General features: G+C 68.2%; 53 protein-coding genes and 1 pseudogene (2 of these 54 running past the window's edge). 27 read left to right on the top strand and 27 right to left on the bottom strand.

The genetic code is table 11. The annotated features are described in order from the left end of the window. Both BLT27_RS09610 and BLT27_RS09615 read right to left on the bottom strand, forming a co-directional pair. Nucleotides 1–21: the 5' portion of a DUF7979 domain-containing protein gene (locus tag BLT27_RS09610; protein WP_089733271.1), read on the bottom strand. The gene continues 216 nt to the left of window position 1, outside the view; 21 of the gene's 237 nt are visible here — the first part of the coding sequence; the start codon lies at nucleotides 19–21; the stop codon falls past the left edge of the window. A gap of 104 nt (nucleotides 22–125) precedes the next feature. Beyond that, nucleotides 126–1,379, bottom strand: a complete 1,254-nt coding sequence (locus BLT27_RS09615) for an NAD(P)/FAD-dependent oxidoreductase (RefSeq protein ID WP_089733273.1) — start codon at nucleotides 1,377–1,379, stop codon at nucleotides 126–128. 116 nt (nucleotides 1,380–1,495) lie between these two features. Here BLT27_RS09615 and BLT27_RS09620 point away from each other — a divergent pair, with 116 nt between their 5' ends. Continuing rightward, complete coding sequence (locus BLT27_RS09620) at nucleotides 1,496–2,086, top strand: DUF6149 family protein (protein ID WP_089733275.1); 591 nt, start codon at nucleotides 1,496–1,498, stop codon at nucleotides 2,084–2,086. A 55-nt stretch (nucleotides 2,087–2,141) separates the two neighbouring features. Here the strand turns inward: BLT27_RS09620 and BLT27_RS09625 are convergent, their stop codons facing one another. Beyond that, nucleotides 2,142–3,527: an NAD(P)/FAD-dependent oxidoreductase gene (locus BLT27_RS09625; RefSeq protein ID WP_089733277.1), complete on the bottom strand. Its 1,386-nt coding sequence runs from the start codon at nucleotides 3,525–3,527 to the stop codon at nucleotides 2,142–2,144. A 332-nt stretch (nucleotides 3,528–3,859) separates the two neighbouring features. Between BLT27_RS09625 and metG the strand changes: the two genes are divergently transcribed. Further along, nucleotides 3,860–5,953, top strand: a complete 2,094-nt coding sequence (gene metG / locus BLT27_RS09630) for a methionine--tRNA ligase (RefSeq protein WP_089733279.1) — start codon at nucleotides 3,860–3,862, stop codon at nucleotides 5,951–5,953. A gap of 39 nt (nucleotides 5,954–5,992) precedes the next feature. Here metG and BLT27_RS09635 read toward each other — a convergent pair whose 3' ends face one another. After that, nucleotides 5,993–6,280, bottom strand: a complete 288-nt coding sequence (locus BLT27_RS09635) for a GYD domain-containing protein (protein WP_089733281.1) — start codon at nucleotides 6,278–6,280, stop codon at nucleotides 5,993–5,995. Between the two features lie 142 nt (nucleotides 6,281–6,422). On the opposite strand from BLT27_RS09635, the gene pyk reads away from it, so the two are divergent. The 5 genes from pyk to BLT27_RS09660 all read left to right on the top strand — a co-directional run bounded on the left by pyk (nucleotide 6,423) and on the right by BLT27_RS09660 (nucleotide 11,106). Further along, entirely contained in the window at nucleotides 6,423–8,192 is a 1,770-nt protein-coding gene (gene pyk / locus BLT27_RS09640) for a pyruvate kinase (protein WP_089733284.1), read from the top strand. Nucleotides 8,193–8,216: 24 nt separating this feature from the next. Next, nucleotides 8,217–8,537, top strand: a complete 321-nt coding sequence (locus BLT27_RS09645) for a DUF7312 domain-containing protein (RefSeq protein WP_089733286.1) — start codon at nucleotides 8,217–8,219, stop codon at nucleotides 8,535–8,537. A 54-nt stretch (nucleotides 8,538–8,591) separates the two neighbouring features. After that, nucleotides 8,592–9,164 carry an NfeD family protein gene (locus BLT27_RS09650; protein WP_089733288.1) on the top strand — a complete coding sequence of 191 codons (573 nt, stop codon included), beginning with the start codon at nucleotides 8,592–8,594 and terminating at the stop codon, nucleotides 9,162–9,164. A 93-nt stretch (nucleotides 9,165–9,257) separates the two neighbouring features. Further along, nucleotides 9,258–10,427 carry an SPFH domain-containing protein gene (locus BLT27_RS09655; RefSeq protein ID WP_089733290.1) on the top strand — a complete coding sequence of 390 codons (1,170 nt, stop codon included), beginning with the start codon at nucleotides 9,258–9,260 and terminating at the stop codon, nucleotides 10,425–10,427. Nucleotides 10,428–10,488: 61 nt separating this feature from the next. Then, the gene (locus BLT27_RS09660) at nucleotides 10,489–11,106 is read left to right on the top strand and encodes a winged helix-turn-helix transcriptional regulator (protein ID WP_089733293.1); all 618 of its coding nucleotides are present in this window, start codon (nucleotides 10,489–10,491) and stop codon (nucleotides 11,104–11,106) included. Here the strand turns inward: BLT27_RS09660 and BLT27_RS09665 are convergent, their stop codons facing one another. Then, nucleotides 11,107–11,568, bottom strand: coding sequence for an HTH domain-containing protein (locus BLT27_RS09665; protein WP_089733295.1), 462 nt, complete (start codon nucleotides 11,566–11,568; stop codon nucleotides 11,107–11,109). Nucleotides 11,569–11,758: 190 nt separating this feature from the next. Then, nucleotides 11,759–11,998, bottom strand: a complete 240-nt coding sequence (locus BLT27_RS09670; RefSeq protein ID WP_089733297.1) for a DUF7123 family protein — start codon at nucleotides 11,996–11,998, stop codon at nucleotides 11,759–11,761. 190 nt (nucleotides 11,999–12,188) lie between these two features. On the opposite strand from BLT27_RS09670, the gene BLT27_RS09675 reads away from it, so the two are divergent. Then, nucleotides 12,189–14,027, top strand: coding sequence for a flippase-like domain-containing protein (locus BLT27_RS09675; RefSeq protein WP_089733299.1), 1,839 nt, complete (start codon nucleotides 12,189–12,191; stop codon nucleotides 14,025–14,027). On the opposite strand, the gene yjjX is transcribed toward BLT27_RS09675, so the two are convergent. Further along, nucleotides 14,024–14,542, bottom strand: a complete 519-nt coding sequence (gene yjjX, locus BLT27_RS09680; RefSeq protein WP_089733302.1) for an inosine/xanthosine triphosphatase — start codon at nucleotides 14,540–14,542, stop codon at nucleotides 14,024–14,026. The genes BLT27_RS09675 and yjjX overlap by 4 nt on opposite strands. Nucleotides 14,543–14,774: 232 nt before the next feature. Here yjjX and BLT27_RS09685 point away from each other — a divergent pair, with 232 nt between their 5' ends. From BLT27_RS09685 to BLT27_RS09700, 4 genes are all read left to right on the top strand, one after another. Then, the gene (locus BLT27_RS09685) at nucleotides 14,775–15,737 is read left to right on the top strand and encodes a transcription initiation factor IIB (protein WP_089733303.1); all 963 of its coding nucleotides are present in this window, start codon (nucleotides 14,775–14,777) and stop codon (nucleotides 15,735–15,737) included. A 122-nt stretch (nucleotides 15,738–15,859) separates the two neighbouring features. Beyond that, nucleotides 15,860–16,537 (top strand): type I 3-dehydroquinate dehydratase, encoded by a 678-nt coding sequence (locus BLT27_RS09690; RefSeq protein ID WP_089733305.1) that lies wholly within the window; start codon nucleotides 15,860–15,862, stop codon nucleotides 16,535–16,537. A gap of 60 nt (nucleotides 16,538–16,597) precedes the next feature. Then, nucleotides 16,598–16,972 (top strand): zinc ribbon domain-containing protein, encoded by a 375-nt coding sequence (locus BLT27_RS09695; protein ID WP_089733307.1) that lies wholly within the window; start codon nucleotides 16,598–16,600, stop codon nucleotides 16,970–16,972. Between the two features lie 220 nt (nucleotides 16,973–17,192). Then, on the top strand, nucleotides 17,193–18,677 hold the full coding sequence (locus BLT27_RS09700; protein ID WP_089733310.1) for a DUF7289 family protein: 1,485 nt from the start codon (nucleotides 17,193–17,195) through the stop codon (nucleotides 18,675–18,677). 72 nt (nucleotides 18,678–18,749) lie between these two features. Here the strand turns inward: BLT27_RS09700 and BLT27_RS09705 are convergent, their stop codons facing one another. Further along, nucleotides 18,750–19,934, bottom strand: coding sequence for a 3-dehydroquinate synthase II (locus BLT27_RS09705; protein WP_089733499.1), 1,185 nt, complete (start codon nucleotides 19,932–19,934; stop codon nucleotides 18,750–18,752). Between the two features lie 462 nt (nucleotides 19,935–20,396). Further along, nucleotides 20,397–21,703 (bottom strand): annotated as a pseudogene (locus BLT27_RS09710) (phosphoribosylamine--glycine ligase). A 180-nt stretch (nucleotides 21,704–21,883) separates the two neighbouring features. On the opposite strand from BLT27_RS09710, the gene BLT27_RS09715 reads away from it, so the two are divergent. After that, nucleotides 21,884–23,164 (top strand): carboxypeptidase regulatory-like domain-containing protein, encoded by a 1,281-nt coding sequence (locus BLT27_RS09715; protein ID WP_089733312.1) that lies wholly within the window; start codon nucleotides 21,884–21,886, stop codon nucleotides 23,162–23,164. Between the two features lie 20 nt (nucleotides 23,165–23,184). Here BLT27_RS09715 and BLT27_RS09720 read toward each other — a convergent pair whose 3' ends face one another. From BLT27_RS09720 to BLT27_RS09730, 3 genes are all read right to left on the bottom strand, one after another. Further along, the gene (locus BLT27_RS09720; protein ID WP_089733314.1) at nucleotides 23,185–23,703 is read right to left on the bottom strand and encodes a gamma carbonic anhydrase family protein; all 519 of its coding nucleotides are present in this window, start codon (nucleotides 23,701–23,703) and stop codon (nucleotides 23,185–23,187) included. A 347-nt stretch (nucleotides 23,704–24,050) separates the two neighbouring features. Continuing rightward, nucleotides 24,051–25,088, bottom strand: a complete 1,038-nt coding sequence (locus tag BLT27_RS09725) for an NAD(P)/FAD-dependent oxidoreductase (protein WP_089733316.1) — start codon at nucleotides 25,086–25,088, stop codon at nucleotides 24,051–24,053. A gap of 243 nt (nucleotides 25,089–25,331) precedes the next feature. Then, nucleotides 25,332–26,528 carry a redox-regulated ATPase YchF gene (locus BLT27_RS09730; RefSeq protein WP_089733319.1) on the bottom strand — a complete coding sequence of 399 codons (1,197 nt, stop codon included), beginning with the start codon at nucleotides 26,526–26,528 and terminating at the stop codon, nucleotides 25,332–25,334. 209 nt (nucleotides 26,529–26,737) lie between these two features. On the opposite strand from BLT27_RS09730, the gene msrB reads away from it, so the two are divergent. After that, the gene (gene msrB, locus BLT27_RS09735; protein WP_089733321.1) at nucleotides 26,738–27,154 is read left to right on the top strand and encodes a peptide-methionine (R)-S-oxide reductase MsrB; all 417 of its coding nucleotides are present in this window, start codon (nucleotides 26,738–26,740) and stop codon (nucleotides 27,152–27,154) included. Nucleotides 27,155–27,172: 18 nt separating this feature from the next. Here msrB and BLT27_RS09740 read toward each other — a convergent pair whose 3' ends face one another. Next, on the bottom strand, nucleotides 27,173–28,111 hold the full coding sequence (locus BLT27_RS09740) for a PfkB family carbohydrate kinase (RefSeq protein ID WP_089733323.1): 939 nt from the start codon (nucleotides 28,109–28,111) through the stop codon (nucleotides 27,173–27,175). 98 nt (nucleotides 28,112–28,209) lie between these two features. Between BLT27_RS09740 and BLT27_RS09745 the strand changes: the two genes are divergently transcribed. Then, entirely contained in the window at nucleotides 28,210–29,166 is a 957-nt protein-coding gene (locus BLT27_RS09745) for a nucleoside hydrolase (protein ID WP_089733325.1), read from the top strand. Nucleotides 29,167–29,196: 30 nt separating this feature from the next. Here the strand turns inward: BLT27_RS09745 and BLT27_RS09750 are convergent, their stop codons facing one another. Continuing rightward, complete coding sequence (locus tag BLT27_RS09750) at nucleotides 29,197–30,072, bottom strand: VOC family protein (protein WP_089733327.1); 876 nt, start codon at nucleotides 30,070–30,072, stop codon at nucleotides 29,197–29,199. A 115-nt stretch (nucleotides 30,073–30,187) separates the two neighbouring features. On the opposite strand from BLT27_RS09750, the gene BLT27_RS19095 reads away from it, so the two are divergent. Next, nucleotides 30,188–31,294: a type IV pilin domain-containing protein gene (locus tag BLT27_RS19095; protein ID WP_139172291.1), complete on the top strand. Its 1,107-nt coding sequence runs from the start codon at nucleotides 30,188–30,190 to the stop codon at nucleotides 31,292–31,294. Here BLT27_RS19095 and BLT27_RS09760 read toward each other — a convergent pair. After that, a complete protein-coding gene (locus BLT27_RS09760) occupies nucleotides 31,277–32,122 on the bottom strand; it encodes a bacteriorhodopsin (protein ID WP_089733501.1) in 846 nt (281 codons plus the stop codon). The genes BLT27_RS19095 and BLT27_RS09760 overlap by 18 nt on opposite strands. Before the next feature lie 219 nt (nucleotides 32,123–32,341). On the opposite strand from BLT27_RS09760, the gene BLT27_RS09765 reads away from it, so the two are divergent. Further along, a complete protein-coding gene (locus tag BLT27_RS09765; RefSeq protein ID WP_089733329.1) occupies nucleotides 32,342–33,049 on the top strand; it encodes a glycosyltransferase family 2 protein in 708 nt (235 codons plus the stop codon). 15 nt (nucleotides 33,050–33,064) lie between these two features. On the opposite strand, the gene BLT27_RS09770 is transcribed toward BLT27_RS09765, so the two are convergent. The 3 genes from BLT27_RS09770 to BLT27_RS09780 all read right to left on the bottom strand — a co-directional run bounded on the left by BLT27_RS09770 (nucleotide 33,065) and on the right by BLT27_RS09780 (nucleotide 35,200). Next, nucleotides 33,065–34,393, bottom strand: coding sequence for a S8 family serine peptidase (locus tag BLT27_RS09770; protein ID WP_089733331.1), 1,329 nt, complete (start codon nucleotides 34,391–34,393; stop codon nucleotides 33,065–33,067). Between the two features lie 274 nt (nucleotides 34,394–34,667). Beyond that, on the bottom strand, nucleotides 34,668–34,913 hold the full coding sequence (locus BLT27_RS09775; RefSeq protein ID WP_089733332.1) for a hypothetical protein: 246 nt from the start codon (nucleotides 34,911–34,913) through the stop codon (nucleotides 34,668–34,670). A 59-nt stretch (nucleotides 34,914–34,972) separates the two neighbouring features. Beyond that, complete coding sequence (locus BLT27_RS09780; RefSeq protein ID WP_089733334.1) at nucleotides 34,973–35,200, bottom strand: hypothetical protein; 228 nt, start codon at nucleotides 35,198–35,200, stop codon at nucleotides 34,973–34,975. A 233-nt stretch (nucleotides 35,201–35,433) separates the two neighbouring features. On the opposite strand from BLT27_RS09780, the gene BLT27_RS09785 reads away from it, so the two are divergent. Continuing rightward, nucleotides 35,434–36,318 carry an NAD(P)H-binding protein gene (locus BLT27_RS09785; protein WP_089733336.1) on the top strand — a complete coding sequence of 295 codons (885 nt, stop codon included), beginning with the start codon at nucleotides 35,434–35,436 and terminating at the stop codon, nucleotides 36,316–36,318. Here the strand turns inward: BLT27_RS09785 and BLT27_RS09790 are convergent, their stop codons facing one another. The 6 genes from BLT27_RS09790 to BLT27_RS09815 all read right to left on the bottom strand — a co-directional run bounded on the left by BLT27_RS09790 (nucleotide 36,319) and on the right by BLT27_RS09815 (nucleotide 41,464). Beyond that, nucleotides 36,319–36,747, bottom strand: coding sequence for a hypothetical protein (locus BLT27_RS09790; RefSeq protein ID WP_089733338.1), 429 nt, complete (start codon nucleotides 36,745–36,747; stop codon nucleotides 36,319–36,321). A 109-nt stretch (nucleotides 36,748–36,856) separates the two neighbouring features. Next, nucleotides 36,857–38,446 (bottom strand): oleate hydratase, encoded by a 1,590-nt coding sequence (locus tag BLT27_RS09795; RefSeq protein ID WP_089733339.1) that lies wholly within the window; start codon nucleotides 38,444–38,446, stop codon nucleotides 36,857–36,859. 117 nt (nucleotides 38,447–38,563) lie between these two features. Next, on the bottom strand, nucleotides 38,564–39,208 hold the full coding sequence (locus BLT27_RS09800; RefSeq protein WP_089733341.1) for a helix-turn-helix domain-containing protein: 645 nt from the start codon (nucleotides 39,206–39,208) through the stop codon (nucleotides 38,564–38,566). Nucleotides 39,209–39,622: 414 nt separating this feature from the next. Then, a complete protein-coding gene (locus tag BLT27_RS09805) occupies nucleotides 39,623–40,072 on the bottom strand; it encodes a universal stress protein (RefSeq protein ID WP_089733343.1) in 450 nt (149 codons plus the stop codon). Nucleotides 40,073–40,114: 42 nt separating this feature from the next. After that, nucleotides 40,115–40,627, bottom strand: coding sequence for a DUF7978 family protein (locus BLT27_RS09810; RefSeq protein ID WP_089733345.1), 513 nt, complete (start codon nucleotides 40,625–40,627; stop codon nucleotides 40,115–40,117). A gap of 63 nt (nucleotides 40,628–40,690) precedes the next feature. Then, complete coding sequence (locus tag BLT27_RS09815) at nucleotides 40,691–41,464, bottom strand: Nif3-like dinuclear metal center hexameric protein (RefSeq protein ID WP_089733347.1); 774 nt, start codon at nucleotides 41,462–41,464, stop codon at nucleotides 40,691–40,693. A 311-nt stretch (nucleotides 41,465–41,775) separates the two neighbouring features. Here BLT27_RS09815 and BLT27_RS09820 point away from each other — a divergent pair, with 311 nt between their 5' ends. The 5 genes from BLT27_RS09820 to BLT27_RS09840 all read left to right on the top strand — a co-directional run bounded on the left by BLT27_RS09820 (nucleotide 41,776) and on the right by BLT27_RS09840 (nucleotide 45,843). Next, a complete protein-coding gene (locus BLT27_RS09820; RefSeq protein ID WP_089733349.1) occupies nucleotides 41,776–42,609 on the top strand; it encodes an RAD55 family ATPase in 834 nt (277 codons plus the stop codon). Between the two features lie 57 nt (nucleotides 42,610–42,666). Beyond that, complete coding sequence (locus BLT27_RS09825) at nucleotides 42,667–43,551, top strand: coiled-coil domain-containing protein (protein WP_089733351.1); 885 nt, start codon at nucleotides 42,667–42,669, stop codon at nucleotides 43,549–43,551. Beyond that, on the top strand, nucleotides 43,548–44,150 hold the full coding sequence (locus BLT27_RS09830) for a DUF8135 domain-containing protein (protein WP_089733353.1): 603 nt from the start codon (nucleotides 43,548–43,550) through the stop codon (nucleotides 44,148–44,150). The genes BLT27_RS09825 and BLT27_RS09830 overlap by 4 nt, the downstream gene beginning before the upstream one ends. A gap of 2 nt (nucleotides 44,151–44,152) precedes the next feature. Beyond that, nucleotides 44,153–44,473, top strand: coding sequence for a transcription factor S (locus tag BLT27_RS09835; protein WP_089733355.1), 321 nt, complete (start codon nucleotides 44,153–44,155; stop codon nucleotides 44,471–44,473). An 86-nt stretch (nucleotides 44,474–44,559) separates the two neighbouring features. After that, nucleotides 44,560–45,843, top strand: a complete 1,284-nt coding sequence (locus BLT27_RS09840) for a hypothetical protein (protein WP_139172293.1) — start codon at nucleotides 44,560–44,562, stop codon at nucleotides 45,841–45,843. An 18-nt stretch (nucleotides 45,844–45,861) separates the two neighbouring features. Here BLT27_RS09840 and BLT27_RS09845 read toward each other — a convergent pair whose 3' ends face one another. Further along, the gene (locus BLT27_RS09845) at nucleotides 45,862–48,294 is read right to left on the bottom strand and encodes a hypothetical protein (protein WP_089733358.1); all 2,433 of its coding nucleotides are present in this window, start codon (nucleotides 48,292–48,294) and stop codon (nucleotides 45,862–45,864) included. Between the two features lie 213 nt (nucleotides 48,295–48,507). On the opposite strand from BLT27_RS09845, the gene ppc reads away from it, so the two are divergent. Continuing rightward, entirely contained in the window at nucleotides 48,508–51,243 is a 2,736-nt protein-coding gene (ppc, locus tag BLT27_RS09850; RefSeq protein WP_089733360.1) for a phosphoenolpyruvate carboxylase, read from the top strand. Nucleotides 51,244–51,337: 94 nt separating this feature from the next. Next, on the top strand, nucleotides 51,338–51,529 hold the full coding sequence (locus BLT27_RS09855) for a DUF7576 family protein (protein WP_089733362.1): 192 nt from the start codon (nucleotides 51,338–51,340) through the stop codon (nucleotides 51,527–51,529). Between the two features lie 70 nt (nucleotides 51,530–51,599). On the opposite strand, the gene BLT27_RS09860 is transcribed toward BLT27_RS09855, so the two are convergent. Then, the gene (locus tag BLT27_RS09860; protein ID WP_089733364.1) at nucleotides 51,600–53,918 is read right to left on the bottom strand and encodes a bacterio-opsin activator domain-containing protein; all 2,319 of its coding nucleotides are present in this window, start codon (nucleotides 53,916–53,918) and stop codon (nucleotides 51,600–51,602) included. 190 nt (nucleotides 53,919–54,108) lie between these two features. Here BLT27_RS09860 and BLT27_RS09865 point away from each other — a divergent pair, with 190 nt between their 5' ends. After that, nucleotides 54,109–54,618, top strand: a complete 510-nt coding sequence (locus BLT27_RS09865; RefSeq protein WP_089733366.1) for a hypothetical protein — start codon at nucleotides 54,109–54,111, stop codon at nucleotides 54,616–54,618. A gap of 80 nt (nucleotides 54,619–54,698) precedes the next feature. Next, nucleotides 54,699–55,277, top strand: a complete 579-nt coding sequence (locus BLT27_RS09870) for a hypothetical protein (protein ID WP_139172294.1) — start codon at nucleotides 54,699–54,701, stop codon at nucleotides 55,275–55,277. A 6-nt stretch (nucleotides 55,278–55,283) separates the two neighbouring features. Here BLT27_RS09870 and BLT27_RS09875 read toward each other — a convergent pair whose 3' ends face one another. Beyond that, nucleotides 55,284–56,079, bottom strand: the 3' portion of a protein-coding gene (locus BLT27_RS09875) for a ZIP family metal transporter (protein ID WP_089733370.1). 98 nt of this gene lie beyond the right edge of the window; the window shows 796 of its 894 coding nt (coding positions 99–894); its start codon lies beyond the right edge, outside the window; it ends in the stop codon at nucleotides 55,284–55,286.

A 56,079-nucleotide genomic window follows, 5' to 3' on the forward strand; every position in this document is an offset into this window, starting at 1 on the left:
CGAACTGGTGCCAACTGCCATGGGTCATGACAACGTATGACATGGCTCAGCTTAAATGTTCGCCTACCGGGCGTAAAGAACGGTGGGCCGGACCGCCGAGCCGAGAAACGAGGCCGTCGCCGTGGCTACTGCTCCTGTGCGGGTGCTTCGAGCATCTCCATCTCGAAGTCCTCCTCGAGGAGGAGGTCCTTCTGCCCCTCGAGATCGCGCTCCTCGCGGATGATCCGCTTGAACACGGACTGGAGCTTGAGGTCGCCGATGAGGACGCCGCCGATGAGCTTCCCGTTCTTGAACGTGAGCCGCCGCCACTCGGTGTCGGAGTACTTGCGCTCGCGGTCGTCGTCCCCGATGGTCGGGTGCCCGAAGGAGACGAACGGGAGGTCCTTGAAGTGCGAGATGGAGTACGAGGAGACGTGCCGGAACTCCTCGGCCTCGCCGTCGGCCGCGGTCATGTTCTTCGCGGCGACCGCGCCCTGCTTCTTCGCGGAGTCCCAGGAGCCGTTCTGGGCGTGCTCCTCGAGGATGACGTCGTAGAACCGCGTGATGTCACCGGCCGCGTAGATGTCCTCGACGTTGGTCTCCATGAACTCGTCGACGACGATGCCGTCGTCCGTCTCGATGCCGCTACCACGGAGGAACTCGGTGTTGAAGTCGAGGCCGATGGAGACGCCGACGAACTCGCCCTCGAACTCCTCACCGTTGGGGTCGACCGCGCCCGTGACCTGGCCGTCGTCGTCCGTGACGAAGTGGTCGACGCCGGACTGGAAGACGGGCTCGACGTCCAGCTCGCGCAGCGCGTCGTGGATGATGCCCGCGCCGTCCTCGCTGAGCGCGTAGCGCCACCAGCAGTCGCCGCGCATGAGGTAGTTCGCCTCGATGCCGCGGGCGCCACAGATGGCCGCGAAGTCGATGCCGAGCAGGCCGGCACCGACGACGATGCCCTTCTCGGACTCCTCGGCGTGGTCGGCGATACCACGGGCGTCCTGGAACGTCCAGAAGTGGTGGACGCCGTCGGCGTCGGAGTTGTCGACGGGGAGCTGCCGCGGGGTCCCGCCGGTCGCGACGAGCAGCGCGTCGTACTCGTAGTCGTCACCCTCGTGCGTGTGGACGACGTGGCCGTCCGGGTCGATGTGGGTGACGTGCGTGTTCAGTTCGAGGGCGATGTCGCGCTCCTCGTACCACTCCTCGTCGTGGAGGAACAGCGGGTCCTCCATCGGGATCTTCCCCTTCGCGTACTCCTTGATCAGGATGCGGTTGTAGAGGGGCTCACCCTCGTCTGTGATGACGGTGATGTCGGCATCGGGCGACTCCTCCCGAAGTGTCTTCGCCGCGGACCCACCGGCGATACCATCGCCGATGATGACGTACGACTCGGTCATGTCCCGAGGGTTTGGTGCGGGGGTTAAAGTGGATTGCTATCTTCGCAAACGTTCTAATCGTTGTTAGCGAGGGCCGCGGCGAGACGTTCTTGATGGTCCGCTCCCAAGCGCCGGGCATGAAGATACGCCAGAACGTCAAGCACTTCGCGTTCAAGGCAGCGCTGACGGCCCCGGTCGTCGGCGACGTGGCGAACGACAAGCTGGTCGACATGCACACGGGCATCTTCCTCGACCGGGCCGACGAGGCCCACCGCGAGGAGCGCCGGGACCACCTCGACGACTTCTTCGACGCGACGATGGACACCTACCTCGCCGCGCTCGACTACATGCCCGAGGCCGAGGCCCGGGAGATAACCCACGTGCAGGCGAACTTCGACTTCTACAACCACGGCTGGACGGAGATGATGGAGTTCCCCACCGACGAGCTGGAGGCGCACTACGAGCGCTACCGCGAGTTCTTCACGGACTACGGCATCACCATCGACGACCCGCTCGGCGAGTTCACTCCCGAGGACGGCGTCGCCGGGGCGCCCTCGACGCCGGAGAAGCTCGACGACCCGGAACACCCCCACGCGGAGGGCGGCTTCGCCGACGACGTGTACGTCGAGACCGACGACGGCGAGGTCGTCATCGGCGGACAGGAGGAGCCGGACGATATCTCCCCGGCGGACGCGCCCGGCGTCGACCCGGAGGAGGCCGAGGGCTGACGGGAGCGCGACGGGCGTCGCCACAGCAGCGGGACGGGGCTGTGAAAACCGGAGGCTACGACTTCTCGGCGATGCGGTCCGCGCACTCGAAGCCAGCCAGAACCCCACCGTTGAGCGACCGTTCGGGGTACTGCGCGCGACTCGCCATCCCGGCGTAGTAGACGCCATCGGCCACCTCGTCGGCGAGGTCGTACGGGACGACCATGTCGAGGTAGCCGCGCTCGTAGACCGGGGCAGCCCGGGGGTTCCGCGAGATGCGGACCTCCTCGACCTGCTCGTCGTCGAAGTCGGGGAACATCTCCCCGATGTGCTCGAGCCAGCGCGACTCCACCTCGTCTTCGTCGGCCTGCCAGAGCCACTCCTCGGGCGACTGGACGTAGCTCGCGACGTACAGCAGGTGGTCGCCGCCGTAGCGCTCCGGCGGGACGAAGTTCGTGTGCTCGATGAGCGCGCCGAACGGCGCGTCGTGGGCGACGTTCAGCCAGTAGGTTTCGTCCATGAGCGACTCGGACAGCGTGAGGACCGCACAGACCGCGCCCTGGAAGTCGATGTCGCACTCGAAGCCGGTGAGGTCCTCCAGCACGTTCGGCATCGCGGCGACGACGAGCGCGTCCAGTTCGTGGGTCTCGCGGCCGTCGTCGGTCTCGACGGTGACGGACTCGACCGCGGCGGACGCCGTGGTGTCCGGGCCGCCCTCGGTCGCCACGGCGCCGCCGTCGGCCGTCGCGGAGCCGCCATCGCCGGTCTGGAGGTCGACGACGCGTGCACCGGTCTGGACGTGCTCGCGGCCCACGCCCTCGATGAGCGCGTCGATGAGGGTCGCGAAGCTGCCGTCGAAGTAGCCCAGCTGCTCGCCCTTCAGGAGGTCGCGCTCGCCCCGGAACTTGATGCGCCCGAGCAGCCACGCCGCCGACACGTCGTCCTTCCGGTCGCCGAACTTCGCGTCCAGCAGCGGTTCGAAGAAGTTCTCGTAGACGCCCTTCGTCGTGTGCTCGACCAGGAACTCCCTGATGGGCACGTCCTCGTACGATTCGAGGTCGTCGTACGTGTCGAAGCTCGGCACCCCGCCCCGGACGTCCACCTCCATCGTGAGCATCCCGAGGCGGAACTTGTCGTAGAGGCTCATGTGGGGGTAGGCGGCGATCTCCCAGATGGTGTTGAGGGGGTGGACGACGCCGTCGACGTAGTAGCCGTCGTTGCCGTATATCCACTCGACGCGGTCGCCGACGCCGAGGTCCTCGGCCAGCTCGACGATGGTCTCCTCGGACTTCGAGAGGTGGTGGTAGAACTTCTCGATGGGGTCGCCCGAGGTCTCGTACACCGCGGCGAGCCCGCCGAGGTCGTCGCTCGCCTCGAAGACGCGCACGTCGTGGCCGTGGCGCTGGAGGCGGTACGCGGCGGCGAGCCCGGCGATGCCGCCACCGACGATGCCGACTGTCATGCTTCGTGGTCGGACACCGGGGGCGATGTGTCTTTTGGATGCCGGTCGACCGCTTCGTGCCCCCTCCGACGTTTACAATCAGTGTAAACTCCCGCCGCCGGCGAAGTGTTTTTAGAGAGTCACCGACAACAGGACACCAGTGACGCAGCCGACCCATCGCCTCCCGACGAACCGCCGTATGCGCCCCGCGTGAGCCGTTCGTGGGGATGGACGACGGCAGCCCGGGTCGGTCATACGACTGTTCTCTGCCGCGCCGAACTCCCGACGACGACGGGCACCGATTGCTGACCGGAATCAGCGGGTTTTAGGCCCGCACGAGAGTTCACGACAACATGAGCCACGACGACTTCCCGACGGAGCAGCCAGCGGTGGTGACGTGTGGGTTGCCGTACGCGAACGGCGACCTGCACGTCGGCCACCTCAGATCGTACACGGCCGGTGACGTGCTGAGCCGCAGCCTGCGGAAGCTGGGTCAGCAGACGGCGTTCGTCTGCGGGTCGGACATGCACGGCACGCCCATCGCGGTGAACGCGGACGAACAGGGTGTCTCGCCCGAGGCGTTCGCGACGCAGTACCACGAGCAGTACGAGGAGACGTTCCCGCAGTTCAACGTCCAGTTCGACAACTACGGCCACACGCACGACGAGACGAACACGGAGCTCACCCAGTCCATCGTCCGGCGGCTGGAGGACGAGGGCTACGTCTACGAGAAGGAGATCAAGGTCGCCTGGGACCCCATCGAGGACCAGCCGCTCCCGGACCGCTACGTCGAAGGTACCTGTCCGTACTGCGGCGAGCACGCCCGCGGCGACGAGTGCGACGAGGGCTGCGGGCGACACCTCGAACCCGGCGAGATCGAGGACCCCGTGTCGACACGCACCGGCAACCCCGCCGAGTACAGAGAGCGGCCGCACCGGTTCTTCGAGGTGTCGGAGCTGTCGGAGTACCTGAGCGGCTTCCTCGACCGGCTGGAGGGCACGTCGAACGCCCGGAACCAGCCCCGCGAGTGGATCGAGTCCGGGCTGGAGGACTGGTGTATCACCCGGGACCTCGACTGGGGCATCGACTACCCCGGCGAGGAGGACCTCGTGCTGTACGTCTGGGTGGACGCCCCCATCGAGTACATCTCGTCGACGAAGCAGTACAGCGAGCGCGTCGGTGCCGACGAGTACGACTGGGAGCAGGTCTGGCGGGAGACCGAGTCGGGCGAGGCGGGCGGCGAGGTCGTCCACGTCATCGGCCGCGACATCATCCAGCACCACACCATCTTCTGGCCGGCGATGCTGGAGGTCGCGGGCTACTCGGAGCCCCGTGCCGTCTGTGCGACGGGGTTCGTCACCATCAACGGGAAGGGCCTCTCGACGAGCCGGAACCGCGCCATCTGGGCGCAGGAGTACCTCGACGAGGGGTTCCACCCGGACCTCCTCCGGTACTACCTGACGACGATGGGCGGCTTCCAGCAGGACCTCGACTTCTCCTGGGACCGCTTCCAGGAGCGGGTCAACGGCGAGCTGGTGGGGACGGTGGGGAACTTCCTCTACCGGAGCCTCCTGTTCGCGTACCGGAACTTCGGCGGGACGCCCGACGCCGAGCTCTCCCCGGAGGTCGAGGAGCGTATCCAGCAGGCCGTCGACGACTTCAGCGCCGCGGTCAACGAGTACGAGGTCCGGAAGGCGGGCGACGCCGCGGTGAAGCTCGCCCAGTTCGGCAACGAGTACATCCAGCGCAACGAGCCCTGGAAGCTCGACGACGACGAGGCCGCGCCGGTCATCCGCGACTGCGTGCAGCTCGCGAAGGCCGTCACGGTACTCATCGAGCCCGTCGCCCCGGACAAGGCTGAGGCCGCGTGGGCGCAGGTCGGCGGCGAGGCCGACGTGCACGACGTGACCCTCGACGCCGCGTTCGAACCGCCCGCGGCGGCGTTCGACGAACCTGCCGAACTGTTCGAGCAGGTCGAGGACGAGCGCGTCGAGGAGCTGAACGAGAAGCTCGCGGAGCGCGTCGCCGAGACGGCGTCGGGCGACGATACGGACGACGGAACCGAAAGCGACGAGTCCACGGACGCCGACGAGGCGGACGTGACCGACGAACTCGAACCCCTGCTGGAGGACCGCATCGGCTTCGACGACTTCGAGGCCCTCGACATCCGCGTCGGGCGCATCGAGACCGCGGACCCCGTCGAGGACGCGGACAAGCTGGCGAAGCTCGAGGTCGACATCGGCGTCGAGACGCGCCAGGTCGTCGCGGGCATCAGGCAGCTCCACGACCTCGACGCGCTCCCGGGCACGAAGGTCGTCCTGCTGGCGAACATGGAGAAGGCAGAGCTGTTCGGCGTCGAGTCGAACGGGATGGTGCTCGCCGCGGGCGAGCAGGCCGACCTGTTGACGACCCACGACGACGCGGAACCGGGGACGAAGGTCCGCTGAGCGGGCGGCGAACGGGGTGCTGCCGTCCCGTGCGACGGTTCAGATGTCGGTGACGAGGTCGGCGAAGTCCTCGGTCGGGATGGCCTCCATCGTCTGCATGTCGAGTCCGTGGCGTTCCATCGCGAGTGCGACCCGGAACGCCTCGTCGCGGCCGGCGGCGTCGAAGACGACGACGAAGTCGTAGTCCCCGAGGATGGCGTAGGTGTCCTCGAGCGTCGCGTCGAACTCCTCGGTCTCGACCTTGAGTTCGCCCCAGACCGTGGCGAGCTCCTGGACGTTGTTGATGTTCCTGTCACGGAGCTGGACCAGCGAGATGTACGTGGCCATGCGCAGGAGGACTCACCGGGGGCTTGTGAGTCTGTTGCCGATAGAAATTGGGACTCTGCCGTCGGTTGGCCCTGCGTGACAGAACTACTCGAAACCGAGTTAATCATGGGTCTTTTTGACCCGGTCGGCCGTAACGAGTGCCATGAGAAACGCGAAGATCGTCTGTACGCTCGGGCCAGCGAGCGAGTCGATGAGTGCGATCCGGGAGCTCGCCGAGGCGGGGATGTCCGTCGGCCGGATCAACTCGAGCCACGGCAGCCTGGAGAGCAGAGCCGAACTCGTCGAGCACCTCCGGCAGGTCGACCAGGAGACGGCCGACCCGGTCGCGACGATGGTCGACCTCCAGGGGCCGGAGGTCCGGACGGCACCGCTCTCTGCACCCATCACGGTCGAGACGGGGTCGACGGTCCGGTTCGTCGAGGGCGACACCGCCACGCCGACCGAGATCGGCCTCTCCTACGGCATCCAGGCCGTCAGCCCCGGCGACAGCATCCTCCTCGACGACGGTCGCATCGAGACGACCGTCGAGCGCGTCGAGGACGATGCGGTCGTCGCACACGTCGACGCCGGCGGCGAACTCGGCGGCCGCAAGGGCGTCAACACACCGGGCGTGGACCTGGACCTCGATGTCGTCACCGAGAAGGACCGGGACGACCTGCGACTGGCCGCCGAGCACGAGGTGGACTTCGTCGCGGCGAGCTTCGTCCGGAGCGCGAGCGACGTGGTCGAGGTGTCGGAGGTGCTGGAGGAGCTCGATGCCGACATCCCGGTCATCGCGAAGATCGAGCGCGCCGGCGCGGTCGAGAACCTCGACGAGATCATCGACACCGCCTACGGCGTGATGGTCGCACGCGGCGACCTCGGCGTCGAGTGCCCGATGGAGGACGTCCCGATGATACAGAAGCGCATCATCCGCAAGTGCCGGGAGACCGGGACGCCGGTCATCACCGCGACGGAGATGCTCGACTCGATGGTCGAGCAGCGCCGGCCGACCCGCGCGGAGGCCTCCGACGTCGCCAACGCCGTCCTCGACGGCACCGACGCGGTGATGCTCTCCGCGGAGACGGCAGTCGGCGACCATCCCGTCGACGTCGTCGAGACGATGGACCGTATCGTGCGCCAGGTCGAGCGCAGCGGTGAGTACGAGCAGCTGAACGAGCAGCGGGTTCCCTCTGCCGGCGACTCGCGGACCGACGCGCTCGCCCGGTCCGCGCGCTACCTCGCCCGCGACGTCGGGGCCACCGCAGTCGTCGCCGCCTCGGAGTCCGGCTACACCGCGCTGAAGACGGCGAAGTACCGTCCCGGGGTGCCCGTGGTGGCGACGACGCCGACGGACCGGGTCCGTCGCCAGCTCTCGCTGACCTGGGGCGTCGCCCCCCAGTACGCCCCGTTCGACGCCGACGGCATCGACGCCGTCATCGAGAACGCGGTGCAGGCCGCGCTCGATTCTGGCGTCGCTGACAGCGGCGACACGGTCGTCGTGCTCTCCGGCATGATGACGGAGCTCGAGGGCACCCAGACGACGAACACGCTCAAGGTCCACGTCGCGGCGGAGACGCTGGCGACGGGTCGGTCGGTCGTCTCCGGCTACGTCACCGGGCCGGTGGTGCGCGTGCCCGGCGGCGACATCTCGGACGTCCCCGAAGGTGCGATCCTCGCGCTCGACCCCGGCTTCGAGGGCGAGTTCGAGGGCGACGTGACCCGCATCGGCGGCATCGTCGACGCACGGCCCGGCATGACGGGGTATCCCGCGATGGTCGCCCGGGAGGTGGACGTGCCCATGGTCAGCGGCGCGAACCTCGGGGACGCCGCCGACGGCACGACCGTCACGCTCGACGCCGACCGGGGCGTCGTCTACGACGGCGAGATAGGGCGGCGCGAGGACGCGGGCTCCCGACCCACCGGGGTTTAGTAGCCGCATCACCTAGCGGGAGCCATGGAGGACGAATCGACACGGGCCGACCCCGAGGCCGACACCGGCACGTCGCGCACCGCTCAGTCGGCGGCTGCGGACGACGAAGCCGACGGCCCCGCCACCGCGGACGACGAGTTCGAGTGGGTCGACGACGGCGACTGGGACCCGCCGAACGTCGAGCAGCGCGCGAGCGACGACGCACAGGCCGTCTCGGTCGGCTACGTCGACATGGACGAGATTATCGAACCCGGCGACGTGGCCCTCGAGAACGCGGTGTTCGTCGCCATCGGCGTGCTCGGGAGCATCGCCCTGCTGTTCTACATCGTGCAGCTCGCGGGCTGACGCCAGCCACCGGGGCTGCGAAATGTTAATCGGTCGCGGCTCCTAACTCCGACCATGGCACCGCTACTCGACGTCGACTTGCTCCCGTTCCTGCTGTTTCTGGCCGGCACGGGGCTGATGATACTGGAGGCGCTCGCCCCGGGCGCGCACTTCATAGTCATCGGCGTCGCCCTGTTCGTCGCGGGGCTGGTCGGGATGCTGTTCTCGCCGCTCGGCACCGCGCCGGCGATGGCGATAATGGTCCTCGTCGTCGGACTCGCGACCCTCTGGGTGTACCGGGAGTTCGACTTCTACGGCGGGAAGGGCAGCGGGCAGACCAGTAGCTCCGACGACCTGCGCGGGAACCGCGCGACGGTGACAGAGACGGTCACCGCGACCGACGGGCAGGTCCGTATCGTCGAGGGTGGCGGCTTCAACCCGAACTACAGCGCTCGGACGGAGTTCGGCGAGATATCCGAGGGGACCGAGGTCATCGTGACGGACCCCGGCGGCGGCAACGTCCTCACCGTGGCACCGACCGACCGGGAGGACGAGATAGACCGGGAACTCCGCCGCGAGCGGGAACGCCGGGACCACGAGGCCGCGACGGACCCCGACGGCGAGAACGAGGACGTCGAACCGGCGTGACCGGGCAGTGGGGCTAACCGGGCTGATTCCCCACGACGTATCGGATGGATTACAAACGGGAAGGCTTTTGTCAGTCTCGCCGTGACTTTAATTATGGAACCGACTCCGCTCCAGACACTCCCGGCGCTTGGGTTCGTCTTCGCGATTATCGGGATTCTGATAATCGTCGCCCTGGCGTCGGCGGTCAAGATCGTCCAGCCGACTGAGAAGCGGACACTCACCGTCCTCGGGCAGTACCGCGGACTGCTCGAACCGGGCATCCACTTCGTCCCGCCCTTCGTCTCCAGTACGGTGAGCTTCGACATGCGGACACAGACGCTCGACGTACCGCCGCAGGAGGCCATCACCCGCGACAACTCGCCGGTCGTCGCGGACGCCGTGGTCTACATCCGCGTCATGGACGCGGGCAAGGCGTTCCTCGAGGTCGAGGACTACAAGAACGCCGTCGAGAACCTCGCCCAGACCACCCTCCGCGCGGTCATCGGCGACATGGAGCTCGACGACACGCTGAACAAGCGGCAGGAGATCAACGCCCGCATCCGCGAGGAGCTCGACGAGCCGACCGACGAGTGGGGCGTCCGGGTCGAGAGCGTGGAGGTCCGCGAGGTCAACCCCTCGAAGGACGTCCAGCAGGCGATGGAGCAGCAGACCTCCGCCGAGCGCCGTCGCCGTGCCATGATCCTCGAGGCACAGGGTGAACGGCGCAGTGCGGTCGAGAAGGCAGAGGGTGACAAGCAGTCCGAGATCATCCGCGCACAGGGGCAGAAGCAGAGCCAGATCCTCGAGGCGCAGGGTGACGCCATCTCGACGGTGCTGCGTGCGAAGTCCGCCGAGTCGATGGGCGAGCGTGCGGTCATCGACAAGGGCCTGGAGGCGCTGGAGCACATCGGGACCAGCGAGTCCACGACGTTCGTGCTGCCCCAGGAGCTGTCGTCGATGCTCGGCCGCTACGGCAAGCACCTCACGGGCAGCGACATCAAGCAGAGCGAGAGCGACCTCTCGAGCCAGGACTTCGACGCCGAGACCCGCGAGATGCTCGGGCTCGACGACATCGAGGAGATCATCGGCCAGATCGACGAGGAGGCCGAGATGGACGTCGAGAAGATGGAACAGCAGGCAGAGGCCGTCAAGCAGGGACAGGACCCGCGCCAAATCAAGAGCTCCGACGAGGTCATCGACGAGGCCGACGACGAGTTCACCGGCGGCGACTACGACGTCGAACAGGACATGGGCGACGACGAGGAGCTGACCGAGACGGAGTAGCCGACCCACTCCTGACAAGCGAAGCGGTTTTATCGCTGGAGAAAGTATCGAATATTAGTATATGGGGGACTCCAGCGACGTCGACGAGCGCAAACGGGCCACGCTCAAGCGGTTCGCCGCGGTCGGGGCGGCCAGCCCGTTCGCCCGGTTCGCCGACGTCGACTCGCCTGACACCGGCGAGAACGAGGTGCGCGACGCCATCACCGGCTACCTCACCGCCACCCCCGGCGCACACTTCTCGAAGCTCCGCGACGACCTCAAGCTCGGCACCGGCGAGACCCAGCACCACCTCCGCCGCCTCGCCGACGACGGGAGCGTCGAGGTGTACCGCGACGGCGACTACAAGCGGCTCTACCCCGCGGGTCGGTTCACCGACTTCGAGAAGCGAGCGCTCGGCTACCTGCGCCGCGAGACGCCGCGCGGGATGCTGGTCGAACTGCTCCGGACGCCGGAGGCGACGGGCAGTCACCTCGCGGACGTCCTTGACGTCTCCCGGCCGACGGTCAGCAAGTACGCGGGCGAACTCGACGACGCGGGTCTCCTCTCGCGCGAGCAGGGGTACCGGGTCGAACGCCCCGAGACGGTGCTGATGCTCGTCGTGAGGTACGCGGACTCGTTCGACGAAAACGCAGCGGGTCTGGCGGCGGAGGCGGACTCGCTGGTCCGCTTCGACGGCTGACTACGCGACGGTCGGCGTCGGCAGCGTCTCGCCGACCGGATGGTCGGTGTCCTCGTCGAGTGCCGACAGGTACGAGCGCACGCTGACGTGGTCCGACTCGCCGCGACAGCAGGGCAGCACGGCGACGATGTCGTCGCTTCGGCGGGCCACGGTACAGACGAGTGGCGTGACGAGCGTCTCCACGTGGTCGCCGGTGATGGCGTTGTCCTCGATGCGGTGGGAGAACGCTGGCTCGAGCGTGACCCCCGCACGCTCTGCCCACTCCTCGAACTCCCGGTACTGGGTCGTCACTTCGTTGGGTACGGTCACGTCGACCGCGCTCGGCCAGGTGTGGAACTCGTAGCCCGCGACGATTCCGCGGTCGACGAGCTCTTCGACAGTCTCGATTGCGTGTTCTCTCGGCCCGGTGACCGACGTGTGCGCCCTGACGTACACGTCGATAGTGAGCGGTGCTGTTTCCATAACTCCCGAACTGTATAACATTATCTTTGGTTATAATTCTGTGTGCTCGCGGCACACTCAGCCGGAGCTACCGGTTCGCGGGGGAGTCACGGCGTGACTGGGGGACCACGCCGCTCTCGAACGTTATCTGCCGCGGACCCATCAGGGGGCCGCGACGAAAGATGACAGACGGTTGGGATTGCGAGCCGAGTCAGGCCGTGACCTTCCAGGTCGTCGAGGAGGAGTAGCCCCACTTCTCGACGTCCACGTCGAACTCGCCGCGCTGAATGGCGGTCATGTTCGTGCCGACCTCCTTCGCGGTCATCTCGAGGTCGTCACCGATGAGTCGGGACTTGAAGTAGGTCTTCGTCTGCGCCTTTTCGCGGAGGTACTCCAGGATCCGGTGCTGCTTGGTCGAGAGGTCGGTCGTCGCGGCCGTGCTCGTGCTCATACATCCTCGTATGCGAACGACCGTCTTAGGGGGTTTGGTACGCCCAGTTAATCGGCCGCCGTCGGGCGATTTTCGACCGTAAAGTCGCCGGAACGAACCGCACTCGACCCCCGGTTGGTACGGGTGGTTAACGTCCCGGGAACGGGACGGTTCAGAAAGTTCTTACCGACGGCTCGCCGAGAAACGGCCAATGAGCGAGGAGTCGGTCTCGGTGAGCGTCGTCCTCCCGGCCTACAACGAAGCCGCGACCATCAGGACGACCGTCGAGACCACGCTTGCGACCCTCTCGGCGTTCCTCTCTGACGACGAGTTCGAGGTCATCGTCGCGGAGGACGGCTGCGAGGACCGTACACCCGAGATCGCCGACGAGATGGCCGCCGAGGACGACCGGGTGCGACACTTCCACGCAGACGAGCGGCTCGGCCGCGGCGGCGCACTCGAACGCGCGTTCCGTGCGAGCCACGGTGACACACTCGTCTACTTCGACACCGACCTCGCGACGGATATGCGTCACCTCGAGGAGCTAGTCGAGAGCGTCCGCACCGAAGGGTACGACGTCGTCACCGGCTCGCGCTGGATGGCCGGGAACGTCGCCGACCGCCCCGCGAAACGCGGCGTCCCGAGCCGCGTCTACAACGGGCTGGCGCGGCTGTTCCTCCGGTCGGACCTGCGCGACCACCAGTGCGGGTTCAAGGCGTTCGACCGGGCGGCGCTCTTTGCCCTGCTGGACGACGTGCAGGACCGGCACTGGTTCTGGGACACCGAGGTGCTCGTCAAGGCACAGCGTCGCGGCTTCCGCGTGAAGGAGTTCGCGGTGGACTGGGAGCCGAAGGGCGACACGAAGGTCGACCTGGTGCGGGACGTGTTCGGGATGGGCAGCCAGATACTCCGGACGTGGTGGGAGCTGTCGGTCTCGCCACGGGTCAACCGGCGGGTCGGCATCGTCGCCGGCACGCTGCTGACGTTCGTCGCGGTCTTTCTCATGGTGTTCCACTACCTCGAGCCCGACAAGGTCTGGTCTAACCTCCAGGCGGCCGACCTCACACTCGTCGGCGTCGCTGCCGCCATCTACGTCGTCTCGTGGCCGCTGCGCGGGCTGCGGTACCGGGACATACTGGAGGAGATTGGGTTCGAGTCACGCGTCGGCTTCCTCACGGGTGCCATCTTCATCAGCCAGACGGGCAACCTCGTGTTCCCGGCCCGTCTGGGCGACGGCGTCCGGGCGTACGTGATGAAGGCCCGGCGCGACGTGCCGTACTCCTCCGGCTTCGCGTCGCTGGCGGTCGAACGCGTCTTCGACCTGCTCACCATCACGGTGCTCGCAGGGTCGGTGATGATCGCACTCGTCGTCAGCGGTGACGCGAGCCAGGTCGCCAGCGCGCTCGCCGGCGAGACGGTCGGGCCGCGCTACGAGTCCGCCGCCCGGTACGCGAGCTACGTCGCCGCGTTCGTCGGGACCGCAGCGGTGGTCGCCGTCGTCGCCATCGTCGCCTCTGCGCGGTCGGACCGGAACCTCGTGCGGCCGGTCGTCGACCGCCTCAGCGACGACTCCTACGCGATGGAGGTCGTCGCGGTGGTCGAGGGCTTCGTCGGTGACGTCCAGACCGTCGCGGGCTCCCGGCGCTCGTTCGCGATCGTCGGCGGCTCGAGCCTGCTCGTCTGGACGCTCGACGTGGTGACCGGCATCGTCGTGATGCTCGCTGTCGGCATCCAACTGCCCGTGGCGACGCTCGTCGCCATCGGCTTCTTCGCGGTCAGCGTCGGCAACCTCGCGAAGGTGCTCCCGCTCTCGCCCGGCGGCGTCGGGCTGTACGAGGGCGCGTTCACGGCGCTCGTCGTCGGGCTCGCGCCGGGCATCACCGTCGAGCTCGCGCTGACGGCCGCCATCGTCGACCACGCGGTGAAGAACGTCGTCACCGTGGTCGGCGGACTCGGTTCGATGCTCGCGCTGAACGTCTCGCTCACCGAGGCCGTCGAGGAGAGCACGGAGGCCCGGGAGGGCGGCGAGGCCGTCCCGACCGAGTCCTAGTCGTCGTAGCTCGCGGTGACGAACGGGCCGAGCGCGCCTGCAACCGCCGACCGGAGTGCGTCCTCTCTGTCCACGGTTCCGCCGGTGAAGATGCCGATGGCGCCCTCGCCGCGGGCGACGCCCTCGCGGTCGAACGCGTCGTCCATCACCGGGCCCAGCTCCTCGCCCGCCCGGACCCGTTCGGTCACGCTGTCGGGCAGGCGAACGCTCGGGCCGGCGGCGAGCTCGACGCGCTCGCCGTCGGTGACGGCGGCCCACATCACGAGGTAGAGGTCGTCGGTTCCCAGCGTGGCCACCCCGCCCTCGATGCCGACGCCGAGAGTGTAGCCGCCGGCCTCGTAGGCGCGGCGCGCGCGGTTCGACGCACCGGTTCTGGTCTCCGCCAGCCCGGTCGGCTGCTCGGCGACGCCGGAGTCGATCATCACCGCGTCGACGGTCGCTCCGGGGAGGTCGCCGATTGCCGCCTCGGTCGCCGCGACTTTCACCGGGTTCTCGCTGCCGACTGCGACTCGCATATCAACGCGTCACACTGCGAGCGGGATGTGTGTTGTCCTCTGCGGGCCGGAACGACAATATATGAATGTTATGATTTTTATTCACGAACCGCCGCTTCGGCCCACGAATCGAGAGGATACGAAAAGAGTTCCAAAATGTTTATACGTGGGCACTACGACTCGTGTCTACAGTACCAGCGCTTCCGGTTTCTCCAGGTTGAACCCCTGGCCGGTAGCCTCCGCCTTCGCACCTATGACGAACGCACGAACCCGAACACGACCAGGAGACGAGGAACAGAGCGACGAACAGACCAAAGACAGCAGCCTCAGCTGTCCCGAATGCGGCGGCCAGGTCCTCAGCGAGGGGTCCGAGACCGTCTGCGGTGACTGCGGCCTCGTCGTCGAGGAGGACCAGGTCGACCGCGGCCCCGAGTGGCGCGCGTTCGACGCCCAGGAGAAGAACGAGAAGTCCCGCGTCGGCGCGCCGACGACGAACACGATGCACGACAAGGGCCTCTCGACGAACATCGACTGGCGGAACAAGGACGCCTACGGTAACTCGCTGGGCTCGCGCCAGCGCGAGAAGATGCAGCGCCTGCGCAAGTGGAACGAGCGCTTCCGCACCCGCGACAGCAAGGAACGCAACCTGAAGCAGGCTCTCGGCGAGATCGACCGGATGGCCAGCGCGCTCGGCCTGCCGGACAACGTCCGCGAGACGGCGTCGGTCATCTACCGCCGCGCGCTGAACGAGGACCTGCTCCCCGGTCGCTCCATCGAGGGCGTCGCGACGAGCTCCGTCTACGCCGCCGCGCGACAGGCGGGCGTCCCGCGCAGCCTCGACGAGATCAGCGACGTCTCCCGCGTCGAGAAGAACGAGGTCGCACGGACGTACCGCTACGTCGTCCGCGAGCTGGGGCTCGAGGTCCGGCCGGCCGACCCCGAGAGCTACGTCCCGCGCTTCGCGTCCGGGCTCGAGCTCTCCGACGAGGCCGAGCACCGCGCCCGCGCGCTGCTCCAGAACGCCAAGGAGAAGGGCGTCCACTCCGGCAAGTCGCCGGTCGGCCTCGCGGCCGCCGCCGTCTACGCCGCCTCCCTGCTCACGAACGAGAAGACGACGCAGGCCGCGGTCAGCGACGTAGCCGACATCTCCGAGGTCACCATCCGGAATCGCTACCACGAGCTGCTCGAAGCCGAGGACAACCTCGGCCTCGTCTGAGCGGTCGGCACCACCGAGACGACATCGCAACGCGAGCCGAGATTCGTTCTCCGACGCGGAACGCATCCCGGAGTTGTGCCGCCACCGCGTAGGCTTTTGACGGTCGGCACGACAGTCAGTCCATGGACTTCGACTCGTTCGTCCTCTGTGCGAGCACGGCGGACCTCGGTGCGGAGCCGGCGGCTCGTGAACACGCCGACGCCGTCGAGTTCCGGATGGACCTCGCGAGCGACCCGCTCGAAGCGCTCGACGATTACGACGGCGAGCTACCGGTGCTGGCGACGAACCGGGCCGGTTGGGAGGGTGGCGACGGTGGGGACGACGACGAGCGACTCGACGCCCTGGCGACGGCGGCGACCGTGGCGCCCGTCGAGGCCGTCGACCTCGAACTGGCGTCGGTGCAGGACGGCGACGGGAGGAGCGTGGTCGAGCAGGCCCGTGGGGCGGGCGTGAGTGTTGTCGTCTCCACGCACGACTTCGAGGGGACGAGCGACGGCGAGACGATGGCGACGGCGCTCGACGCCGGGCTGGAACACGGCGACGTGGCGAAGCTCGCCGTCACGGCGACCGACCGTCGGTCGGTGCTCTCCCTGCTCGCGCTCACGAACGAGTACGACCGCGCGGGCGACCCCGTTGCGACCATCGCGATGGGCGAGGCGGGACGGCACTCGCGGGTCGTCGCACCCCTGTACGGCTCGCGTATCGGCTACGCGCCGCTCGACCCGGCGGACGCGACCGCGCCGGGGCAGTTCGACCTCGCGACGACGGCGCGGCTCGTCGACGAGCTGTCGCCGCAGTGAGGCGGTCGCTGGGGCGACCCGACCCGAACCGTATTCAGGGACGACGACGGACGTGCGTGTATGGGACGGACTCGACGGCTCGTCGCGGTGCTGCTCTCGTTCCTGTTCCCGGGGCTCGGCCACGTGTACGTCCGCCGGTTCCGCCGCGGGCTCGGCTTCGCGGCGACGGCGGTCGGGGTCGTACTCCTGCTCGGGCCGGCGATCCCGACGAGTGGTCCGGTGGTCGAGCGGGCGCTCGCGGCCTGGGAGTCGGCGTCGTTCGGGGTCAACGTCGCGCTGAGCGCCGTCGAGTTCGCCGCGATGCTCGACGTCTACCTCCTCGAGCGGTCGACCGACGACCCCGATACGACAGCGAGCTGTCCGAACTGCGGCCGTGAACTGGACGAGGCGCTCTCGTTCTGCCCCTGGTGCGCCCACGAACTCCCCACCGAGTAGCCGGAATTTATGACGTTGGAGGTACATTATTTCGTCCAGCCAGTTCGACGAGCCGATGGCTGGCGATTGTCCCCGTCTGAACACCGATTTCTGCCCGCCTTTCCGGTAGTAGCGGGTGGTTATTGTCCCTAAGCCGCTCCTAAAAACGTCGTTTTCGTGTCGGAAAAGAAAGGGTAGCTTCATACCATCGTACGAGTATCTTGTGGCTAGATACAGGCACATGGACAACGAAACCTCGGAGACCCACGATAGGGGGGTCTCGGAGCTGTTGGGGCTCGTCCTGCTGTTCGGGATGGTGGCGGTGGGCATCGCGGCGATACTGCTTGCCGGCTCGGTGGCCGTCGACAGCATCCAGGAGGAGGCATCGGTCAGTTCGGCGCAGATGGGCATGCACGAACTCGACGCACGGGTCGGCGACACGGCCAGTGGCCCCGTGGGCATCGACCTCGGGAGCCGTGACGGCGCGTACCGCGTCGTCAGGAACGGTTCGGTCAGCTTCACCGTCAACGAACAGGCGAACTGCTCGGCGACGACACCGCTCGGGAGCGTCCAGTACCACGACCGGCGGGGCAATCGGCTCGCGTACGAAGCGGGCGGTATCTGGCGGCTCGACAGCGACGGCGGCGTCTCGATGGTGTCACCGCCGGAGATCGAACACAGGGACGGCACGCTGTCGATGGACCTGACGAACATCTCCGGCCAGTTCGACGGCGGACAGGCCGTGATGCGGTCGGCCGAGACGGACGACGAAGATATCGTCGAGCAGCTCTACCGCGGCGGTCCGGGGTGCTTCCCGCCCGAGAACATCACCGTCACGGTGGAGAGCCGGTTCTACGAGGCGTGGGGCCGGTTCTTCGCGGACCGTCTGAACGAGTCGACGACGGTCGTCGACGACAGCACGGGGACGGCCTCGGTCCGGCTCCCCATCGACTCGGCCTTCGCGGCGGACGCGTCGAACGACTCCGTGACCTCGAGCACGCAGTTCAACGCGACGGTCGAGCTGCTGGGAACGGAGCTGTCCGGGCTCGATAACAGCAGTGAAATCGCCATCTACGGCCTCACGACGTTCCGCATCGTCGCCGATGGCGACGAGTACACGCCGTGGCCCGACGGCGACCCGGACGATGGTATCGCTGCCGAGGCCGCAGAGGACGACGTGAACGACCCAACCGAAGGCGAGCACCAGTCGTATCAGCTGACGGACCGCGAGCAGGGGACGGCCATCACGGTCAGGGCCACCTCGTGGACGTGTAACGACTGGGAAGATTCGTACCAGGACATCACCGTCGACGGGACCAGCTACGACCAGCACCGCTGTGAGGAGGCCAACGACAAGCGCATCTCGCTCAATTCCTCCGGGGAGAGCTCGAACCTCGTCGTGCTGGAGGACGGCGAGGCGGTGCCCAACTTCGGCGCGGCGGGCGCGGAACAGCGCGGCCTCGACGAGATACTCGGTTCGCGCATCGACGGGACCGGGACGCTCCAGCTCGCGCCCAACGAGTTCGTGTTCCTCTACGAGCTCTCCGAGGAGAACGCCGACCCGGCCAACGCCGGCGGCTCCGGGGACCCCGACTACAACGACGCGGTCGTGCTCGTGACCATCGAGCAGTCCTGGAACAACACCGGGGACCTCTCCATCCGCATCGAGAAGGACCAGATCATCGTCGAGGACGACGAGGAGGAGAACAGCCTCGCGGTGCCGTAACTGCCTCCGACGGCCCGCGAGACACGGCGCTCCAGCTGAGCCCGCAGCGACGGAGACCGTCTCGTCGGCCGGTCACTTCTCGACGATGCTCTCCTCGATGGCCTCGCCGAAGTGCCGGGCCGTGTCCTCGTAGTAGACGAGCAGCTCGTCACCCTCCGCGAGGTCGGTGATGGCCGTCCGGCCGTCGCGCGTGTGGACCTTGATTGTCTCGGCGTTCTGCAGCAGCGTCTCGAAGCGGTCGCCGTCGCGCTCCAGTTCGACCCGGAACATCGGACGCTGTTCGATCTTCGCGCGACCGACGATGGCCTCGCGCGTGTGGCCCTCGGTGTCGACGACCTGCACCTCGTCGCCGGAGCCGACCTCGCTCAGGTACTTGGTCCCACCGCCGGGCGTGCGAACGTACGCGTGGACCGCGCCGGCGTTCACGCGGAACGGGCGCGAGGCGACGTACGGCGACTCCGCGGTCTCCGCGTGGACGAACACCAGCCCGCGGCTCATCGAGCCGACGAGCATCCCCTCGTCGTGGTCGAGCAGCGAGCCCGTGTCGACACAGACCCGGTCCGCGCTGCCGGTCTGCTCGACGGTGCGGACCGTCGCCCACGAGAGGTCGAGCTGTTCGCGTTCGGACTCGTCGCGCACCTCGACCGTGCGCCGAATCTCGTCCGGGTCGTCGCTGTCGAGCAGGACGGCGTCGGCACCCAGCTCCAGCGTCTCGAACGCCGTGCGGGCGTCCTCGGAATCCGAGACGCCCGCAACCAGGGCGGTCTCCTCGCCGATGCGTGCGATGAGGTTCTCCAGGGGGATGATGGTCCAGTCCTCCCCGACGACGATGGTGTAGTCGGCCGTCTCCGCCGCCGCCTCGGCGAACCGCTCGTACTCCTGTCCGAGAATGCGGACGTAGGCCCCGTCGGCGTTCCCCCGGCGCAGCGTCGAGAGATCGGCAGAGCCGGAGAGGTCCGCCGGGAACTCGACCGTGCCGTCGCCCTCGCCCTCCTTCCCGACGACGTACGCGTCGGGTTCGACCGGCTCTTCCGCCGCTGCCTCCGACTCGCCCTCCGCGTCGTCGATGACGTCCACGTCGCCGCCGCTCCGGAACGCCGCGACGTTCACCGCACCGAGCTCGCGGACGCGCTCGACGTCCCAGTCGTCGACGAGGACCCAGTCGACGCCGGCCTCCAGGCCGGCGGTGATGCGGCGCTTTCGCGCCTCCCAGTCGCCGACGGCGTCGTCGGCCTTCAGCCAGACTTCGCGTGTCATGCTCGCACCGTCGACCGGTGGTGGCTTGAACGTGGCGTTCGCGACGAGAACGGCTGTCATCGGTGTCACTGTCTCTCGACGGGGGAAACCGAAGAGCGTGGACCGCGAACATCCAGAGAGTACCGAGCGTAGTGGGACTCTCTTTCCCCGATAACAGCCAGAAAGCCCCGGCCGTCTCGACTCGGGAGGCTCGCTGCGCTCCTCGTTCCTGCGGTGCTTGCGTCGCCTGCCTTCGACGAGACTGCCGCCCCTTTCAATCCCACCCGACCGCACAGCACCGCGCCTCACACCTCCCCAACCGATTGCGGTGCTCGCTGCGCTTCGCTCCTCATCCCTCGCACGAGCGTCGGCGAGACGCGCTCCCTTCAGTCGCGCAGTCTCGCCAGGCCGCGCGCCAGCCGGCTGATTGGTCACCATCGCCCGCAGCGAGTTTACAAATATTATAAACCTGTCGAGTGTGCGCTACGACTTTGGCCCCAGGTACCCCCACGCCTGCAGGCGGTCGCCCTCGCCGTCGATCCAGCGCTCGCCGATGTCGTCGCGGTAGTACATGTTGGGCATGACGATGTCGCCGATGCGGCCGTAGCACTGCTCGCGGGCCTCCTGCATCGTCTCGCCCGTCCCGGTGACGACGATGGGCATCCCGGACTCGCCGGCGGCACGCCACTGGCCGTCGATGCGCTTCGCGTCCTCGATGTGGATGCCCTCGCGGCTCTCCGTCTCGAAGACGACGGCGGCGTTGCGGGAGTTCTCGTCGTACGTCTGCTCGTCGTCGAACGGGAACGGCGGGAGCACGATGCGGACACCGATCTGGTAGCCACGGTGGACGTCGAGGTCCGGGTCGTTGCCGTGGGCGAGGTCGAAGAAGAAACGGCCGGTGCTGGACTCGAAGGACTCCTCCTGCAGCGCGATGGTCGGGTAGCCGAAGCGCGGCGTGAACTCGAGCGGGTAGATGCCGTTCTCGTTCACGATGCAGTTGATGTCGATGCTACCGACGTAGCCCTCGTCGGCGAGCCAGCTCTCCAGCTTGCCCAGGGTCTCCTCGAACAGCCGGTTGCGGCCGGCCCAGAACATCGCGGTGCCCATCTCGCCCGTGGAGGGGCCGATGTTGCCCGGGAAGAGTTTCTTGTGCTCGAAGTTGAAGTTCACCCGGTCGACGAACGAGCTGCCGTCGAAGAAGCCACAGACGGCGATCTCCACGCCCTCGACCTTGCGCTGGAGCTGGAACCCCTTCATCCGGTGGCCCCACGCCTTCTCGTACGCCCGCAGCACGTCAACGACGTCGCTGCCGTCGTCCTCGTCGCCGACGTACAGGAGCCGTTTGACGTTCTGCACCTCGCCCAGGGGCTTGATGACGTACGGGGCAGGGTGCTCCTGGACGTGCCCGATGGCTGCGTCGAAGTCGTGGAACACGTGGTGCTCGATGGTGGTGACGCCGTGTTCCTCGAGCACGTCCATCGCGTAGCCGCGGTCCTCCTCCAGCCGGTCAGTGTTCGGTGTCCCACCCACGACGGCGGTGCCCTGCTCCCGGAGGTCCCGGGCGAGTTCGCCTGTGCCGACGTCGTCGCCGACCCAGATGTCGTCGAAGACGACGACGTCGGCCCAGTCGACCTCGGCCCGCCAGTCGTCGGTCTTCGGGACGAAGCCGTCGCCGATCTCCTGGTCGCTCTCGGCCTCGATGTAGTACTTGACGCCGTGGCCCTCGCGGTGGACCTGCCGGTGACCAGTGCGGCGTCGGCGGAGACGAACAGGAAGTGCTTGGAGTCCATGGCTGTGGTCGTGTCGGGCCGCACGTCGCGGCGTCCAACTGGGACCCACGAGTGCCACGGTGAAAAAACGGGAGCGTGAGGGACGCAGGCGCCCCTGACCGAAAGCGGTGGGTTCGACGGGGATTCCAGGGGCACGTACCGGAGAAATTTAAGTGAATACGGGTTCCACTCTGCAACAGTATGCGACTCACAGTGGTACTCGTCGGCCTGTCGTTGCTCGTCTCCCCCATGGCAGTAGCTGCCGGCCCCGCGGTGGCATCGGCGAGCACGACTGACACCGACGTGACGCTCCGTGTGACGGTGGTGAACGCGCAGGGTGACCCCCTGGGCAACGCCGAGGTGACGGTCTCGTACGACGGTGAGGAACAGACGAGCGGGACTGTCGCGACCGGTGAGGTGCTGTTCGACGTGCCGGAGGGCGCGACCGTCGAGATAACACCGAGCCACCCGATGCTCGTGAAGAACAACCCGGTGACGGTCGAGAACGTCGAGGGCACCACCGACGTGACGGTGACGATGTACCCGTCGGCGACAGGGGAGATATCCGTCGTCGACGCGAGCGGGAACGCTGTGAGCGATGCGGACGTCCAGCTTCGGAAGGACGGGCGCACGGTGCTCGCCGACACCGGGACGACCGGCAACGACGGGACGTACACGACTCCGACGCTCGAACGCGGCAACTACACCGTCGAGATCACGAAGCCGGGGTACTACGAGGAGCGTCGGACGGTCAGGCTCTCCGGCGATACGGACGTGCCCGTCGAGGTCGAGCAGGGCAGTGTCACGGTCGACTTCAGCGTCGTCGACGCCCACTTCGACCCCGCCGAGCCGCTCCGGGCCAACATCGAGATCGAGGACGCGAGCGGGACCATCGGTACGTTCCGGACCGACGGCAGCGGGAACCGGAGCGTCAGCCTCGACGTGAACACGCGCTACACGGTCACCGTCGACAAGGAGGGCTACGAGACCGTCAGCACGACCTTCCGCATCGGCGAGCGCGACCGGACCCGGACGTTCGCGATCGTGCGGACGCCGCGGTTGACGGTCGAGCCGATGAACACCCAGGTCGTGGTGGGCCAGAGTGTCCGGGTCGACGTCACCAACGAGTACGACGAGCCCGCGGCCGGCGCCGAGGTGCGCATCGACGGCGAAACGGTCGCGACGACCGACGAGAGCGGCACCGCCACGCTCACCGTCGAACAGGCCGGCGAGGTCGAGCTCACCGCGGTCAACGGCTCGGCCGAGTCGCCGGGTGTCATCATCGAGGCCTTCGAGCCGCGGACCGACACCCCGACGGGGACCGCAACGGCGAACGGGACCGCGACGCCGTCGGCGAACGAGACCACGCAGGCACCGGGGACGACCGAGGGGGCGGACGACGGTGGGACGCCGGGCTTCGGCGTGGCCGTCGCACTCGTGGCGCTGGTCATCGCTGCACTGCTCGCACGCATCCGGGACTAACGCGGGTCCCCGGGCGTGGACTACTCGAACAGTCCTTCGTGGCGCGACGCGAGGTCGGTGTAGGCCCCCGACGAGTAGGCGGACGCTATCTCCTCCGGTTCGACGGTCGTCTCCGACAGCGGCACGACCGTCGCGGGGACGCCGCGGGCGAACGACTCCGGCGGGACCGCGAACCCGTCCGGGAGGACGGTTCCGGCCGCGATGACGCTCCGTTCGCCGACGGTCGCTCCCGAGTTCAGGGTCGCGTTGATGCCCACCAGCGAACCGGCCTCGACGGTGGCATCGTTCAGCACTGCGCCGTGGCCGACCATGACACGGTCGCCGACCTCGCTGGCGTGGAACACGGCCGTATCCCCCACGTGTGACTCCGCACCGACGCGGACGGTTCCCACGTCGCCCCGGAGGACGACGCCCGGCCAGACGCTCGCATCGGGCTCGATACGGACGTCACCGACCAGGGTGGCGTCGCGGGCGACGAACGCGTCTTCGTGGACGGTCGGCGTGGTCGACTCGAACGCGTAGTTCCGACGGTCTACCATGTCGTTTGGTATCGTGACACAGTACCAAAACCGTTCGTGTCGACGTCGCTCACGTTCGTCGACGGGGGTGTGCTTCGTCCCCTCGGACACGTGAGCCGGGCCCACTGAACGGGCTCTCACTCCGCGTTCGACTCGAACCCTGATTCGACCCTCGATTCTCTCGTGACGGTTAATGACGCCGCGAGCGATGCTGTGGACGTGCTTGGGCGGCGGTCGACGACGCAGTCGGTGCCATCCGCGGGTGGGGCCGCGATGGCCGAGGCGAGAGCGCCAGCACGACTCCTGTCATAGCTCGGTGGGCGCGACACGCGACCCGCCGCTATTCCTCTCGGTGACGAGCGATGCCGTTACTCCTGCCCAGTGATGCGCTGGCCGACGGTCCGGCCGTTCTCGAAGGCGAGGTGGACACGGCCCTCGCCGGCGACCCAGTCGCCCGCGACGTAGAGCCCGGCGTCCTCGGCACAGCGGGCGTCGTCGGCGTCGATGCTCGAGTCCGGGAGCGCGTAGCGCCAGCCCTGGTCGTCGACCCAGTCCGGCTCCGTCAGTCGGTCGTCGTCGAGGAGCGCCGCGACGAGCGAGGCGACGGCGTCGGCAGCGGAGTCCAGCGGCTCGTCGTAGTGCTCGACCGACCAGTCCGGAGCCATCTGGGCGACGAGCAGGCCCTCGCCGTCGGGCACGTGGTCGGGTTTGCACGCCTCGCGGGAGAGCCAGCCGACGGGGTGGTCGCGGTCCGGGTTCACGAGCGCGTACCACGGCCGGTCGAGTTCGAACGGATAGTGCAGCAGCACCGTCCGGATGGTCCGGAACTCGACGGCGTCGACGGCGGCGTGGAGTCGGGCCAGCCGGTCGTCGTCCCAGTCCGTCGCGGCGAGCAGGTCGGCGGTCTGCGGTGCCGGTGGCGTCAGTACCAGCTCGTCGAACGGGCCGTATGTCTCGCCGTCGGTGTCGGTCAGCGTCCACCCGCCGTCGCTCCCGCGGGCGATGGACTCGATGCGGGTCTCGGTGTGGACGGACGCACCGCCGCGCTTCCTGACCCGCTTCGCGAACTGGGTGATACCTCGCGCGTAGGTCCACTTCGGCCCGTCACCGGCGCGACCTTCGGCGATCACGCCGTCGGCGTCGTGGGTCCACACCGGCAGCTCGATGTCGGCGAGGCCGTCGCTCCCGAGTTCGGCGAGGACTCCCTCGACCCAGTCGTCGCCGCCGGGTTTGATGTAGTTCGCGCCGTGGTCGTAGCGACAGCCGTTCCTGCGTCGGGTCGCGGCACGCCCGGAGATGCCTCTGGCCTTGTCGAACAGCGTCACCTCGGCCGCCTCGTCCCGGCAGGCGTCAGCCACGCCGACACCGGCGACGCCGGCCCCGACGACGGCGATAGTTCTGGTCATCGGCCGACACTGGGGACCGCGCCCCCATAGTCCCCGCGCCGGACTCGTTGGGAGAGGGTGGTGGGATGCGGCCGGTCCACAGTCGGCCGCACCGCGTGTGCCGTCCCCGAGGATGGCGAACAGACGACGCGCCGGCGGCTTCCGGGGTCACGCGACGGTGCGTCGCACACCGGCCTCGGCCGTCGCGTGGCGAGTGGTCAGAGCACGCCACGCCTGGCCGCGGCTTCGTACAAAAACGACGGGTCAGTTCGTCGTGACGAGCTCGACGACCTCGCGGTGGTCGAGTTCGGTGTCGCCGCCCATCTGTCGCTTTGTCCGGCAGTTGAGCCCGTGGAGGAGGCCGTCGCCGATGTCGGAGTGGAGGTGGTACGCGAAGTCGCTGGTCGTCGAGCCGCCGGGGAGGAGGAAGCAGTCGCGCATCACGCGGCCCTGCTCGTCACCCATCGCTTCGGCACCGCCGGGGAAGACGGCGATGACGCCGAGCTCGTCGAACAGCGCGGCCTCGATGGCCTGCTGGACGCCCGTGCCGCCGAAGGTGGTGACGAACTCGCGGATCTGCTCGAGGCCCTGTTCCTGTTCGTCGGAGATATCCGCGACGATATCGAAGTCGTCGTCGCCGGCGTGGTAGTCGACGACGCCCTGCTCGGCGGCGTTCTTCAGTGCCTTCTCGGCGTGGGCGCTGACGGGGACGAACTGGAGGTGGTCGTAGTCGGGGTCGTCGGTGATCGCGTCCCAGTTCTCCTGGGCGGCGGGCGTGTCCATCTTGTTCGCGGCGACGACCATCGGCTTCGTCCGCTTCCTGATCTCCCGGGCGAGCGCGTGGCGGTCGTCGTCGTCCCAGGTCTCGGGGTCGAGTTCGAGGTCGAGCGCGAGGATGATCTGCTTGATCTCGTCCTTGTTCGTGCCGAAGGCGGACATCTGGTCGGCGAGCTCGATCTCGATGGAGTGGTCGTCCGTCGCCTGGTAGCGGTTCTGGAACTTCTCGATGCCCGTCTCGAGGATGCCGACGTACCACTGGTCGAGCTCGTTCTCGAGGAAGTCGATGTCCTCGCGGGGGTCGTGGTCCTCGGTGGGCTCGCCTTCGAGGTCCGTCTCGCCGGAGAAGTCGACGACGTGGACGAGCACGTCCGTCTCGTTCAGGTCGGTGAGGAACTGGTTGCCGAGGCCGCGCCCCTCGTGGGCACCGGGGACGAGGCCGGCCACGTCGACGAGTTTGGTGGGGACGTAGCGTGTGCCCTCGCGGCAGTAGCCCGTGTCTGGGGTGCAGGACTCGTCGAACTCCGGTGCGGCGCAGTCCACCCGGACGTACGCCTCGCCGATTGAGGGGTCGATGGTCGTGAAGGGGTACGAGCCCTCGGGGACGTCGTTCATCGTCGCGGCGTTGAAGAGCGTCGACTTGCCCACCGAGGGCTTGCCGACGAGACCGATGTTGTAGCTCATTGCACCATCGGACGCAACCGGGCGGCATAAGGCTTGAAATACGCGTTCGCGGTGAATGAGTCTGTCTCGCACGGCTCCCGGTGGTCCCGTTTCCAGCCAGTTCCACCGCGAGAGTGGTCAGTACACGTCGGAACGTCACGGAGGGTTTACAATTTTTGTGACCCTCTCCGACCACGGCACCTTTGCCGTTCCCGCGCCTACCACGTGCTATGAGCGACAGTCCCCAGGAGTCGACGGCCGACGTTCCCGGTTCCGACGCGGAGTGGCGCGAGCAGCTCGACGACGAGGAGTACGAGATACTCCGAAACCAGGGTACAGAGGCGCGATTCTCCGGCGAGTACGTCGACCACTTCGAGGACGGCAAGTACCGCTGCAAGGGCTGTGGCGAGGTGCTGTTCGACTCGGAGACGAAGTTCGACCACGGCTGCGGCTGGCCGTCGTTCTACGCCGCGGACGACGCCAAGGTCGAGAAGCGAGAGGACCTGAGCCACGGGATGCGCCGCATCGAGGTCGTCTGTGCGAACTGCGAGAGCCACCTCGGGCACGTGTTCGACGACGGGCCGGAACCGACGGGCAAGCGCTTCTGTATCAACAGCGTGGCGCTGGAGTTCGAGGACGAGGAGTAGGCGAACACGTCGGACTTCTCAGTCGCGGATCTCGTCGAGCACCCGCGTCCGCGCCGGGACTGCCGTCTGGACGCCCTCCGCCGTGGTCGAGAGCGCGGCGGCGACCGCTGCCCGTTCGACTGCGGCCCGCAGCGCCGCGCCGTCACCGAGCGCGGCCGCGAGGTAGCCCGCGAACACGTCGCCCGCGCCGGTCGTATCGACGGCGTCGACGGTCGGCGAGTCGACGTGGAACGAGTCGTCGACGGTCTCGACCGCGACGCCACGCGCACCGAGCGTCCGGACGACCGTCCCGTCGAAGTCGGCGAGTAGCTCGGCGAGCGCGGCTGCCTCGCTCTCGTTGGGGGTCACTACGTCGACGGCATCGTGGGCGAGCACGCGTTCGGCCCCGTCGGCGGGCGCGGGGTCGTAGACGACCGTCGGCCGCCGCCCGGCAGCCGACAGCTCGTCCAGCGCAGCGAGCGACGCCGCGGCCGGCAGTTCGTTCTGGAGGAGCAGGCAGTCCGCGTCGCGGAGCCGGTCGGCGTGTCGACGGGCGTACGCCGGCGTCACCCGGCCGTTCGCGCCCGCGACGATGGCGATGCGGTTCTCGGCGGTCTCGTCGACGACGATGGCCGCGTAGCCCGTCGGCGCGTCCACGCGCTCGAGGCCGTCGACCGTCACGCCGCGCTCTGCGAGCGTCTCCACGACCGCGTGTTCGGCCTCGTCCTCCCCGACACACCCGAGCAGGCTCGCGTCTGCCCCGGCCGCTGCCGCGGCGACGGCCTGGTTCGCGCCCTTCCCGCCGAGGAACGTCTCCGTGAGGTCGTCGCGGACGGCGGCGGGGACGGCGTCGACGCGCACCGTCTCGCCCGCGTCGGGGAACCAGCCGTGGGCGTCGGCGAGGACTGCGATGCGGTCCTGCGAGAGGTAGCCGACGTGGTCGACGTTGACGCTGCCGAAGCTGACGACCCTGGACATGGTCGCATCGACGCACGGGTGGGCAAAGACGGTTCGGCTGCGTCGGCCACGTTGCCACCTCCGGGCGAACTAAGCCCCGGCGCGGCAGACACCTGCGCATGACCCGTCGCGTCATCGTCGACACGGACACTGCGGGAGACGACACGCAGGCCATCCTGCTCGGGGCGCTCTCCGACGCTATCGAGCTGGAGCTGCTGACCGTCGTCGCGGGCAACGTGGAGTTCGACTACCAGGTCGAGAACGCCAAGTACACGCTCGAGCTGGCCGGCGTCGCCGACGAGGTGCCGGTGTACGAGGGGGCGCGGCGGCCGCTCGTCAAGGAGTTCGAGCACGTCGACCACGTCCACGGCGCCGGCGGGCTCGGCGGCGAGCTGTTCCCGGACACCGGCATCGAATCTGCCGAGGGCTACGGGCCGGACGCCATCGTCGAGGCGGTCCGGGAGTCGCCGGGGGAGCTGACGCTGGTCTGCATCGGCCCGCTGACGAACGTCGCGCTGGCGCTCCGCCGCGAGCCCCGCCTCGGCGACCTCGTCGAGGAGGTCGTCGTGATGGGCGGTGCGGTGAACACGCTCGGGAACGACACGCCGTCGGCGGAGTTCAACTTCTGGGTGGACCCCGACGCCGCGAAGGTCGTCATGCGCGAGCTGGACGTGACGCTGCTCGACTGGGGGCTGACGATGCGACAGGCGACGCTCGAGTCCGACGAGCTCGCACCCATCGAGGACGCGGACACGCCCTACGCCGACTTCTTCACCGAGATCACGGCGCACCTGCGCGAGTTCAGCGAGGAGCGCTTCGGCTCGGACGCGACCACGCAGCCGGACTCGCTCGCGATGGCGACGGTCGTCGAGCCGGACCTCGTGACCGAGGCACCGGTGTACCACGTCGACGTGGACGAGCGCGAGGGGCTCACTCGGGGCTACAGCCTGGTCGACGAGCTCGACATCACCGAGGGCGAGGCCCGCACCCGCGTCGTCGAGTCAATCGACGAGGACCGCTTCAAGACCATCTTCACCGACATGCTGCTGCACGGCGACCCGGACCGGTCGCGGTGAGCGGCCGGGGACGGACGGGGCGACCCACCCTCAGCGGCCGCGCAGCCGGAGCCCGATGCCGTCGGGGTCCGTGAGCGCGACGCCAGCGCCCTCCTCGAGCTGGCGGACGGCGACGTCGGCGTCACGGAGGCTGTCTTCGACGGCGTCGAGCGCCGAACCGTCCGGCACGAGCAGTTCGTACCAGTCGAGCCCGCGTCCGGTCGGCGGGTCCTGCCGGTTCTGCCACGTGTTCAGGCCGACGTGGTGGTGGTAGTCGCCGGCCGCGAGGAACACTGCGGCATCCGTGTACCGTTGCCTGACGTTCAGCCCGAGCGTGTCGACGTAGAACCGTTCTGCTGCGGGCAGGTCGCTCACAGACAGGTGGACGTGGCCGACCGTCGCCTCGTCGGGGACGCCCGCGCTCCCACAGGCCAGGTCGGCGAGGGCGTCGACGTCGAGCGGGTCCACGCCCATCCGGACGCGCCCGTCGTCGGTCACCGGCCACTCCGCTCGGGGGCGGTCGCGGTACAGTTCGACGCCGTTGCCCTCGGGGTCGGTGAGGTACAGCGCCTCGCTCACGCCGTGGTCGGAGGCGCCGTCGAGTCGCCACCGGTCACGGACGCGACGGAGCACCTCGGCGAGTGTCGACCGTGCGGGGAGCAGGAACGCGACGTGGTAGAGCCCCGTCTCGGTGCCGGTCCGTTCGGGTGCGTCGGGGGCCGCGCGGAACTCCAGCAACGGTTCGTCCGGGGTGCCGAGCGTCGCACCCTCGCCGTCTCGCGCTCTGACGACGAGTCCGAGCACGTCCCGGTAGAAGGAGACCTGTCGGTCGAGGTCCGTCACGGCGAGCGCGACCCGACCGGGGCGCGTACCGTCCGGCAACCCTGGCGCGGTCCCTGTCGATGGGGCCCTGTCGCCGTCGTTCATCGTCCGTACGAGGCGGCCGACGGACAAAAACGCTCCTGCCGGTGGGCCGATAGGAGCCACCCATCGGGGTCGGGCTGCCACAAACCTCTCCCGTGAGGCGTGGCAAGCGGCCGGCGTGCTCTCAACTCGTCGCATCGGTACCGAGCGACGCCAGCGTGCGGTCTCCCCGGTCGTCGGGAGCATTCTCCTCGTGGCCATCGCTGTCATGCTTGCCGCGCTCACGTTCTTCATCGCGGGTGGGTTCGCCGACGACACCCCGCCGGCCCCCCAGGCCTCCCTCGACCTCCAGCCCAGCGAGGGAGCCGCCGGCTCCGAGCTCGTCCTCAGGGGCGGCGAGACGCTCGGAGACGGCGAGGGTCGGGTCGTCGTCGAGGGGATCGCCGACCCCGACGTGTTGCAGAACGAGACGCTGACGCTCGGCGACCCGGTGTCGGTCTACCCGGTCGACGAGGCCGTGACGGTGTACTGGCACAGCCCGGAGAGCGACGAGAGCTACGAGCTCGCGTCGTTCGACGCCGACCCCGTCCCGTCGCGGCTCCAGCCGGAGGTCGGCTGTCCGTGGGTGCAGAACGAGACCGCCGGTGGCACGGGCGACGTCACCGTCGACGTCGTCGTCGACTGTGACGTGACCACGGCCGGCGACGTGGACATCGTCTCGGGTGGTGCGGTCCTCGGCGACGTCGACGCAGCGCAGCTCGACGCGACGAACGGGACCATCACCGGGGACGTGGACAGCGGGGGTGACGCGGACCTCACGAACACGACCGTCGGCGGCGACCTGACCGCCACCACCCAGGTGACCGGCGACACGGGCTCGGTCGTCGAGGGCTCGGTCGTCGGCAACAGCGTGGACTTCACCGACTCCGAGGTCGGCGGCGGCATCGACAGCAACACCTACGTGGACCTTACCGACACCAGCGTCGGGGGTCCCATCGACGCCGACGGCGACGTGACCATCGACACCGGCACCACCGTCACTGCGGACGTCGTCGGGGACAACGTCGTCGTGAGCGACTCGACCGTCGAGGGAGCGGTCGTCAGCCCCGGCGACGTGAGCCTGACGAGCGCGACGGTCACGGTCGAGGTGTACCTCGACGGGTCGTTCTCGTGCAGCGGAAGCACGGTCGACGGCGTCGGGTGTGGACCGTACTCCCCGGAGGACGAGAGCGACTACTCGCTGGCTCCGGTCGACGGTCCGCTGGCCTCAGTCGTCCGCCGATGACCCACCGCCGATGACGGCCTGGTTGCTCGCGACGACGGACTCGTTGTTCGCGACCCACCGGAGCAGGAGGAACGCGAACACGTACTTCGCGAGGATGTCGAGCCCCGAGTAGCCCCACGAGGTGGCACCCACGCTCAGGATTGCCAGCCCCTCCGAGCCGAGCGCCCAGAGGACCGGGTAGCCGAACCAGAGCACGACGGTGAGATTCTTCAGGGTGCCGAATATCTCGTCGGTGCCCGCGGCGCGCGCGTCGTCCGGCCACTCGAACAGCAGGACGTAGACGACCGCGAGGAAGAACGCACAGCTGACGCCGTAGAACAGCCAGCGGTACAGCACAGAGGAGTTCGTCAGCGCGGCCGCCAGCCCGGTGATGCACATCGCGATGTCCATCGTGATGGCCGTGAACAGCTTCGTGAAGTCGGTGCCGGCGAGGAGCCCCAGCGCCGCCAGGATGGCGGGTGTCGAGAACGTCCAGGTGAGGTAGCGGCCCCAGGGCGAGAGTATCTGTCCCTCGCCCGCCAGAGCGTGCCCCGACGGCATCTCGAGGAAGCCGACGGTCAGGCCCGACGCCAGCCCGATGTACGACGAGATCGAGACGAGCGGCACGAGTAGCGTCGCGACCCAGATGAGCTTCGCGCGCGAGTCCTCGACGTCACGGCCCATGTAGACGAACAGTAGTATCGCCACGCCGGCCAGGGCGATGTTCGCCCAGAACGACGAGTAGAGCAGGTCGTTGTTCTGTATCTCGGTCAGTGCGTCCCCCTGCGTCTGGAGTTCGAGTACAGTCTGTGCGGCGGTCGGTATCTCCGCGGTTGCTGGTTCGATCATTGTCGTGTCCATGTGGTGTGCTGTGGCCGGACGTGTCGTCGTCGACACCGCCGCAGCCATACCCCATGGTACCATGCACCGACCTAAAAATAGGGAACCTGACCAGTTGTGTCCGCGAGGTGTTGCCCCGGTCCACCCGCTCCGGAGACACTCGCGCGACAGGAACGGTGAGATATTTGACGCTGCCGGTCGACCTGCCGGCCAACGGAGCCCTCGACTATGCGGCGAGCCGATGACCCGACCGTCAGCGTCGTCGTCCCGGCACGGAACGAGGCCGACTACATCGGCGACTGCCTCGACAGCATCATCGCCGTCGACACCGACCACACCTACGAGATACTCGTCGTCGACGGCGACAGTCGGGACGGGACCGCCACCATCGCCCGAGACCACGGCGTACAGGTCGTACCGGGGCGGGGGACCGGCATCGGCGCCGGCCGGCACCGGGGAGCACGGGTCGCCAGCGGCGACTGGCTGGCGTTCGTCGACGCCGACACGACGGTCGACCCCGACTGGCTCGACGAACTGCTCGGCTTCGCCCGCGAGCACGACCTCGTCGCGGCCTCGTCGCGCTGTCGGATGCCGGGCGTCCGCGCGAGTTTCGTCCGGGGCACCATCAACCGGGTGTTCCCGCACCTCTCGCGACCCGTCCTCCCAGGCTTCAACTTCTTCGTCGACACGGAGACGTACGCCGAGGCCGGTGGCTTCCCGAACGTCCCCAACGAGGACACCGCGTTCAGCCGCCGCCTCTCCGCCCACGGCGATGTCGCGTACCACCCCGACGCCCTCGTCGAGACCTCCCCCCGTCGCGTCGCGGAGTCGGGACTCACGGGCACGCTGTACCACTACGTCAAGCTCGACGTCGGGCGGCTCCGGAGCTGGTACGGCTCCGGCGAGAACGAAGATGTGAGTGCGACCCGATCGTGAGTTACCGCCTCCTGCTTACAGCGCGTCGACGATGTTCAGGTAGCCGCTGCCGTAGTACGTCTTGTCGTAGCCCGACGGGACGTCGGCGGCCCGCTTGAGCGCCGACTCGACCTGGTTGGCGTTGTAGTCTGGGTTCGCGCTCTTGACCAGCGCGGCCGCGCCGGCGACGTTCGGTGCGGCCATCGAGGTGCCGGCCTTCCAGCCGTAGCCGGGCACCTGGGTGTCCGGCTCACCGTCACCGTCGGTGTCCTCGTACGAGAACACCGTGTTGAACACGAGGTCGTTGGACCAGGGGACGCCGGTCCCGATGGCGTCGAGATCTGCGTCGCCGCCCGGCGCGCCGAGCGTGATGGCGTTCGTCCCGTAGTTCGTGTAGAACGCCGGGCTCTCGGGCGGCGACTCGTCCTCGGCGTTCCACCCGTAGCCGATTGGTCCGGTGGCCGCCACGGAGAGCGCCTGTGCCCCCTCGTTGGGCAGGCTGATGAGGTTCCCGTCGTGCTGGAGGTCGGCGCTGTCGTTGCCGGCCGCGATGACGAGCAGCGTGCCCTCCTTGTTCGCGTAGGTCATGGTGCTGTTGAGCACCTTCCCGTAGAACGAGCCGAGCGACTGGCGCGGAACCGGGTACGCGCCGAGTGAGAGGTTCGCGACGTCGGCGTCGACGTTCGCACTGTAGACAACCGCCGCGAGGATGTCCGCGAACGAAGCACCGCCCTCGGCGGAGAACACCCGGCAGTCCACCAGGTCGGTCTTCGGCGCGGTGCCGTTCACGCCGATGCCGCCGCCGTTGTCGGCCGCGACGATGCCCGCCACGTGTGTGCCGTGGTCGCCCCCGCCGACGGGGTTGTGGTCGCCGCCGTCGTCCGTGAAGTTCCGCGAGAGCTCGACGTTCAACGGCCCCGCGAGGTCCGGGTGGGTCTCCAGTACCCCGGAGTCGATGACGGCGACGCGCGTGCCCTCACCCTCCGTCGTCTCGTGCGCCTCGGACACGTTCAGGTCGGCCTTGTCCCACTGCAGGAAGTCACCCGGCTGTCCCTGGTAGTCCGAGGCGTCGAACGTGGGTACCTCCGCGTTCGTCTCCGGCTCGTTCAGTTCGAGTTCGATGTCGGGCGCGAAGGCCTTGACGCCGCTTGACGACGCCAGAACATCCTCGTCGCCGGTGACGACGGCCAGGTCCGTCCCCGGCATCTCGTGGACCACGTCGACACCCCCCGGTAGTCCTCGTCCCTTGGTCTGGACGATGAACCGATCCGCCGATGTCGCCGCCGTGACCGTGGTTCCGACCGCGATTCCGCCGAGCAGTGCCCCACTGACCTTGATAACGTCTCTCCTGGTACTATGTACCATGATGCTATCTGGCGAGCGGTCGGCCATAAAACTTATCTAATTAAACTGGTCCTGCCGGTAGTTCGATTCGTCGCCGCGGTAACCGCCAGCAGCCTCACTTTTCGAACCGGCAGCCGTGCGGTTCTCGGCCGGATTTTGACCGCACCCCGGCGGTGGACATCGACCTCTATCGTCGGACACGGAGCCACGCGACGTTCGCCTCGTGGGCGTCGAGGTGCTCCCAGTTCGCCTGACCGCCAAGGAGTGACTGAGCGCCACGGGCACCGTGGGCGCGCTACTCGTCGAGACGGTCGCAGGACGGGTCCGGCTCACCGGCCGCGGCGGGGCCGAACGTCTCCTCGGCGTCGTCCAACAGCACCTCGCGACCGGCGAACGGCTCGGCGACGACCGCGACGTTGGTCCCGTGGTCGTCCAGGTGGGCCTCGACGGCGGTCGCCGGGTCCTCGAACAGATGACCCAGGCCGGCGGTCGACGGGTCGTCTACGGAGATGCTCACGACGGCCCCATCATCGCCGTACACGGGCCCATTACATCAGGTCGCTCAACCGTGGCGACCCGACGGGGATGGGTTCGACGGGTTCAGATGCCGCCGTGCATCGCCTCGTTCTCGTCGTCGGCGAGGTTCCGGCAGCGGCTGGTGTCGGTGCTGCTGAACTGCCGCTGACACTGGGCGGTCCAGGAGACGTCGGTGGAGGGCGAGTCACGTTCGGACTCGCTCGTCGGTTCTGGTCGGGAGAAGTCGGTCGACTCGTCGATGTGCGGGCTCGTGCTGGTCGCGTCGGGCGTGGCGTCGGTGCGTGTGCTCATGTGGTGCGTCGTCTGGGTGGTGTGGTGGTCGTCTGCTGGCGATTCCGTGTCGGTCGGGCCGGGCGTGCCGCGAGTACGTGACTCATCGTGTCCCTACCTCCGCACCAGTCTATCATAAATGTTCATGTTGGTGTCGGGCTTGCCGGGCCCCTCCGCTTCGGCGTCCCCGGAGTCGCAACCGGATACGAGAACGCAACCGAACACCCTTGCCGTAGCGGCCCGTACGTCCAGTAATGCGTGTTCTCGTCGTTGGCGCGACCGGGTTCGTGGGCGGTCGACTCGTCGAATCGTTGTGCTCGGCCGGTCACGAAGTCGTCGCCTTCTCCCGGAGTGCGAGTCGGTCGGAGTTCCCCGACGAGGTCGAGATATTCGAGGGCGACCTCGGCGACCCGGCGTCGCTGGACGGGCTCTGTGAGGGCATCGACGCGGCCTACTACCTGGTTCACTCGCTGACGGCCGAGAACTTCGCGGAGCTGGACCGGACCTACGCCCGCCGGTTCCGGGAGGTGGCGTCGGCGGCCGGTGTCGACAGGGTGGTCTACCTGAGCGGTATCAGCGGCGACGAGCGGAACCTCTCACCGCACCTCGCCTCCCGCCGAGAGGTCGAGTCCGTGCTCGAGTCCGGGCGCTTCGACCTGACCGTCCTCCGTGCGGCGATCATCATCGGCGCCGGCAGCGCGAGCTTCCGCATCGTCGACGACCTCACCGACCGGCTGCCAGTGATGACGGTGCCGAAGTGGGTGCGGACGCCGTGTCAGCCCATCGGCATCGACGACGCCGTCGCCTACCTTGTCGGCGTTCTCGACGTCGACGAGACCAGAGGCGGTATCTACGATATCGGCGCGCCGACGGTGTGGTCCTACGAGTCCCTGCTGAAGTTGACCGCGAGGGAGAAGGGCAAGCGCGTCCTGATCGTGCCGGTGCCGGTGATGTCACCGGCGCTCTCCTCGCACTGGCTCCGGCTGACGACCGACGTCCAGTACGCCATCGCCCGGCCGCTGGTCGAGAGCATGCGGAACCCCGTGACGGTCGACCCAGAGCGGGACCTGCAGTCGGTCGTTCCCATCGAGCAGACGTCGGTCGAGGCGGCGGTCCGGCAGGCGCTCGCCGAGGGCTGATCAGGGCTCCCCGGCGCCGGCCTCCCGGACGGGTATCTCCTGGACCTGCCGGAGTGCCGCGAGGTGGGCCGCGGCCCCCGCCGACAGCGGGAAGGTACCGTCGAGGTCTGCCACCGTCCGCCCGTGGACCAGCCGGCCGAGCGGAGCGCCCCCGACCGCGTAGGTGCGTTTCAGCCTGTCGACGAGCGGGCCGGCGACCCCAGCCCGGCGCAGGATTCGCCCGACGGTCTCCTGGCCGACGTGGACGAAGTCTCCCTCGACCAGGATGAACGCGAAGGGTCGGGCATCGAACTGCGCCTCCAGGAACGCCTGCACCGGCTCGGCGTCCCAGCGAACGGCCACGAGGTCGTCCGTCCGACGGGTCACCGCCTCGGCGGCAGCCCGGAACAGGGCGTTGCTACCGTCGTAGACGAGGAGCGACTTTCTCACGACCCCGCTAGGTTCGTCGCCACTTTGAGTGTTTGCAAGGCGGGTCGTCACGCGGCCGCTCCGTGGCCGCCCGCACCGCGTCCGTCGCCTCCGTGGGTCGGTCGAGGAGTCACCGGTGCGCGGCACGGACGGCGTCCGCGAGGACGTCGGGGTCCCGGTAGTGTTTGGTCACCGGCGGGACCGTCTCGTCGAGGTCGAGCATCTCGTAGACCGCGGTCATCGCCGACCGAACCGAGTACTCGACGGTGAACACGACGTCCCGTGGCTGTTCGGCGTACTGGCCGAGGAACGCCAGATTGTTCGACCCGTCCGGAACGACATCTGGCCGGTCACCGGGCTCCCGTGGCTGGAAGTGCGCCGTGATGAACGGCATCATCGCCGGAATGCAGGTCACGTCGTCGAGTATCTCCGGGAGCCGGTCTTCGCACTGCAGGTGGTAACACAGCTCCTGAAGGATCTCCCGGCCGGTACACTCGGACATCGGTTTCTCCACGTAGTTCCCCTCGCGGTCCGGGAACAGGGCGTAGCCCCAGAAGACCTTCACGTCGTCCGGCTGGTTCTCGAAGTGTGGCTGCGCGGCGACGACCGTCGACAACAGCCAGTTCGATCCGAGGTAGGTGACGAGCCCGTTGCCCGGCTCCTCCTCGGTGAAGTCGACGATGTGGTCGAACAGCTCGGTGTTGTGCAGGGTAACGGTGAACGACTCCCACTTCGTCTCGGTGACGTTATCCGCGAACACCGACGGGTTCCCGAACTGCGGGTTGTCCTCGGCGATGGACTGCCACAGCTCCCACGACGCGCCGGTCTCGTGCAGCTCGGGAACCTCGTCCATCCCGCCGATGGACGACCCGTCGGTCATCGACCCGTTCGTCACGAACACGAGGTCCGACGAGTCGACGTCGACGGACTCGGTTCCGCTGTCGGTCTCACAGTGGATTCGTTCGACGGTCCGCCCGCTCCGCGACGGAACGATGTCCACGTCCGTCACCTCGTGTCCGTACTCGAAGTCGACACCGCGGTCTTCGAGCCAGCGCCTGAGCGGGAGAATCATCGAGTCGTACTGGTTGTACTTCGTCCGGTCGACACCCTCCATCGTGTGTAGCTGCGGGAACTCGTGGAGGAACCGGTACATGTATCGCCGAACTTCCGCGACGCTGTGCCAGGGCTGGAACGCGAAGATCGTCGCCCAGACGTACCAGAAGTTCGTCTCCAGGAACGACTCGTCGAACCACTCCTCGATGCGAGTGTCCCCGAGCTGTGCCTCGGGCGTGAGCAGCAGTCTGGCGAGCGACTGCCGGTGCTGGTGCGTCAGTCCGTAGTTCGACGCGTCGAGTCGCTCGCCCTCGTACATCAACCGCGTCTTCGCGTGCGAGGGGTTCGCGTCGTTGAACTCGTCCATCACGTCCTTGACCGACCGCGAGTCGTCTTCGAGGGACGGAATCGTCTCGAAGAGGTCCCACGTACACTCGTAGGTCGGGTAGTTGAACATCCTGCCGCCCCGAATGAGGTAGCCCTCATCCGGGTCGCCTGCGCCGTCCATCGCGCCGCCAGTGACGTCCAGTTTCTCGTAGACGTGGATGTTCTCGCCGGGCATGTTCCCATCTCGCACGAGGAACGCTGCGCCGGCGAGCGAAGCGATGCCGCCCCCGACGAAGTGTGCCTCGCGGGCAGTCACGTGTGGGTCCTGTTGGAGCGTCATTCTGGGTCACCCTCGTGTAGTGGTAGGTGGACCACAGGCCTAACCGTTAGCAACATCCGTCCAGCAGTTTATAAGAGCGGTATCCGATCGAAACAGTCGCCTTCGGGCCGCCCGGTGTTACCGTTCCGTGCTAGCAATCGTGTGTCCGATCAACTGCTCTGTCCCACGACGGAGGCGCTCCGAAACCGCCGACGTAGTCACATCCAATTCCGCTGCGAGCTCCTCCAGGTCCGCCGCGCGCGGGACGGCGAAGTACCCCAGCCGGTGGGCTGTCAGCAGCGCTTCCCGCTGTGGAACGGTGAGTCCGTAGTCGTCACCGCCGTGTTCCGTCTCACAGAGCCGGTGCGGGCGGAACGTGACGCTGCTGGACTGACAGGCGTCCCGGAACGCTTCGAGGTCTGTTCTGTCGGCGAACTGCGTGCTCACCTTCCACCCGTGCTCGGTCACGAGCGCACCCATCGGATACGTCTGCCCGTCGACGAGCTGTGTGTACATCTCGACGTAGTCCGTCTCCAACGTGGCCCGATACCGGGACTTGACGATGGCCGAGTCGATGGCGACGAACTCCACGACCGAGTCGTCGCCGAGTAGCGCTGACTCGAGCGCGTCCGTGTCGACGTCGGTCGCAGAGAACACGAGCGCCGGCTCCCCGGTCGTTCCGGAGACGACGGTGTCGACGATCAGTCTGGAGTCCAGTTCCCTCGCGACTCCACACAGCGGCAGATCCGCTGACTGCAACTCGAACTCGCAGATGATGCCCATGTGTGTCGTTCCGACGAAAATGATAAATGCGTACTGGAGATTCCCACTCGGCGATGCCGACCGGAACCGCCGTATCCGTTCGACGAACCCCCGCAGGAACCCACCCGAAATATCTCCGAACTGCGACCGAGGACGCGACAGCCGACCGAGCCGTTCCCCGAGACGGTCGAACCGGACGCCGGGAGTGACATTGCCTCGGGAGCGGGCCGTCGCTTGGGACTCTCTCCACCGCCGAGCTTGGTCGATTACCAACAGGCGCCGCTCTATGGGGCTGTGGTCGACTCACTCCGAGAGTCGGTAATAGTTCGGCCTCGGCACTCATAGGGCTCGTCACGGCCGGGAGCCACCCCGGCTCGGAGCGGGTGCGTCGTCATCGGCCACCCGGCGCTACACCGCCCGGAGAGAAGAGCGTTCTCACTCGTCGCGTCGGCGGGCGATGTACACGTCGTACTGCGGAGTATCGGCGACGGGAGAGCCGACGCTGGAGAGCGGGTTCGTCACGCGCCCCGCATTCTCGCTGCCGACGAAGACGACGCTGGCGTCGACCTCGCCGGCGACCTCGCGGATGCGGCGGGCAACGTCGGTCGCCTCGCTTGCGACCGGCTCCACGTTCTCGATGAGCTCGCAGCGGAAGTCGGCGTCGGGGGCGAGGTCGCGGACGCGCTGGCGGAGCTTTCGCTCGATGACGCCGACGTCGAAGGTGTCCTCGGGGTCGAGCCAGTCGCGCTCGCGTGCGTACTCGGGGTCGTCCGGGACGACAGTGAGGACGACCAGCTGTTCGCCGCGGAACGTCGCGAACTCGGTGGCGCGTCGGAGTGCGGTGGTCGACAGTGCGGCGCCGTCGAAGGGGACGAGGAGGGTCATGGGCGATGCTACCGCCGCCGGTGACAATACCCTTTCCCCGGCTCAGGCGAACCGGGCACCGACGTAGCCGCCGAGGCCGCCGAAGACGAGCGGGAACGCGAGGCCGGCGTACAGGACAGTCTCGACGAGCGCTGGCGCCGCCGGGAACGGTCTGGTGAGGGCCGTCACGAGGACGAGTCGACAGGCGACCGCACCGAACAGGTAGCCGGTCGTGACGGCCGCGCCGGTGACCGCGGCGTCGCCCGCCTCGGCGTCGACTCGGTCGCGGCGGTCGACCAGCACCCACCCGGCGAGGACGAGCACCGCCGCGGGAACGACGACCGGGACGAGACCGTCGGTGCCGACACGTGCGCCGCCGGCGACGATGGGGACGCCGTGGCTCGCGTAGAACCGCCAGCCGGTCCGGACGAACGTGTCGGTGACCATGGCTTCTCCTGCGGCCACCGTACGGGCGACGAACAGGACACCGGTCAACAGGTAGCCCGCGAGGAAGGCGACGAGGCCGATGCCGCCCCCGGCGTAGAGCGTCGCCTCGTCCAGCGTGGTGTCGCTCATGCGGTGGTGTCACCGGGCCGTCGAGTTAGTCGTTCCGTTCGCCGTCGGACTGAATGAAACCGCTCAGAGCCCGGTCGGAACGTCGAAGAACGTCGTCTCTATCTCCGCGTCCCAGCGGTCGACCCAGTCCTGCAGGTTCCGGACGCCGAAGGTCTCCGTGGCGTAGTGCCCGGCGAGGAACACGTTCAGGCCGGCCTCGCGTGCCTCGTGGTAGGTCTTCTGCTTGCCCTCGCCCATGACGAGTGCGTCGACGTCCTTCGCGCCGGCCTCGGGGACGTAGTCCGAGCCGTCGCCGGTGGCGATCGCGATGTCGCGGATCTCGTCGGGGCCGAAGTCGATAGTACGGACGGGCTGGCCGCCGGTCGAGAGCTCGCTGGCCAGTGTGTCGCACAGCCCGTCGACGGTGAACGCGTCGCTGGCACGGCCGCGCTGGCCGACGTGCTCCGGGCCGACCGCCCCGAACGGCTCACGTGCTTCGAGGCCGAGCAGGTCCGCGAGCCCGGCGGCGTTCCCGAACTCGGGATGGGAGTCGAGCGGGAGATGGGAGACGTACAGCGCCACGTCGTGGTCGACCAGCGGCGCGACCCGGCCGTACGTCCGCCCGGTGATGCGCTCGATGCCGCCCCATGAGATGCCGTGGTGGACGACGACGGCGTCCGCGCCCCAGTCGGCCGCGCGCTCGAACGTCTGTTTCACGCCGTCCGTGCAGAAGGCGACACGCTCGACGTTCCCTCGCTCCGGGCCGACCTGGAGCCCGTTCGCGCTGGCGTCGAGGTCGGCGAAGTCGCCCGTCCGGAGCTCGTCGTCGAGTCGCTCGCAGAACTCGGTGAGTCGCATGCCCGGAGCGAGGACCGCCGCGGAGAAAGACCCTGCGCTCCCACCACAGCTGCTGCTCCCGCGCTGGCGAACAGGCACCACTGGCCTCCCGACGGCGACGTGGCGCACACCCGCTGTCCGCCGTCGGCCGCTCTCAGGTCACGCGGGCACTGGCCGCGGGATGTGGGTTAAACGATTGCACAACAGCCGAGGCTTGCTGGCTGTGCCCGGTTCCAGGGATGCCACCGTCTGCTGTACACGACCTGTCTCTCGGAGCACATCCGACCGGGAGCCGCCGTAACGGTTACCTGCGCACCGACCGACCGTCGGGTATGGAACGGTTGCCGACGGGTATCTCCCGGCTGGATTCGATGATCGGCGGCGGGGCACCACCCGGGAGCGTCGTGTTGCTCGCGGGCGAGGTCGGCGCCGGTGCCCGGGAGTTCGTCTACACGAGCGTCGCGATGAACGGGCTGAAAGAGTCGGACCAGGAGCTGTTCGACCTGTACTACGGGAACGCGCACGACGCGGCGCGCTTCCCGGAGGAGGTACACTACATCTCCTTCACCGCCGACAGCGACGCGCTGCTGGAGGAGATGCGGTACGTGATGGACGACGAGCTGGTGGATGCAGGGACGGAGCACGTCGAGTTCGCGGACCTGTCGAGCCAGTACTTCCAGCTGTCCCAGGTGCCACGCGAGTGGTACGCCGACGCGACGCCGAACATCAGCTCGCTCGGCGACCGTGACCGTCGGGGGACGCTCAACGCCGTCGGGGAGTACCTGAACGAGAACGGGACGGGCAACCTCGTCGTCGTCGACTCGGTGACAGACCTGCTGAGCGCGGCCGAGGAGCAGATGGACTGGAACCAGATCACACTGCTGATGAAGGGGCTCAAGAAGGCCTCGTACCGGTGGGGCGGGCTGGTGCTCCTGCTCGTGAACACGGAGGCGCTGCCGGAGGAGCACCTGGGCCGGCTGATGGACGCGACGGACGGCACACTCCTGTTCGAGTGGGAGTCAGGTGGCTCGGAGCGAGCGCGGACCCTCGTCGTCAAGCAGTTCCGGGGGGTGCTCTCCCGGCTGGAGGACGAGAACATCATCCAGTTCGAGACGGAGATCCACGACGGGGGCTTCGATATCAGCGACGTGCGGAAAATCCGTTGAGGGCCGTGGCGTGACCTGCAACAAGCCTTAAGCGTTTCCCAGCCGAACTGCGCACGAATGGCGAGCGAGGAGCACGTCGACCTATCCGTGCAGCTACCACCGGAACTGGGGGAGTGGCTGCACGACGAGGCGAGCGAGCAGGGCGTCCCTCCGGAGGCGTTGCTGGAGCAGCTCCTGTCCGCCTACCGGACGGTCTCGGCGGCGAACGAGGGAGAGTCGTACGACCTCGACACGCTGCTGGAGGACCGAGAGGAGGAGTTGGACGAACGGCTCGAGACACAGCGCGAGGAGTACACCGAGCTGATTCAGGATGTTCGCGAGCGCGTCGTCCAGGTCAAACGCGAGACAGACCGGAAAGCGGCCGCGGACCACACCCACGACGAGCTGCGCGCTCGACTGGACGAGCTCGCGACGACGGTCGAGGGGCTCGAGGGTGTTCGAGGGGACCTCGACGACCTCGACGACTCGGTCGAGGAGCTCTCGTCGGAGCTCGACGCGGGCTTCGACAACTACGAGACCATCCTCCGGTACCTGAGCGACACGACCGACGACCTCGAGACGAAGCTGACGAAGCTGGCGCGCCTGACCGTCGACCTGCGCGAGGAGGTGGTGCGGCTCTCGGCGGCGGAGGCACGCCGGTCGTCGGTCGACACGCTCCGGCTCGCGGCCAACCGCGAGGGCATCGAGCGCGCGAAGTGCGAGGAGTGCTCCTCGACGGTCCGTATCGGGCTACTGACCGAGGCGGCCTGCCCGCACTGTGCGAGCACCTTCACCGACATCCAGGCCAGCGACTCGTTCGGGCCGTTCGGGTCGAACCGGCTGCTCACGGGTGATGCGCCGGCGCTGCCCGAGGGCGCCGAGCCCGACCTCGACGAGGACCTCGACGAGGCGTTCTTCGAGGAGGACGACCGCTCCGCACCCGACATCGAGGGGAGAGAATGACAGACGACGACCCGCTCGACGACCTCGTCGACGAGATGGGGGACACGCAGTCGGTGCCGCCGGACGAGGCGGCGTCCGACGACGGCGAGGCCGCCGAGACTGCGGACGAAACGACCCAGGGCGAGGCGGACACCGCCCCGAGCGAGAGCGGTGGCCCCGACGGGGACGCGCCGAACCTCCGGGACGTGTCCCACGAGGTCACCGGGCCGGACGGTGAATCGCCCCCGGAGCTGGAGGGTGAAACTGCCGGCCCGCTCGGCGAGATGGCCGACGAGTTCGAGCGCCGCCGCGAGGACCGCGACGCCGAGCCGGACGACGACCTGTTCGAGTCCGTCGACGTCGGCGACGTGGACAGCGAGGCGCTCTGGGAGCAGGTGTCGACGGACGAGTCGACTGCCGAGCCAGAGCCCGACGTGCCGGAGGTCCGGGTCATCTCCAAGAGCAAGTACTGCCAGCGCTGCGAGTACTTCACCGACCCGCCGGCGGTCGGCTGCACGAACGAGGGGACGACCATCAAGAGCGAGGCGAGCATGGACGAGTTCGAGGTCGTCGACTGTCCGAAGATACTTGAGGACGAGCGCCTCGAACGCACACGATAACGATGCAGTTCTGCGACGACTGCGGTTCGATGATGAAGGCACAGGGCGAGGAGTGGGTCTGTTCGAGCTGCGGCGCGAGCGAGGCCCGCGGCGGCGACGAGAGCGAGTTCGTCAGCACGGAGTCACAGACAGACAGCGAGGTCATCGAGACCGAGGAGAACGCGGAGTTCGAGGGGAAACCCACCGCGACAGACGTTCGCTGTGACGACTGTGGTACCGAGGAGGCCTGGTACTACATCCAGCAGACGGCCTCCGCCGACGAGCCGCCCACGCGCTTCTTCAAGTGCACGGAGTGCGGGAAGAAGTGGCGGGGCTACAACTGAGTCGTCGCCAGTGATTCGACTGAACACGGATTTGACGGAGTGAATAGGAGTAAAATTAAAACGATTCGGACAGAACTATTGCTCCGATGGGAGTAAACGAAACGGGGGCCGCCGTCTCGACGAGTCTCTCGCGGCGGCGCGTCCTCCAGCTACTCGGTATGACCGGGGCGACTGGTCTGACCGCGAGCGAGCTCGCGGGGGCCGAACGTGGTCGGTCGACGACGACCGACGGAAGCCTCGTCTGGTCGACGGCGGCGACCTCGGTCGCGGACGCCCGGCTCATCGGGAACTGTCCGGTCGACACGTACCAGCGATACAATACCGCGACCCCGGGGTTCCCGGGGACGAGCCAGCGGTCGCCGGGCGACGTCGGTGCACGGTCGAACTGGACGGCTCACGTGGGCGACGTACACACACAGCCCGGGCACAAGATCGATCTCTTCACGAACGTCTCCATCCTGTCCGTGATGTGGATTCCATGGCTCGGACGGTGGCGGTACACGTTCCAGGTCAACGGGATTGCGGACAGCTACGGGTACGGTCAGGACAGCTATCCGCAGGTGACGAGCAGGGATGAGGCGTCCGGCCCAGCACCGATTGCGGCCCACGGAGTCACCGTCGGCCAGCCCAACATTCAGGGGCGGCGGGCCAACGAGACGACCATCGTCGCGAGCGCGTCCGACGAGGACGCACCGTACGCGGTCGCCCACCCACGACAGGGACAGGACCACATCGACGAGTGGGCGACGAGGATTGCTGGTATCCGCATCGACGAGGACGACGTGATGTTTGGGTTCGACGTGCTGAAGGCGGTTATTATGGAACTCGCTGGAAAGCTGGCGACACCGATCACGGTCCTCGAACTCACCGCGAAGGGGCTGAACGCACTGTTCGACGAGCAGTGGGGGCCCCAGGAGGTTCCGAAGTGGGCCGAACGCGATCACACGGCCTGGTTCTACGCCGACGACCCCGTGGACCGGGCCGCCCACTCGCGTGTCTTCAGTGTCGATGTCGCCCCGCGCGACCGGGCAACGTACAACGCCGGCATCGTCGACGTCAGGAGCGAGGCGGTGAGCGACGATATCGTGAACATCTACGAGGCTGAAAAGGGTATCAGAAGGGCCCGAAACGGGCAGAACGACAGCGACCTCTCGCTGTACCATCGGTACACGGATCTCGTCGACAATACGGTCCGGATCTACCTGCCGACGCTGCCGAACCCGGCGAATGCCAGCGACAGCGAGCTCGACGAGATGCGCGACGAGTTCGGGCTCGAGCCGTACTGTCTCGTCGAGGACGATGGCGACGTGAACGAGAACCGCTGTCTCTACCTCGCCTCGAACGTCGAGCCGGGATTCAACTGGTACTGAGCACCCCGCCCGCCCGGTCTACACCTCGTCGAGCGGGACGGCGAGCGTCGACCGTCCCGCGTGTGCATCGTCGTGGAGCCGGTAGGTCGCCCAGACCGAGGCGTCGACCGCCGCCCCTGCCCGGTCGACCAGCCGGCCGTCGTCGGGTCGGAGTACGACGTCGGCGTTCGGGCTGTCGGCCACGGTCACCAGGTCGTACGTCCCGACGTGCGGCGGTGCCTGGACGGACGCGTTCTCGACACCGTCCTGGCCCGGGTCGTGCGAGAGGATGCCGGTCACGACGTCCCCGTTCCCCCGGGTGGTCCGCACGCGGAGGAACAGCAGGTACGACCCGGCCGTCGTGAAGTCGGCGTTCCGCGTCTGGTACGTGCGGTACTCATCGGAGACGCTGACGTCGGTGTTCGGCGGCAGGAACTCGTAGGTGAACTCGGGCCCTGTCTGGTGGTCGACAACCTCCGTGTTGCCGACGCTGGGCCCCTTCGGGTTGAGCGCGCGGAGCAGGTACCACTCGTAGCCGCTCACCTCACCGTTGCCCATGACCCAGGAGCGTTCGGCGGTGAACGTCACCTCCTCGTTCGGGGGAACGTACTGGGCACCGCCTGGATACGCCATCCCTGTCCCGGTGGCGGCGATGGTGGCACCGTCGTCGGTGTTCACCGACGAGCCGAGCCCGCTTTCGAGCTCCTGGGCGTCGAGCTGCCGTTCTATCTTGGCGACGACCTCGCCGGAGCCGGCCTCCTCGTCCGCCCCGATCGTGATTGTGGCCGAGGCCGTCTGTCCCTCGTGGGCGATCTCGGCGGTCACCTCGCGGTCGGAGCGACCGTCCTGGGAGACGCAGTAGTGATGGACGTCGGTCGTCTCGACGTTCCCCGCGACCGTCCAGGTGACCGACCCGGTGTACGTCTCCGCCCCTTCGCCGGTGTAGATGTAGCCCGTCGCGGAGACCATGACGGAGTCCCCGCCGGGGCAGGTACGGTACCGCGATGGGGTGGACGATTCGTCGACCACCGCGAGCTGCAGGTCGAGCTCGCCCGGCTCGCCGCCGAGCGAAAGCGTGTCCGATGCGGAGTGCTCGTCGTTCCCGATCTGGACCGAGACCGTCTTCTGGACGCCGTCCGGTGGCACGATACAGAGGTCCCCAGACGTGTTGGTCTCGCGGTCGACGCCGTTGACCGACCACTGGTACGGTCCGTCGTACAAAACGGGGCCGTCAGGGGTGTATCGCTCGGCGTCGGTGGCGGTGACGTAGATGTCCTCGCCGGGGCACTCGTGGTACTGCACGGGCTGGCGTTCGACGAAGTGCTCGACCTCGACGTGCAGCTGGGCCAGCCCGGTGTCCTCGACCGTGATCTGCCGCGTGTCGACGCTGGTGTACGTCTCGCCGACGGCCTCGAGCGTCACGGTGTAGTCGCCCTCGACCTCGTACATGTACGGGTACGGGCCGACGCTCTCGGCCACGAGCTGGGAGTCCTGTGCGCTCCCGTGGCGTTTGCCGCTGGCGTCGGCGTCCGGTGCGAAGTCCCAGCGGAACTCGGTGACGCTATCGGCGTGTTCCGTCTCCGCAGCGGAGAACCAGTGGAGCCCTGCCTGGGTGTAGCTGTCGGGCAGCAGCTCGCTGTCCGGGACGTTCTCGAGGTACTCCAGAAGCTCCTCGATTTCGGACTGGGACGGGATGCTGATGTTCGCGACTGGTGTGTCCTCGGGGAGCACCTCGAAGGTGAACGTGCCGACCGCGGTCTCACCGGTCGTGGTCGTGACGCGGACGTTGACGGTGTGCTCGCCAGCTTCGGTGAAGCCCCCGCTGTCGTGTGGGACCTCGACGGTCGCGCCCCTGAGGGCCCCGCCGGGGTCGGGTGCGTACTCGAACGTCCCGTCGTCGTCGAGGTCCCACTCGTACTGGTAGATGGCGAGCGTGGGGTCGTCCCCGTACGCCGCGGAGTTCTCGGCGGTCAGGGTGACGGTCCCGCCGACACGCGGCCGGGTGTCGTCGTCCATCTCGACGACGACATCGACCTCGGGGCTGTCGGCGGCCGCGACCTGGTGGGTCTGGAGGTCAGGCCCGGCCGCGTCGAGCGTTCCCGCGTCGGCGCGGTACACCGTCTTTCCGTCACCGTCCTCGTCGACGACTGCGACGGAGACGACGGGTTCGCGACCACCGTCGAACGTGGCGACGAGCGGCCCGGCACGGACCGGGGTCGTCCCGACGTGGAGCCGGTGGCCCAGACGCTCGCCGCGCCGACTGCGGAGCCGGGACACGCTGGCGGACTCGTCGACGGTCATACCGTCGTCTTCGAGGCCGTCGACGACAGTCTGGAAGGTTCGCGAGCCGCGGAGCCGGTCCACGAGCTGGTCGGCGCGAGGCCCGTTGATCCGCTCCGGCGTAACGTCGTCCACGGTTATCGGTCCCCGGTTATCGGGCGGGCGCTCGGGGTACATCGTTCCGTTCTTCATACTACTGTGGAAAATTAGCCGATGTTGGTTAAAATTTTCCACCAAGGAACTCGGTATTACTGGGGAACCTGGTGAGTGGCGTCGGATTCGCAACTGTGATCGCAGCAGCGGCGACGAGATAGCACCGATATCCGCAACCCTTTACTCGCAACCGAGTGGCAAATTTGTCCACGGTCGCGGGCCGTTATACCGCTCGCTACCGTACACCGTGCCATGAGCTTGCACGACAGGGACGTTCGGCAGGACGTCCGGGAGCTCGGCGCGCTCCTGGGTGACGTGCTCGAAGCCCAGTCCTCCACGGGGGCGTTCGAGACGGTCGAGTCCGTCAGGACCGCAGCCATCGACTACCGACGCGGAACCGAGGACGACCGGGAGGGACTCGCGGCCGAACTCGAAGGACTGACGCCGGAGCTGTCGAGCGTGGTCGCACGGGCGTTCACGACGTACTTCGAACTCATCAACCTCGCCGAGGAGCGCGAGCGCGTCCGGTCGGTCCGGCGCGGCGAGCAGGACGGCACGCTCGCCGACGGCGTCCGCGAGGCCGTCGCGGACCTCGCCGCGGACGACCCGGAGACGGTCCAGCAGGTGCTCGACGACGTGCTCGTCGAGCCGACGTTCACCGCCCACCCGACCGAGGCGCGCCGGAAGACGGTGAAGGCGAAGCTGCGCTCGGTCGCGAACCACATCGAGAGCCTCGACGAGCAGCGACTCACCGACGGCGAGCGGGAGCGGATCGAGGGCGCCCTCGAGGCCGAGGTGACGAGCCTCTGGCAGACGCCGCAGGTCCGGGACCGCCAGCCACACCCGACCGACGAGGCGCGGAACGTCCAGTGGTACCTCGAGAACACGCTGTTCGACGTGACCGCCGACGTGTACGCGGACCTGGAGGAGGCCCTCGGCGAGTCGTTCGAGGACCTCGACGTCGGCAAGCTGTTCGAGTTCCGGTCGTGGGCGGGTAGCGACCGCGACGGCAACCCGTTCGTGACACCGGAGGTGACGACCGAGACGCTCTCGCGCCAGCGACGGGTCGTCCTCGAGCGCTACCGCGACCGGCTGAAGGCGCTGTCCGGTGTCCTGAGCCAGGACGCCGCCCGTCTCGACGTCGGCGAGCAGTTCGAGGCGTCGCTGGCCGCGGACCGCGACCGGCTCCCCGGCGTGGTCGACGAGGCCGAGGCGCGCTACCCGAGCGAGCCGTACCGCCAGAAGCTGAAGCTGATGCGCGAACGCCTCGACCGCGTGGACGACGTCCGGCCGGGCGGCTACGGCGACGCGGCGGAGCTGGCGGATGACCTGTCCGTGCTCGCGGAGAGCCTGCGCAAGAACGGCGGCGAGTCGATCGTCGACGCCCACGTCGAGCCCGCGCGGCGGCAGGTCACGACGTTCGGGTTCTCGCTGGCCAGCCTCGACCTGCGCGACCACCAGGAGAACCACACCGAGGCTGTCGGCGAAGCTCTCGCCCGCGAGGGTATCGACTACGAGGCCTTCGACGAGGACGAGCGCGTCGAGACGCTAACAGCGGCCATCCTGCAGGACGAGCCCATCGTGGACGTGGCCGACACCGAGGGGCTCTCGGAGACGGCGGGCCGCGTTCTCCGGCGGTTCGACCACCTCGCGGACTGGCACGACGAGTTCGGCGTGCAGGCCATCGACACCTACGCCATCTCGATGACCGAGGAGCCGAGCCACGTGCTCGAGGTGCTGTTCCTCGCGGACCAGGCCGGCGTCGTCGAGCTTCCTGGCTACTGCGGGCTCGACGTCGTCCCCCTGCTAGAGACCGAGAGCGCGCTCTCGGGGGCGCGGCGCATCATGGGCACGCTGTTCGAGAACGAGGCCTACGCGAGCGCACTCGAGGCCCGGGGAGGGAGTCCGCCGAGCGAAGCGAGTGGGACGTCGAGTGACTCGTCACTCGGAACGCAGGAGATCATGCTGGGCTACTCCGACTCGAACAAGGAGAACGGCTTCCTCGCGGCGAACTGGTCGCTGTACGAGAACCAGCGGCACCTCGCCGACGTCTGCGACGAGTTCGACGTGACGCTGCGGCTGTTCCACGGGCGCGGCGGCTCTATCTCGCGCGGTGGCGGGCCGATGCACGAGGCGCTGCTCGCGCTCCCGAACCGCACGGTGACGGGCCAGGTGAAGTTCACAGAGCAGGGCGAGGCGATCGCCGAGAAGTACGCCAACCCGCGGGTCGCCGAACGCGAGATCTCCCAGATGCTCAACGCGCAGCTCAGGGCCCGCCGGAACGCCATCGAGATGCCCGAGGAGTCGGTATCCGACGAGTGGCTCGACGCGATGACGACGATGGCCGACGCCGCACGCGACGAGTACCGGGACCTGCTCGAGACGGAGGGGTTCGTCGCGTACTTCGAGCAGGCGACGCCCATCACCGTCATCGAGGACCTGAACCTCGGCTCGCGGCCGGCCTCGCGCTCGGGCGACCGCAGCGTCGAGGACCTCCGGGCCATCCCCTGGGTGTTCTCGTGGACGCAGTCCCGTTGCATCCTCCCGGGCTGGTACGCGCTGGCGACCGGCATCGACGCCTACCTCGACGACGGTGGCGACGTGGAGACGCTCCAGGAGATGTACGACTCGTGGCCGTTCTTCCGGTCGACGCTCGACAACGCCGCGCTCTCGCTCGCCCGGACGGACCTCGAGATCACGACCTACTACGCCGAGCTCGCAGAGCCGGCGCTCCGCAAGCGGTTCTTCCCGCGCGTCACCGACGAGTACGAGCGCGCCACCGACCTCGTGACTACCATCACCGACCGGGAGACGCTGTACGCCCGTGACTGGTACGGCGAGAGCCTCCGGCGGCGCAACCCGTACGTGGACCCGTTGAACCTGCTCCAGACGCGACTGCTCGAGCAGAGCCACCGGACCGAGGCCGAGGAACGGACGCTCCGGCTGACGGTCAAGGGCATCGCGGCGGGGATGCAGAACACCGGCTGAGACAGCCTATCCTTGTAGGACTCCCGGCGGGAACCAGAGTGCGTTGGGCGCATCCTTAGGTTGGTTCGTGTTCTAGCCGGCACCCGAAGGGAGAATGACTGCAGTCGAGCCAGACCCAGACACGTCGACCGAGAGCGCCGAGGCGACGTGCGCCACGTGCGGTGTCCCCGTCGAGACGGACGAGTGGCATCCAGCCGCGACCACCACGACAGACGATGGGACCGTCGAGATACGCTCGTTCTGCGGCCGGAGCTGTCGCGACCGCTGGCGGGAGCGACGGGAGTAGCCCGCCGACTCGGGCCGTGCGCTGCGGCCTCCGCACTGCACCACCTCGCCACGTTCGGAAGCGGCCGCGGTCAGGAGCGGTCGCTCGCCGGGCGGTCAGGCTCGCGGTCGGACGGCGCCACGTCGAGCAGGTCGGTGAACAGCTTCTGCTGAGCGGCCCGGAGGTGCTCGTGGAACGTCGGCGAGGAGATACCGAGCGTCGCCGCGATCTCCTCGGCGTCGTTCTCGCGCGGCCACTCGAAGTAGCCGCCCCGGAGCGCGGCCGACAGGGCCTCGTGCTGGCGGTCGGTGAGCTGCTCCTCGAGCGTCGACCGGAACTCCGAGACGCGCCGTTCGGGGCGCTTTCGTTCGCGCTTCGCCCGGAGGTCCACGGACTCGAACATCGCCTCGAAGGAGTCGACCAGCGACCGTATCGACGCGGACTTCGGGAGCTCCGCGACGAGCTCCGCAGAGCCGTCGTCGACGACGATCTCGCGGACGGTGCCCCCGTGCTCGGCGAGGAGCGTCGAGATCGGCGGGTCGACGACGGTCATCGTCACGAGCGCCTCCTCGCCGCCGCTGTCGAGCACCGAGAGCCCCTCGACGAGGTCGAACGACCGGATGGTGTCGAACAGCGTCTCGCCGGGGCTGCCGGTGATGGTGAAGTACTCGACGAAGGTGTGGTCGTCGAGCGCGGTCGCTCCCTCGAGCTCCGCGGTGACGCCGTGTTCCGCGACGGCCTGGAACATCGGGTTGGACGGGTCACGGATGATCAGTTCGAGCTGGACCGTGCCGTCGGCGATGAGCGCGGCGCGGCGCTCGGTCGCGTTGATGGCGAGGCCGACGACGCTCCGGAGCTGCGAGAGTGCCTCCACGACGCCGTCGGTGAACGCGTCGGGCTTCGTCGCGAACACGGTGACGACGCCGTACTGTGACCCCTTGTAGGTGACCGGAACCGCGGCGACCGACGCGAAGCCACAGTCCAGCGCTGCCCGGACCCAGGGCGAACTCGCGTCGAGCGCCGAGAGGTCACGGACGCGTTCGACGGACTGGGACGCGGCCGCCTCGCCCGCCGGGTGGGCGACCGCCTCGCTCACCGGCACCGTCGCCGCCGGTTCGAACTCGTTCGGCCCCGCGCTCGTCGCCAGCTCGACCGTGTCGCGCCGGGAGTCGACCCGGCCGAGCCAGGCCGCCGCGAACAGCGACGAATCGACGAGCTGGTCACAGACGGTTCGCTCGACCATCGTCCGGTTCGCGGCGTTGACGAGCGTCTCGTTCACGCTCTGGAGGACGCGGTTGAGCTGGGCCAGGCCCTCCAGTTCGTCCCGTTGGCGTTCGAGCGCCCGTTCGCGTTCCTTGCGCTCGGTCACGTCCCGGAAGTACACCGACAGTCCCGTCTCGGAGGGGTACGCCTGGACCGAGAACCACGTCGAGAGGGGCGGGAAGTACTCCTCGAAGGAGACCGGTCGCTGCGTCTCCATGGCGTGCTCGTACCGGTCCTGGAAGCGGCTGTCGACGGCGGCGGGGAAGCGGTCCCAGACCAGGTCGCCGATGACGCTGTCGGCGTCGACGCCGATGAGTTCGGCGGCGCGCTCGTTGACGTAGCGGAACCGGAACTCGCTGTCGAGCGCGAAGAAGGCGTCCGTCACCCGCTCGAGGTGGGACTCGAGCTCCGACTCCAGCCGCTCGCGCTGTGACACGTCGCGGATGACGCCCGTGTAGTGCGTCCCGGCGGCCGTCTCGAACCGGCCGAAGGTCACGAGCACCGGCACCTCGTTGCCGTCGGCGTCGGCGGCGGTGTAGCGGACCGGCTGCCACTGGCGGCTCGCGTCGTCGTCGGAACCGAACGGCGGCAGGAGACCCCGGTCGCCGCCGTCTTCGGGGAGGAGCGTCGAGAGGTGTTTCCCGACCAGTTCGCCGTCCTCGAAGCCGAAGATGTTCCTCGTCGCCGGGTTGGTCTCGGTGACGTGGCCGTCCGTGTCGACGGTCACGACGCCGTCCTGTGCGTGGTGGGCGAACACCGCGAAGCGGTTCGCGGTGTCGGTAACGTCGCCACTCGTGGAGACGTAGGCGGCGAGCTCGCGGAACGGAACTGGCTGGTCTTCGGAGAGGGTGTGGAGGACGCCGTCGCCGACGACATCGCTCGCGTCGCGATCGCTGTCGGTCGTGACGTGGACGAACGGGACCCGGTCGACGTGGGTGTCGTGGACGGCGGCGAGGCCCTCCCAGCTCGCGCGGTCGCCGTCCTCGCCGACGACCACGCAGTCGGCGGCGCCGTCCCGGAGCCGCTCGTCGAGGGCGTCGACGGACCCGAGCGTCTCGACGGCGAGTCCCGAGCCCGGACCGTCCGGGAGCTCCGGTTCCGGAGTCGGGTCCGCGGTGAGATAGAGCACCCTGAACTCCTCGGTCATCACATCCTCCCGTTCGAGGTCTCGACCGGTAAATGCGTTGTGTCCCGCTGCATGGCAGCCACTCGGTTCCGAATCCGTATAATTGACCTCCTCCCGCGCCTAAAGACGGGGGTATGCGCTCGTAACTCTATCACTCCGCCACCGTCGGCCTCGGAGACAACCCATTTGAGCCTCGGCCCCCGACGTTGCGGTGATGGCCGACTCCAGACGCGTCGAAGTCCACGCCGGACGCGAGGTGGTCGTCGACTTCGACCCGTCGCTCACCTTCGAGTGCGTCGACGACTGCACCTGGTGCTGTCAGCACGGCGTGTTGCTGTACGAGCAGGACTTCTTCGCGCTGGCCGAGCACGCCGACCTCGCCGACGCGACCACGGACTTCCGGGGAGAGGACTTCGTCCGCAAGGAGGAGAAGGACCGCGAGGACCACGTCGGCGAGGACGGACAGGCCTGCTACTTCCTGCGGGACGACGGGCTCTGTTCGCTCCACCTCGAGCACGACTGGAAGCCGGCGCGCTGTTCGGTGTTCCCGCTCGCGGTCACCGTCGAGGACGGCGACATCCACGTCGACATCCGCGACAGCGCCCACGAACACTGCGAGGGCCTGGACGTCTCCGAGCGCAAGGTGATCGACAACCTCGACGCGTTCCTCCCCGAGGTGCTGTGGGAACTTGACGACCCGGCGAGCGACCGAGAACTGTAGGCTCGCGGCCGCCGTCGGTGACTGAAAGCCGCGTTTCACCCAGACGAGGACATTAGGTGGACAGTGCCGTCGGCTCACACGTGCAACGGCGTGGCCTCCTCACCGCGTTCGCAACCGCCGTCGCCGGCGTCGCCGGCTGCGTCCAGGGACCGCTGGACGCCACGGGCGGCCGGTCGCCCGACCCGCAGAGCGGTAGCTGGGAGGCTCCGCCGCCGTGCCCGACGTTCGACGCTCGGGCGGACCGGACGGTCTGTACTGGAGCTGGCCAGTCGGCGCCGCCGGCCGCGCCGGTCACGCTGAAGCTCCCCGCGAAGACCCCTATCGCCCCCGATACGCAACTCGGCGTGTCGCTCCATCCCCGCGGCGACGAGCCGGTGACGTTCGACCCCGCTGCCTGGGGCCTGCATCGGTACGCGGACGGCGAGTGGCGTGCCGTCGCGTCCGGGCGGTCGTCCGGCCGGTACGCGACCGTCTACCCCGACGAACGACACGACTGGGTGTTCGACGGGAGCGGCACGACGGCCGGGAACAGGACTGCGGTCCGTCACTCGCTCGCACCGGGCCGGTACGCCTTCGCCGTCACGGTAAGCGCCGGCCGCGGCTGGACGTTCGGCGACCGGTTCGAGTGCGTCGCGCTGTTTGCTATGCGTGAGCCGTAGCCGGCCTCACCCGACGAGCAGCCACGCGACGAAGACGAGGGCACCGCCGAGGAAGGTGCTCCCGACGGCGTGGACGCGGAGCCGGTCGAGCAGGTGGTGTGCGTCGTCGGAGACCTGCGCGACCTCGTACACCTCGCCGCCGATCTCACAGCGCGGGAGGAAGTCCATCGCGACGTGGAGGAAGACGCCTGCAGCGAAGCCGAAGACGGCGGCGGTGACCACCGGCTCGCCGGAGAGGTCGAGGAAGCTCGCCGGGATGGCGGTGAGCCCGACACCCGTCGCGGGCAGCAGGATGACTGTCGGCGACTGCCCGTTGCTGGCGAGGCGGCGTGCGGCGGCGTAGCCGGCGGGCCCCTTGTGCGAGACGATGGCGAGTCCGAGACCGACGCCGAGTTCGGGCATCGTGCCGTAGACGATGCCGATGATGACGCCGGCGGCGAGCGCGTGCGCGGAGAGCTCGACCGCCGTGTGGTCGAAGCCGATGTCGACGTGGGCGAAGCGATGGCCGAGCGTGTGCGAGCCGAAGCCGGCGAGCAGGCCGGCGGCGACGCCCGCGCCGGCGTACTTCATCGCCGTCGCGGGACTGGCCGCCCCCTGTGCGAGGCCGAACGCCTGCGGGAGGAGAAAGAGCGCGGCGCTGACTATCATGGCTCCCGAGGCGAGCCCGTAGCCCCAGACGAGCGCCTTTGCGTGCTGGTCGCGGGCCTTGACCCCGAGCGGGATGGCGACTGCCATGGCGAAGAACGCGACCCACGCGATGCCGACAGGCTTCATCGCGTCGGTGCTCGGCGCGGAGAGGAGG

This window comes from Haloarchaeobius iranensis (genome assembly GCF_900103505.1).
Taxonomy (GTDB): domain Archaea; phylum Halobacteriota; class Halobacteria; order Halobacteriales; family Natrialbaceae; genus Haloarchaeobius; species Haloarchaeobius iranensis.

Coding starts and splice junctions, on each gene's coding strand:
- BLT27_RS09700 (WP_089733310.1), top strand. CDS start 17,193: ATGGACAACGAAACCTCGGAGACCCACGATAGGGGGGTCTCGGAGCTG.
- BLT27_RS09670 (WP_089733297.1), bottom strand. CDS start 11,998: ATGAGCACGAGCACGGCCGCGACGACCGACCTCTCGACCAAGCAGCAC.
- BLT27_RS09615 (WP_089733273.1), bottom strand. CDS start 1,379: ATGACCGAGTCGTACGTCATCATCGGCGATGGTATCGCCGGTGGGTCC.
- BLT27_RS09620 (WP_089733275.1), top strand. CDS start 1,496: ATGAAGATACGCCAGAACGTCAAGCACTTCGCGTTCAAGGCAGCGCTG.
- yjjX (WP_089733302.1), bottom strand. CDS start 14,542: ATGCGAGTCGCAGTCGGCAGCGAGAACCCGGTGAAAGTCGCGGCGACC.
- BLT27_RS09635 (WP_089733281.1), bottom strand. CDS start 6,280: ATGGCCACGTACATCTCGCTGGTCCAGCTCCGTGACAGGAACATCAAC.
- pyk (WP_089733284.1), top strand. CDS start 6,423: ATGAGAAACGCGAAGATCGTCTGTACGCTCGGGCCAGCGAGCGAGTCG.
- BLT27_RS09835 (WP_089733355.1), top strand. CDS start 44,153: ATGCAGTTCTGCGACGACTGCGGTTCGATGATGAAGGCACAGGGCGAG.
- BLT27_RS09780 (WP_089733334.1), bottom strand. CDS start 35,200: ATGAGCACACGCACCGACGCCACGCCCGACGCGACCAGCACGAGCCCG.
- BLT27_RS09625 (WP_089733277.1), bottom strand. CDS start 3,527: ATGACAGTCGGCATCGTCGGTGGCGGCATCGCCGGGCTCGCCGCCGCG.
- BLT27_RS09860 (WP_089733364.1), bottom strand. CDS start 53,918: ATGACCGAGGAGTTCAGGGTGCTCTATCTCACCGCGGACCCGACTCCG.
- BLT27_RS09825 (WP_089733351.1), top strand. CDS start 42,667: ATGGCGAGCGAGGAGCACGTCGACCTATCCGTGCAGCTACCACCGGAA.
- BLT27_RS09810 (WP_089733345.1), bottom strand. CDS start 40,627: ATGAGCGACACCACGCTGGACGAGGCGACGCTCTACGCCGGGGGCGGC.
- BLT27_RS09805 (WP_089733343.1), bottom strand. CDS start 40,072: ATGACCCTCCTCGTCCCCTTCGACGGCGCCGCACTGTCGACCACCGCA.
- BLT27_RS09795 (WP_089733339.1), bottom strand. CDS start 38,446: ATGACGCTCCAACAGGACCCACACGTGACTGCCCGCGAGGCACACTTC.
- BLT27_RS09705 (WP_089733499.1), bottom strand. CDS start 19,934: ATGACACGCGAAGTCTGGCTGAAGGCCGACGACGCCGTCGGCGACTGG.
- BLT27_RS09650 (WP_089733288.1), top strand. CDS start 8,592: ATGGCACCGCTACTCGACGTCGACTTGCTCCCGTTCCTGCTGTTTCTG.
- BLT27_RS09845 (WP_089733358.1), bottom strand. CDS start 48,294: ATGAAGAACGGAACGATGTACCCCGAGCGCCCGCCCGATAACCGGGGA.
- BLT27_RS09675 (WP_089733299.1), top strand. CDS start 12,189: ATGAGCGAGGAGTCGGTCTCGGTGAGCGTCGTCCTCCCGGCCTACAAC.
- BLT27_RS09800 (WP_089733341.1), bottom strand. CDS start 39,208: ATGGGCATCATCTGCGAGTTCGAGTTGCAGTCAGCGGATCTGCCGCTG.
- BLT27_RS09645 (WP_089733286.1), top strand. CDS start 8,217: ATGGAGGACGAATCGACACGGGCCGACCCCGAGGCCGACACCGGCACG.
- BLT27_RS09840 (WP_139172293.1), top strand. CDS start 44,560: ATGGGAGTAAACGAAACGGGGGCCGCCGTCTCGACGAGTCTCTCGCGG.
- BLT27_RS09690 (WP_089733305.1), top strand. CDS start 15,860: ATGGACTTCGACTCGTTCGTCCTCTGTGCGAGCACGGCGGACCTCGGT.
- msrB (WP_089733321.1), top strand. CDS start 26,738: ATGAGCGACAGTCCCCAGGAGTCGACGGCCGACGTTCCCGGTTCCGAC.
- metG (WP_089733279.1), top strand. CDS start 3,860: ATGAGCCACGACGACTTCCCGACGGAGCAGCCAGCGGTGGTGACGTGT.
- BLT27_RS09820 (WP_089733349.1), top strand. CDS start 41,776: ATGGAACGGTTGCCGACGGGTATCTCCCGGCTGGATTCGATGATCGGC.
- BLT27_RS09730 (WP_089733319.1), bottom strand. CDS start 26,528: ATGAGCTACAACATCGGTCTCGTCGGCAAGCCCTCGGTGGGCAAGTCG.
- BLT27_RS09740 (WP_089733323.1), bottom strand. CDS start 28,111: ATGTCCAGGGTCGTCAGCTTCGGCAGCGTCAACGTCGACCACGTCGGC.
- BLT27_RS09745 (WP_089733325.1), top strand. CDS start 28,210: ATGACCCGTCGCGTCATCGTCGACACGGACACTGCGGGAGACGACACG.
- BLT27_RS09815 (WP_089733347.1), bottom strand. CDS start 41,464: ATGCGACTCACCGAGTTCTGCGAGCGACTCGACGACGAGCTCCGGACG.
- ppc (WP_089733360.1), top strand. CDS start 48,508: ATGAGCTTGCACGACAGGGACGTTCGGCAGGACGTCCGGGAGCTCGGC.
- BLT27_RS09695 (WP_089733307.1), top strand. CDS start 16,598: ATGGGACGGACTCGACGGCTCGTCGCGGTGCTGCTCTCGTTCCTGTTC.
- BLT27_RS09785 (WP_089733336.1), top strand. CDS start 35,434: ATGCGTGTTCTCGTCGTTGGCGCGACCGGGTTCGTGGGCGGTCGACTC.
- BLT27_RS09685 (WP_089733303.1), top strand. CDS start 14,775: ATGACGAACGCACGAACCCGAACACGACCAGGAGACGAGGAACAGAGC.
- BLT27_RS09770 (WP_089733331.1), bottom strand. CDS start 34,393: ATGGTACATAGTACCAGGAGAGACGTTATCAAGGTCAGTGGGGCACTG.
- BLT27_RS09750 (WP_089733327.1), bottom strand. CDS start 30,072: ATGAACGACGGCGACAGGGCCCCATCGACAGGGACCGCGCCAGGGTTG.
- BLT27_RS09660 (WP_089733293.1), top strand. CDS start 10,489: ATGGGGGACTCCAGCGACGTCGACGAGCGCAAACGGGCCACGCTCAAG.
- BLT27_RS09855 (WP_089733362.1), top strand. CDS start 51,338: ATGACTGCAGTCGAGCCAGACCCAGACACGTCGACCGAGAGCGCCGAG.
- BLT27_RS09720 (WP_089733314.1), bottom strand. CDS start 23,703: ATGGTAGACCGTCGGAACTACGCGTTCGAGTCGACCACGCCGACCGTC.
- BLT27_RS09765 (WP_089733329.1), top strand. CDS start 32,342: ATGCGGCGAGCCGATGACCCGACCGTCAGCGTCGTCGTCCCGGCACGG.
- BLT27_RS09715 (WP_089733312.1), top strand. CDS start 21,884: ATGCGACTCACAGTGGTACTCGTCGGCCTGTCGTTGCTCGTCTCCCCC.
- BLT27_RS09760 (WP_089733501.1), bottom strand. CDS start 32,122: ATGATCGAACCAGCAACCGCGGAGATACCGACCGCCGCACAGACTGTA.
- BLT27_RS09655 (WP_089733290.1), top strand. CDS start 9,258: ATGGAACCGACTCCGCTCCAGACACTCCCGGCGCTTGGGTTCGTCTTC.
- BLT27_RS09725 (WP_089733316.1), bottom strand. CDS start 25,088: ATGACCAGAACTATCGCCGTCGTCGGGGCCGGCGTCGCCGGTGTCGGC.
- BLT27_RS09830 (WP_089733353.1), top strand. CDS start 43,548: ATGACAGACGACGACCCGCTCGACGACCTCGTCGACGAGATGGGGGAC.
- BLT27_RS09665 (WP_089733295.1), bottom strand. CDS start 11,568: ATGGAAACAGCACCGCTCACTATCGACGTGTACGTCAGGGCGCACACG.